The following is a 55,081-nucleotide window of genomic DNA, read 5'->3' as shown; positions in this document are numbered from 1 at the left end:
CCGCGGCGAGTCCGAACAGCCAGACCGGCGGCCAGAAGATCATGCAGACCAGTCCCAACAGCACCCCCAGGCAGGACCAATCCCAGTGTCCGTCCAAGAGCTCCTCGCACAGAATCCGACCGTCGCGTTCATCCGGCAGCAGGAACCACGCGAGCGCATAGAACACCACACCGATGCCGGCCACGAATGCGGCGCCGATCATCAGCGCCCGCACCAGCAGCGGGCTCCACCCCAGATACCGGCCCAGGCCGCCGCAGACGCCGCCGATCCATCGTTCCTCGGCGCTGCGGACCAATCCGCTTTCGCGCACCCACGGGAAGAAACGGCCCTGGCGCCGTTCGCGACCGGCACGCTCGGATGCCTCGTCCTGCCATGCCTGCCATGATTCATGATTATCGCTCATGGTTCCATTACAGCAAGCCGAACAGCCGAACCGTATCCGGGAACACCCTGAACCTTCCCTGAACATCGTCCGAATCCGCTCGGCGTCGGCACCGCCGCGGGCACAATGGAAGCATGACCGATTCCTCGATTCCCTATAATCCGCGGACACCCGCGGACCCGCGACCGTTGCGCCCCGCCGCGCTGCCGCTGATGCGCCCGAAGCGGGGGCGCTGGCTGTGCGGTGTATGCCGTGGCATCAGCCTGCATCTACAGGTCTCGGTGGCGCTGGTCCGGCTGCTGTTCACCGCTGCCGCGTTCGTGTTCGGGGCGGGGGTTGTGGTCTATGTGTTCCTATGGCTGACGATGCCGGTGGGCGATCCGGTCGCCGCCGCAACCGCCCGATTGCGTGCCGTGCGCGAGTCCCCCCTGTCCCGCGGCAACGCCGGGTATGGCATGGCATCAGCGGATGACGCCGACGTCGAAGCGGCCGGCGAGCGCGACAGTTCGTCGGAGAGCCTGGCCGCCGCCCTTGCCCGCGCGCCGAAGCCGGCGCTGGTGGCCATGGCAGGCTTGGTGCTGCTGACGGTCAGTGCGCTGATGGCGGCCACCGGCATCGATTCGCTGTATATCCTGCCGGTCATATTGGGCTTGGGCGGTCTGGCCGTCGCCTGGCTGTGGTTCAACCAGGAGGACGGCCAGTTCAAGGCCATGCTCGGCGGCATCGCGCTGATCGTGCTGGCGTATATGGTGTTCGTGGGCAATGCGGCCGGATACGACGGGGCGTCGCCGCGCGTGCTGATCGCAGGGGGGCTGGCCACCATGGTGGGCGTGATGCTGGCGATCGTGCCGTGGGTCAGCTCGCTGATCCGAGGGCTCGCCACCGAGCGCGCGTTGAAAGAGCGCGAGGAGGAGCGCGCCGATATGACCGCCCATCTGCATGACGGCGTGTTGCAGACGTTGGCGTTGATCCAGATGCACGCCGACGAGCCGCAGACCGTGTTCTCCCTGGCCCGGCAGCAGGAGCGTGAGCTGCGCGACTGGCTGTATCAGGATCGTACCCCCTCGGAGCGTTCGGTGAACGCCGGGTTGAAGCAGATCGCCGCCGAGGTGGAGGACGAGCATGGCAAGCCGATCGAGGTGGTGACGGTGGGCGACGCCCGGCCCAGCGCCCAGACCGACGCGCTGCTGGATGCCGCCCGGCAGGCGCTGGTCAACGCGGCCACGCACGGCGGCAAGCCGATCTCCGTGTATTGCGAGGCTTCAGGCGGTACCGTGGAGGTGTTCGTCCGCGACCACGGCAACGGATTCGATGTGCACGCCATCCCCGAGGATCGGCTGGGCATCCGCGAGTCGATCGTCGGCCGCATCAGACGCCGTGGCGGTACGGTGGAGATCGTGTCGCGGCCGCATTGGGGCACCGAGGTGCGGATGCATATGCCGGTGGCCGATATCGCGACGAACCGCAGCAACGACACCAACACAGCGAACAACGATGAAACGGATGGCAGCCATGAGTGATGCAGAAAGCCCGAACTACGAGGAGAGCACGTCGGCCGCCGACCGGTCGATCAAGGTGGCCGTGGTCGACGACCATGAGATGTTCCGCGCCGGCGTGATCGCCACGTTGCAGCCGTATTTCAGCATTGTCGGGCAGGCGCCGGATGTGGAGGGCTCGATCGCCATGATTGCCGACACTCAGCCGGATGTGGTGCTGCTCGACGTGCATGTGCCGGGCGGCGAGGGTGGCGGCGGCGCCGAGATCCTGACGAAGTCGCTGCCGACATCCCCGCGTTCGGCGTTTCTGGCGCTGTCGGTGTCCGATTCGCCGCAGGATGTAGGCGCGGTGATTCGCGCCGGGGCACGCGGCTACGTGACCAAAACGATCACCGCGGACGATCTGGTGTCCTCGATCCGCCAGGTGCATGAGGGGTATGCGGTCTTCTCCCCCAAACTGGCCGGATTCGTACTCTCGGCGTTCCAGGGCGCGCCGATGGGCGCCGCCCCCGTGCGCGATGACGAGCTGGACCGCCTGTCGGCGCGAGAGCAGGAGGTCATGCGGCTGATCGCCCGCGGCTACACCTACAGGGAGGTGGCCTCCGAACTGTTCATCTCCATCAAGACGGTGGAGACGCATATGAGTTCGGTACTGCGCAAGCTGCAGCTGTCCAACCGCACCGAGTTGACCCGCTGGGCGGCGGATCGGCGGATTGTCTGAGGATGGGCTTCGCACTACCTCGAGGTTACGAATCCAAAGGCAGGAATTCCGCCGAATCCGAAATCATACCCCGAGGTAGTGCGAACGCCCCTTACTGACCAAACCCCAAACCCCTCATAAACTCCAGGGTCCGTTCCTTGGTTTTGAACACGGCGGTGTTGCCGAGGATCCGCTCGCATACGCTTCCAAGCTCGTCACGGATGGCCGCGCGGATCGCCTCACGGCTGCGATCACCTTGCAACGCCGCGTTAAGCTCCTCCCATATCAGTGAGAACTCGCTCACAGATTCCGGCAGATCATGCCCGTCGGCCAGCGCATCCTCGATCGTCCGCAGCTGTTCGACCAGCCGGCCGGGCAGGATGAACAGCCCCTGCGCCTCGATCAGGCCAATGGGTTCCTGCTTGACCGGATAGTATTCCGGATGCGCGTGGAAGATGCCGTCGGGGTACGCCTCGCTGACCGCGTTGTTGCGGAAGATCAGGCTCATCTCATAGCCGCGGTCGGTGGCGATGGCACTCGGCGAGAGCGCCGATTGCCGGTTGCCGTCCGCGTCATGGCTGGCGATATCCGCCGCCGGGTCATCATAGGCGATCCAGGCCCGGCGGATCAGGTCGCTGATCTCGATAATCGCCGTGCGGGAGGCGGAGACGACGCGCACGGCCGTTCCTGGCCAGTCCAGGATCTCGACGAGCGCATCGGGGTATGCGGGCAGCCGCAACGTGGCCCACGCCGGGGCCTTGTGCATCGGCAGCAGTTCGCCGCCGCCTTGGAAATGGTCATGGGCGAGCACCGAGCCGCCGATGCGTGGGAGCGCGGCGTTGCATCCGAGGAAGTAGCCGGGGAACCGGTCGACGAAGTCGAGCAGCTGCACGAAGGTATCGCGATCCACATGCATCGGTGTGTGTTCGGTGTTCACGCAGATGCCGTGCTCGGTGAAGTACCCGTACGGGGAAAACTGCCAGAACCACGGTTCGCCGCCCAGCGTGACCGGCATGGTGCGCAGTGTGCGCTTGTTGCGGCCGGCGAAGCCCTCGTTGGCATGGCAGATCGTGCATTGCGGGTATCCTCCGGCCACGGCGTTGCCGGCCGCGGCCTTGGCCATGTTCTTGAACTCGGGTTTGGCCAGGTTGATCGTGATCACCAGCCCGTGCGCGTCGAACCGCGGGTTGGCGTCCAGCTGGGCGCGTTTGACGTACGTGTTGTCCACGCAATACCGGTAGAACCAGCGCATGGCGGCCATGCCGCCCCTCTCGCGTTCCACGGTCAGGAACCGGTCCTGCAGCACCGAGGGACGGGCCGACAGCACGCCCAAGACGGCGTCTGCCTCACTGCCCGCCTCCTCCGGCCCGAACAGGCCCGCCTCCACGCCGCATGAGAGCAGGTCGCCCACCAATTCGTCGACGCCCCTACCGCCGCAGACGACGCCGGTGGGACGGTAGGAGGCCAGCCCGTAGCGTTCCAGAATACCGTTGCGCGCCCAGTCCTCGTCACGCGGGTCCAGTCCCAGATGGTTCCGGGCGTGGTCGACCAGGGCGTCGAGCGCCGCATAGAACCGGTCGAGCGCCGGCTCTCCATTGGCTGCGGTCATCGCGCACCTCCGGACATCACGTCGTCCACGATGGCCCGGATCTCGCCGGCCTTCTCCTCCATCTCCCGCACCAGTTTGATCTGTGTGCGGGCGCGCACCAGGTTGTGTTCGGGGTACCGGATGGCGAAGTAGGTGTCGCCGATGAGGTAATCGGCCAGGAACCGCATGCCGCATTCCATGGTCATCATGTTGCCGGCGAACGCCAGCAGCTCGCCCTCGCGGTCGGTGATGCTCGGGCGCATCCAGCCCACGAATCCCTCGGCGTAGGCGCGGAACAGGTCGGTGCTGAAATGGACCTTGCGCAGGTCGCGTTCGTCCTCCAGCGCCGTGGAGGCGCCGAAACGGATGGAGTCGCCGAAGTCGTAGAGCATCGAGCCGGGCATGACCGTGTCCAGGTCGATGATCGCCCGGGCCTTGTGCGTGGTGGCGTCCATCAGGATGTTGTTGAGTTTGGTGTCGTTGTGGGTCACGCGCAGCGGGATGCGGCCCTGCTCCAGGTCGTCGACGATGAGCGGGTACTGGTCCGCGCGGTCCATGAAGAACGCGATCTCCTCCCGGCAGCGGTCCGCACGGCCCAGCGGGTCGGCGGCCACGGCCTCCTTGAAGTCCCCGAACCGGTGCGGGGTGTCGTGAAAGTGCGCGATGGTTTCGGTCAGCTGCGAGGCGTCGAAGTCGGCGAGCTGGTTCTGGAAGTCGCCGAATGCGGCGCCGGCCTCGCGGAACACCGCGGCGTCGGTCACCAGATTGTAGGAGATCGTGTCCTCGATGAACGCGTACATCCGGTACGCGCCGGACTCGGTGTCGGCGTAGGTCGCGCCGTCATGCGTGCGGATGATGGTGAGCGTCTCCTGCCCGCGTTGGGCGAGGAATTCGGTCACCAGTTCGATGTTGCGCATCAGGCCCGCCGTGTCCGGGAAGACGTCGGCGTTCATCCGCTGCAGGATGTACCGGTTGGTGTCGGTGGTGACCAGGTAGGTGGCGTTGATATGGCCGTCGCCATATCGTGTGATCGATTCCACGGTGCCGTCCGTGGTGAAGTTGGCCGCCGCCGCGGCCAGTCTGGCGTCATTGCCCGTCATGGTTGTCCCTTCCTGTATGTGGGGTGGTCCGCGGCCGCCCGCGGTTGGTTCGCGGGCGGCCGCAGGGATAATGCCTCCAGCTCAGACCTCGTGCCAAGCGATGCCGCTGCCGTCCAGGTTGTAGACCGTTTCGGTGCCGTCGGCGTGACGGACCGTGGTGGACTGGGGGCGGTCGGTGTTGTTGATCACGCAGTACTGATGCGAATCGGGGAAGTACGCGACCTCGCACTCGGGGTTGGTCGAGCTCCACGCATCGTACCGGTCCTCGTGATGGCTGGCGTAGAACAGGATGCGTTCCAGCAGACGTGCGTTCGCGGCCGAGTACGGCAGACCGGACACATACACGCCCCGACCCTTGCCGTAGTCGTTGACCGCGAGCTGCACCTGGCCGTCGTCGGCGCGAATCAGGGTCACGTCCTCGTTGACCGGGTACGTGTTCGCGATCGGCTCGCCGAAGTCGATGCCGCCGATCGTGGCACCGATGCCGCCGCCGCAACCGCTGATGTCACGGGTGCGGCCGGCCGCGCGCCAGGCGTCGAGCACGCCGTCGGCCAGATGCACGTCGGCGGTGATGAAGTGTTCCGGCGTGACCTCGGGGAAGTACTTGTCCACCGACAGGGTCTGGAACCGCTCCTCGTCCACGCCGAGCACGTCGGCCAGCTGGAAGAAGCGGCCGGCTTGGAAGCGCGGCACCGCGGTCGGCTCGCCGACGCCCACGAACGCGCCGCCGCCGCGCACCCAGGCGCGGATGGTCTCCAGCAGACGCGGGTCGCGCCAGGCGTCGCCGCCGGAGAACGCGGTGTCGACCGGGCCGCCGTTGATGATCACGTCGATATCCGGGTCCACGCCGTGGTCGAGCACGTCGTCGAAGCTGATGAACCGCACGTTGACGCGCATGCCGGAGAGCGCCTCCAGGATGCCGTAATACGAGTAGGTCTGCTTGTTCGGCAGGGCGTGCGCCACGGTGAACGCCATCCAGGAGCGCATCCGCCCCCAGCTGTTGAGGATCGCCACGTTCAGCTCGCCTTCGGCCGGCTTGCCGCCGGTACGCTCGTGGATGTCGCGGAACTCGTCGGCGATATGCGCCACCGTGTCCACGAATTTGGGGAATTTGGCGGCCAGCGAGAGGTACCCGCCGTAGCCCATGCGGGAGATCGGCGAGCGCAGGATCGCGCGGCGGGCCTTGCGCCAGTTGTCCAGGCCTTCGATGCTCGGGTCGTTGCCCTCGTAGAAGGTGTCGGGGAAGAAGTAGGGCAGGAACCGGCCCTCGGTGTACTTGACGCCGGGGATGTCGGCGATCATGCGGGTGGTGGTGCCGTCGCCGATCGAGCCGACCACGGCGTCCAGACCCAGGTCGCCGAAGCCGTCCTTGTAGGGCTCGGTACCGATCCACTGGTCGCCGAGGAACATCATGGCTTCCTTGCCGGCGGCGTGGGTCTGGTCGACCAGCCGTTTGACGTTCGCGCGCACGAAGTCGGAGAGAAAGTCGATCCAGTCGCGCTGCGCCTTGCGCGGCACGCGCCAGGCGGAGTTGTAGCAGCCCGCGTCCACGAAGTCCTCGGGGCGCAGCCGGTAGCCGTACCGGGCCTCGAAGTCGTCGAGCGCCTTCGGGGAGACGGTGCAGGCGCAGCCGAACCAGTCGACCACCTTCTCGCGGTGCTTGGCGTCGAACAGGAGGGTGAACTGGTAGAAGAACGTGGTGAAGCGCACCACGTCGGTCTGGGGGCTATCCTTGAGCCACCGGGAGAACGTGTCGAACACGAAGTCCCGGGTCTGCTCGTGGTAGATGTCGAACGGGATCTCGTGTTCCTTGTCTCCCCAGTCGTTGGTCAGGTGGTTGTACATCTCCACCGGATCCCAGATGATGTAGGCCAGGAACGAGGCCGTGTATTCGTGCATCGGGGTTGCACCGGAGACGGTGACCGTGTCGGCGGCCGGATCGTAGGTCCAGTCGGCGGTGTCGACGACTTCGCCGGTTGTGCGGTCAACGACCTCCCAATACCGGTGGGGGTCGGCGTCGCGGTTGGGCTGCAGCTGCTCCTCGTAGAAGCCGTCCATCAGCGGGATCGTGACGGTGCTGGTTTCGGCCAGGATCCGGTCGGTGAGCAGGTAGACCTGCGGGGTCTCGTCCATGTGCAGGGTGATCCACTCGTTGTGGGCGCGGGTCGGGAAGTAGGCGCTGTACACCTTCTTGCCCAGCGCCAGCACCGATTCGTCCAGATGGGTGCCGTCGGAGTTGCGGATGGCGTCGGCGCCCCACAGATCGGCCAGCTCCTTGGTTTTCTCGGCGAAGTTCTCTTCGCTGGGAATGGTGAAACGTCCGGTGGTCATAAGACTGTACTCCTTTTGGGAATTCTTGGGGTTAGGCCCTCCCTCAAGGAAGGGCGCACTGAACGGGAGGGACGGCGGCAGTACCGTCCCTCCTTGGGGTATTGCCGGTGCCGTCAGCCCTTGACGGCGCCGGCAGCCAGGCCGGCCTGCCAGTAGCGCTGGAGGCCCAGGAACAGCACGATCACCGGCAGCACGCCGAGCAGCGCGCCCATCATCAGGGCGCCGCGGTCGTTGAACGTGGCCAGCGAGACCATGCCGTACAGGCCCAGTGTGACGGGTTTGAGCTCATCGCTGGAGACCATCATCAACGGCAGCAGGAAGTTGTTCCAGGTCGCCACGAACAGGAACAGGAAGATCGTCACCATGGCGGGCGCCAGGATGCGCAGCACGATGGTGAAGAAGATCCTGGCCTCGCCGGCACCGTCGATGCGGGCCGCCTCCAGCAGCTCGTTCGGTACCGAGGTCTGCGCGTACACGCGGCCCAGGAAGAAGCCGAACGGCGAGACCGAGCACGGGATGATGATCGAGGCCACCGTGTTGGTCAGGTGCAGCGCGTGGAAGATCGAATACTGCGGGATCGTCAGCAGGGCCGCGGGCATGAGCATGCAAGCCATGACGATGCCGATGGCCACACCCTTGCCGCGGAAGTTGAACTTGGCGGTGGCGTATCCGGCCATCACCGACACGATGGTGCCGATCAGCGCGGAGGCACACGAGTACAGCAGCGAGTTGCCGACCCAGCGCCAGAACTGGCCTCGCGTCCAGCCCAGCAGAGTGGCGTAGTTGTCGGCGATGGCGCCGGGCAGTTCGTTCAGCGGCACCGCGAACCACAAGCCGTTGCTGCCGGTGAGCTGCGAGGGGGCTTTGGTGGAGGCGATGATGGCCCAGTAGATCGGGAACAGGAAGTAGATCAGGACCAGCACGAGCACGACGATGGTCAGCGTCTTGACGAACGCGTTCGGGCGCATCGAGCGGGGCAGGTCGTTCGCGTGCTTGTCGCGGATGCGGTCGGCGCGGCGGCGTGCGCGCGCCTCCTTGCTCATGGACATGCTCATTCCTCGTTCACCTTCCTTTCCACCAAGGCGTAGGCCATGGCCAGCACGCCTGCGATCAGCGCCATCATGATGGCCACGGCCGAGGCCGGGCCGTCACCGCTCGGGGTCAGCGTGCCCTGCGAGGTGTTCATGGCCATCATCATCGGCGTGAACGACTTGGAGATGCCCGGGTCGGCGGTCTGCATGATCTGGGGTTCGTTGAACAGCTGGATGGTGCCGACGATCGACAGCAGCATGGCCAGCAGCGCGGCGGAGCGCACGTTCGGCAGCTTGATCTTCATGGCGATCTGCCAACCGTTGGCACCGTCGATGCGGGCCGCCTCGTACAGATCGTGCGGGATGGCCTGCAACGCCGCCAGGAAGATCAGCATGTTGTAGCCGGTGAAGGTCCAGGTGGTGATGTTCGCCATCGAGGCGAGCACGATGTTGTCAGCGAAGAAGTCCACGTTGATGCCGAGCGCCGCCAAGCCCTTGACCAGCGGCGAGATCTGGCCGTTGTACAGGTACACCCAGATGATCGAGGCCACCACGCCGGGGATAGCGTACGGCAGGAAGTAGCCCAGGCGGAAGCCTGAGATGTGCTTGACGACGAAGGAGTCGATGATCATGGCCAGCGCCAGCGCCGCGATGATCATGATCGGCACCTGGATCAGCGTGTAGATGACCACGCGGCCGACGCCGGCCCAGAAGTCGCCGGAGGTGATGACGTAGCGGAAGTTCTCCAGGCCCACGAACTGGTTCACCAGTTCGCCGCCGCCGTAGGCGCCGCCGCCCGAGACGACCTGCCGGAAGAAGCTGGAGTAGATGGCCCAGCCGATGGGGAGGATGAACACGAAGGCGAACAGGAGGGCGAACGGGGCCATGAACGCCCATCCGGTGCGGTTCTCGCGTTTGGCGGCGTTGGACCGCTTCGGTTTGGAGGACCGCTGCGCCGCCTTTGGCGCGTGTGTGGTTGCAGTCATATCTAAAACCTGCTTTCAAAGAGAAGAGGACATCATTGGCCCTGCTCTACCCGAAAGAGGCCGGAGTCCCAGGGACCCCGGCCTCTTTCCCGACATGGTACGGGGGCGGAATCCGTCCCGCCGCCGTCACTCAGCCACGGACAGGTTGAGGTTCTTCAGCGTATCAATCGAGGTGGTCTGCGCCACGGAGAAGACGTCAGCGACCTTGCCGGAACCGTCCACAGCCTTGGCGGCGGCCTCCTTCATCGCGGCGCCGACCGCGGAGAAGCCCGGCATGTACGTGAAGTCGCCCATGTTCTCGTTGGCGGTGGCGAATTCGGCCATCACGTCCTGGCCGCCGAAGAACTCGGACCAGTCATCCGGGGTTTCGGCCGCCTCGGTGGTGGCCGCCACGACCAGACCCTGCGAGACCAGGTCGGCGACCTGCGTGTTGAACCAGTCGAGGAACTCCATCGCCTCGGCCGGATGCTCGCAACCCTTCAGCACGGCCACGCCGGAGCCGCCATCGGGGCCGGTCTTGCCGTCATTGCCGAACCAGTCGCCCAGCTGCGCCACACGCCAATCGCCCGCACCGGTGCCGCCGGAGGAGTCGATGAACAGCGGGGCCTCCCAGGCGGCGGCCACGGTGCCGATCAGCGAACCGTCCTGCAGCGAGGCGTCGAAGGACGGATCCCAACGCGGGTTGGTGGTGGCGGCGCCGGCATCCAGCAGCTGCTGGAACACGTCGGCGACCTCGGCGGAGCCGTTGGTCTCGGTATTGACGACCCAGGAGTCGCCCTCCACCTTGTACCAGGGCTCGGAGGCGCCAGCCAGGCCGGAGAGCATGTTGCCGGCCTCATCGGCCTGGTAGGACATGATGTACTTGCCCTGCGCGGCGGCGGTCTTGGCGGCCGCGATCAGCTCGTCCTTGGTCTGCGGGACCTCGGTGATGCCCAGCTTCTGGAATTCGGCCTCGTTGTAGAAGTAGACCAGCGGGCCGGTGTCCTGCGGCAGGCCGTAGGTCTTGCCGCCCACCTGCATCAGCGAGAACGGGCCGGCGGCGAAGTGGTCCTCATACTTGGCGGCCTCCTCGGTCACGTCCATCAGCAGACCCTTGGTGAACACCTCGGGCACCTCGGCCAGACCGACCTGGGCCAGGTCCGGGGCGTTATCCGCCTTGACGTCCGTCTCCAGCTTCTTGATCATGTCCGAGGCGTTGCCGTCGAACTTGGTGGCGGTGACGTGGATGTCGGGATGCTCCTCGTTCCACCTGGCCACGATGTCATTGACCTGAACCATGCCGTCCGAATCCGGCAGACGGTGCAGGTAGGTGATCTCGATCGGCTCGCCGCTGGCGCCCCCGCCGCCGGAGCCGCCGTCCGCGGTATCGCCACCGCAGCCGGACAATGCGACGCCCAGGACGGCCACTGCGGCCAGTCCAGCCATAAAACGCTTGTTGAATGCCATTCTCCGCTTCCTTTCCGAAAATGACTCCACTTCCGTGTGGATGCCACACCTATGTGACAAGACTTAGGATACCTCGATTACACCAAATCAGCAACTAACCTTACAAATTAGGCGAGTCCCTATGGCTCAGGCCGAATCCGCCCGTCCCGGAACCCCCTGCCACCATCCATCGTCGTGTAAGCTGGCTGAACGAACTGATTATTCGGCATGTTCAGCAAGGGAGCGTTCCATGACCGTCTACTATGTCTCCACCATCCACGGCGACGCCGCGAATGCCGGCACATCCGCCGAGCATCCGTTCGCCACGCTCGAATCGATCAACGCGCTCACACTCGAACCGGCGGACGAGGTACGGCTCGAACGCGGCTCGGTGTTCCAGGGGCAGCATCTGCATCCCTCCGGCGCCGGTGCCCCCGGCCAACCGATCGTCATCGGCGCCTACGGGGAGGGCCCGCTGCCGGCCATCCACGCCGACGGCACGGGCGTCTGGTTCGAGGACTACCGGGCGCCGATCGGCGGCGCCCCGCACCGCAACCGCGGCGAGGTGTCCACCGCGGTATTGCTCCGCGACATGCCGTACGTCGAGGTGTCCGACCTGGAGATCACCAATCGCCGCGTCGACGACTCCGACGGCATGGCGTACAACGACCGCGACGTCATGGATCGCACCGGCGTGGCCGTCATCGCGGAGGACCGCGGCACCGTCACCCACACGGTTCTTACGAACCTGTACATCCACGACGTGGACGGCAACGTGTACGACAAGCACATGGCCAACGGCGGCATCTACATCATCGCCCACTTCCCCGAGGCCCCCTCCCGCATCGACACCGACATCGCCCGTTTCGACGACGTGCGCATCAGCGGCAACACCGTGCGCCGGACCAGCCGCTGGGGCATCGCCGTCGGCTACACCGCGTACCTCAACATGATCGACCACGGCGGCAAGGATGCCGACGGCCGCTGGAACAACACCTTCGACTACGGCGACGGCACCATCGGCGACGCACTGATCGCACGGTACGGCGCCACGAACGTGGTGGTCGAGGACAACGTGGTCGAGGACGCCGGCGGCGACGCCATCACCACGATGTACTGCGACCGGCCGGTCATCCGCCGCAATATCTCCCGCCGCGCCGCCCGTCAGATCCGCACCGACGTGTACACGGCCACCGACGACGGGCGCGTGGCCGCCGCGATCTGGCCCTGGCGGTGCAAGAACGCGCTGTTCGAGCACAACCAGGCCTATGACACGCTGAACGCGGACAACGGCAACGGCGACGGGCAGGCCTGGGACGCCGATTACGGCGACGGCACGGTGTACCGGTACAACTATTCATCCGGCAACAGCGGCGGCACCGTGATGATCTGCAACGAGATGGCGGTCAACACGGAATTCTGCCACAACGTGGCCCACCACGACCGGATGGGCGCGATCGACATCCCGCGCAACCCGGACGCCTGGGTGCATGACAACGTGTTCGTGCTGGGGCCGGACTGCGACCCGCTGCGACTGGACCGCGCCGACGGCGTGGCGGTGGTGGAACACAACGTGTTCGTGGCCGACACCGAGCGGCCCATGGCCACCACATGGCATCCGGAGGGCTCACGCGTGACGTGGCGGGACAACCTGTTCGTGAATTTCACCGACCAGCCGCAGTAGGGGGCTTCGCACTACCTCGACGCTCGATGATCGAACCCCTGCAAAACCTTGGGTTGCTCAGGAAACATCGAGGTAGTGCGAACGCCTCAGCAGGTCCGCCCCTGTGAACACCTCACCATTCAGCCTCAGCTCCCGGGCGGCGGCCACATTGGCCGGCTTGTCATCCACGAACAGCGTGGTTGCGGGGTCGACGCCGAACCGGGCGATGGCCCGGCGGTAGATCTCGGAATCGGGTTTCAGGATGCCCTCCTCGGAGGAGACGACCGTGTCCCGCAGCAGGTTCAGTTCGGGGAACAGCTCATGCGCCGCCCGGACGTACTTGGTAGTGAAGTTCGTCAGGCCCCACAGTCGGACGCCCGAGGCGTCCAGCTCCCGCAGCAGCTCCCCCATGCCCGGCTGCAGCCCGGCGAGCGCAAGCCGTTGCCGCTCGAAGTAGATGCGGAATACCCAGGCCACGGCCGGCCCGTGCTCGATCTCGTAATCGGCCAGGATACGCTCCTCGTCCCAACCCGAATCCGAGAGCCGGTCATAGTACCGGAAGCCGTGCGGGTCGTCGGCGCTGAAGAACATGTCGATGACGCCGGGCGGATACTGGCCCTCCAGCGGGATGCGGGGACGCCAGTCCAGCAGCACATCGCAGTAGTCGAAGATGACGTCGGTGATCATTCCTGTCATGGGTCCTCCAACGGATCCGCGAATCATGCCCCCGAGAAGCGTCATCCACCGGGTCGGGTCCATACGCGGATATGGGAACGGCTCCCACACGGGAGCCGTTCTGAAGCGGGCAGAGCGAGATTCGAACTCGCGGAGGCTTGCACCTCAACGGTTTTCAAGACCGTCTCCTTAGACCGCTCGGACATCTGCCCATGGGCGCCGAAACGGCGCGACGAGTCGCTAGTGTACAACGACCCGTGGAATCAGGCCTCCCACTTGACGAACGGTCCAGTGAACCGTTCGTAGCAGTGCGCCGCACACAGGCGCACGCCGCAGAACACAGCAGGCCTGACGGAGGTCAGGCCTCCCGCTTGACGAACGGTCCGGTGAACCGTTCGTAGCAGTGCGCCGCACACAGGCGCACGCCGCTGAGTACGGCAGGCCTGACGGAGGTCAGGCCTCCCAGGTCGTCGGTTCAATGACCTCGCGGCCGCCCATGTAGGGGCGCATGGCCTGCGGGATCTCGATGGAGCCGTCCGGGTTCTGATGATTCTCCAGGATGGCGACGAGCCAACGCGTGGTGGCCAGCGTGCCGTTGAGCGTGGAGACGGGGCGGGTGCCGCCGTCGGCTACACGCTCGCGGATGTTCAGACGGCGGGCCTGGTACTCGGTGCAGTTCGACGTGGAGGTCAGCTCGCGATACTTGCCCTGGGTCGGCACCCACGCCTCGCAGTCGAACTTGCGGGCGGCGGAGGAGCCCAGATCGCCGGCGGCGGTGTCGATCACGCGGTACGGCACCTCCACCTTGGCGAGCATCTCCTCCTCCATGGCCAGCAGGCGCTCGTGCTCCTTGTAGGAGTCCTCCTGACGGGCGTAAACGAACATCTCCACCTTGTCGAACTGGTGGACGCGGATGATGCCGGTCGTGTCCTTGCCGGCGGCGCCGGCCTCGCGGCGGTAGCAGGAGCTCCAGCCGCAGTAGCGCAGCGGGCCGTTGGACAGATCCAGGATCTCGTCCTCATGCATGCCGGCGAGCGCCACCTCGGAGGTGCCGACCAGGTACTGGTCGTCCGGCTCGCGCAGGCGGTAGATCTCATCGGCATGGGAGTTGAGGAAGCCGGTGCCGCGCATGACCTCGGGGCGCACCAGCGTAGGGGTGATGGCCAGTGTGAAGCCGTTGGCCTCGGCCTGGTCGACGGCCATGGTCAGCATGGCGATCTGCAGGCGCGCCACGGCGCCGCGCAGGAAGTAGAAGCGGGAGCCGGAGACCTTAGCGCCGCGGCGGGTGTCGATGCCGGCCACCAGCGTGCCGAGCGTCATATGGTCCTTCGGCTCGAAGCCCTCCGCCGCGAAGTCGCGCGGGGTGCCGACCTTCTTGACGACCACGTAGTCGTCCTCGCCGCCCTCCGGCGCCTCGGGCTCGACGATGTTCGACAGCTTCCACATGGCGGTGGTGTATTCCTCGGACGCGGCGTCGGCCGCGGCCTTGAACTCGGCGACCTTCTGGCTGAGCTCCTTGGTCTGGGCGATCAGCGCGGCCTTCTCGTCCGCCGGCGCGGCGGCGACCTTCTTGCCGATCTCCTTCTGCTGGGCGCGGGCGGCCTCGAACTCCTTGAGCGAGGAGCGGCGCACCTCGTCGGAGCGCAGCACCTCGTCCACCAGCTCGACGGACTCGCCGCGCTTGCGCTGGGATTCGCGCACCACATCGGCATGTTCACGGATGAATTGGATATCAAGCATGGCTCCCAGACTAGTGCCGCAAGCCGACACTGGCCGCCAGCCGTCCGCCATGCGTGCAGGTATCGTTGACGAACGCGGATTTCCCCGTTCCGCGGTCGCGGCGGTATGAAGAATGGGAACCATGCCTGAACCAGTCCTCACCACCGCCATCGTGATCGCCGTCATCGCGGCGGTCGCGTTGATCATCACCGCCGTCCTGACCATGCTCAAGGACCGCAGGCGGCGCCGTTTGGCGACGGCGCTGGTGGAACGCCGCGAGGACGAGGTGCATTACGCGTTCGTCATCAACCCCTCCAAGCCGCAGGCCGAGCAGTACCGCGAGCATATCAAGGCGTTCTGCGAGGCGCACAACCTGCACGAGGTGCAGTTCATCGACACCCAGCTGGACAAGAGCGGCCGCGTCTGCGCGCGGGAGGCGCTGGAGGGCGGCGCCGACGTGGTGGTGGCCGTGGGCGGCGACGGCACGGTGCGTACGGTGGCGAGCGCGCTGTCCGGCACCGGACACGCGCTGGGCATCGTGCCGATCGGCACCGGCAACCTGTTCGCCCGCAACATGGGCATCCCCGTGGACGATGTGGACGCGGCGCTGACCGTGGCCACCTCGCACGGCTCGAAGCTGGTGGATATGGGCCGTCTGACGATCCTGGACAACGAGGAGGAGGATCACGGCCATGCGTTCCTAATCATTGCAGGCCTGGGCTTCGACGCGCAGATGATCGACGACACCGATCCCGAACTCAAGAAGAACATCAGCTGGCTGGCCTACTTCGTGGGCGCGTTCAAGCACCTGTTCGCGCCGAAATACCGCGGCAGCGTCTCCATCACCAGCGCCGACGGCTCCACTCACACGCGCACCAAACTCACCTTCCGCACACTGATGGCCGGCAACTGCGGCCAGATCCCCGGGTTCTCGCTGATGCCCGAAGCCAAGTGGGACGACGGTATCCTCGATTTCGAGATCATCGACACCACGGGCGGTCTGATCGGCTGGGCCAACCTGTTCGGCGACGTGCTCCACCAGACGGTGACCGGCAAGGCCCAGCAGAGCCCGCTGTCCACCAATTCCACCGTGGACCAGATCCAGGGCGTCAGCGCCGAGGTGCGTCTGGAGAAGCCTGCACTGGCGGAAGTGGACGGCGATATCCTGCGCGAGACCAGCCATATCCGGTTCACCGTGGAACGGCAGGCGCTCACCGTGCGCGTGCCGGAGGGCACACCGTCGACGCCGAACGACCGCGTCCCTGATGCCGATGCCGCTCCCGGAGCGGACGCATCCGATGACGCCACGACCGCCGCAGTCGAAGCGGATACGTCCCTCTCCGCTTGACCTCCGGGCGACATCGGCATGAACGACGCGTGAAATCCCGTACCGTTCGTCCGACGAAACGCACAATTTGCGACAACGGTGACCCGACAACCCACCAAAACGTGGCACAATGGGGTCATGGTAGCAAATAATGCGGGTATGCCCGCCACCCCAGCAGATCTGATCAATGTCGACGAAGTCATTGGCAAGTACTATGACCTTGTCCCCGATCCGTCCGTCGCCGAGCAGCGCGTCTCCTTCGGCACCTCCGGCCACCGCGGATCGTCCCTGAAGACCTCATTCAACGAGGCCCACATCGTGGCCATCACCCAGGCCATCGCCGAATACCGCAAGACCCAGGGCGTCACCGGTCCGCTGTACATCGGCCGCGACACCCACGCCCTGTCCGAGCCGGCGTGGAAGACCGCCATCGAGGTGCTCGTCGCCAACGGCGTGCGCGTGCGCATCGATTCGCGCGACGACTACACCCCCACCCCGGTCGTCTCCCAGGCCATCCTGACCCACAACCGCGCGGCCGACGGCACACAGCGGTTCTCCGGCGAGGATTTGGCCGACGGCATCGTGGTCACCCCGTCGCACAACCCGCCCACCGACGGCGGCTTCAAGTACGACCCGCCGACCGGCGGCCCGGCCCCGGCCGAGGCGACCAACGCCATCGCCGCGCGCGCCAACGAACTGCTCGGTGATTACAAGAACGTCAAGCGCGTCCCGTTCGAGCAGGCCGTCAAGTCCGATCTGGTCGAACGTTTCGACTACCGCGACCACTACGTCTCCGATCTGGGCAACGTCATCGATTTCGACGTGATCCGCTCCTCGGGCGTGCGTCTGGGCATCGACCCGCTCGGCGGCGCGTCGGTGAACTACTGGCCGCTGATGAACGAGAAGTACGGTCTGACGATCGACGTGGTACGCCCCGAGGTCGATCCGACCTGGAGCTTCATGACCATCGACCACGACGGCAAGATTCGCATGGACCCAAGCTCGACCTACGCTATGAAGGGCCTGGTCGACGAGCTCAACGCCGGCGCGTGGGAGAAGTACGACCTAGTCGGCGGCACCGATCCGGATGCCGACCGCCACGGCATCGTGTGCCCGAACTGGGGCGTGATGAACCCGAACCACTACATCGCCGTGTGCGTGGAGTACCTGTTCGGCGGCAACCGTCCGGGCTGGCCGGAGGGTGCCGGCATCGGCAAGACGCTGGTCTCCTCCTCGCTGATCGACCGTGTGGCCGCTTCCATCGGAGCCAAGCTGGTCGAGGTGCCGGTCGGCTTCAAGTGGTTCGTGGACCCGCTATTCAAGGGCGAGGTGGCCTTCGGCGGCGAGGAGAGCTCCGGCATGAGCTTCCTGCGCATGGACGGCCGCGTGTGGACCACCGACAAGGACGGCCTGATCCCCGACCTGCTGGCCGCCGAGATCACCGCCAAGACCGGCAAGAACCCGGCCCAGCTGCACCAGGAGCAGGTCGAGCGCTTCGGCGAGAGCTGGTACAAGCGCGTCGACACCCCGACCACGCTTGAGCAGAAGGCCAAGTTCGCGGCCCTGTCCGGCGAGGACGTGACCGCCACCCAGCTGGCAGGCGAGGACATCGAGGCCAAGCTGACCGAGGCGCCGGGCAACGGCGCAAAGATCGGCGGTCTGAAGGTGGTGACCAAGGACAACTGGTTCGCGGCCCGCCCGTCCGGCACCGAGAACATCTACAAGGTGTACGCCGAGTCCTTCGTCTCCCCGGAGGCGCTGGACAAGGTGCTCGACGAGGCCACCGAGGTCGTGGACAAGGCCCTCGGCGAGTAATCGCTCTTTCTCGGCAAAACCGTGAAGGAGGGGCGTTCCCGGCAGGGAGCGCCCCTTTTGCTTATGGTTGCTGTCTTTTCACACAATATGACAGGCATGCCCGCTGTATGCCCCACCTTCCGCCTACATGCCCAAAACCGAGAACGAGGTGCCGACTAACTACTTGTCAGGGCTACCGTCCGCGACTACATGCCAAAAACGGAAGAGCCACGGAATCCTGAAAATGAATCACAGGACTCCGTACCCTATGGTACGGAGTCCTTAATCCCTTACTTCAGGGCTTTTATACCGTACCTTTGTGGTACACAACCTCTGAGACCCCATCCAGAAGCTTCCGTACCATACCTCCGTGGTACGGAATCCTCAATATCCCACTTTAGGAATTCCGTACCGTACCACACGAGATTCTCAGGGGAAGAATCCTTGGAATTCCAACGTTCTCTGAAACGAATTGAGCTTGTGGTACGGTACGGAACACCAAAAAGTCACATTCAGCGATTGCGTACCACAGCCATGAGGTACGCACCACCCAGGACGCGTCTTGAATGACCCGTGCTACAGCATCAAGAGGTCGCTCCGCACCTTGCCTTAGGGTGGGACGCATGACGATTACGGTTTCCACGGACGGTTCGGCGCTTGGCAATCCCAATGGACCGATGGGCTGGGCATGGGCCGACCATACGCCGCACGCCGGCGGCCAGCCCGGGCATGAGCACCCCGGCGACTGCGACGCGGGCGGCGCCACGAACGGCACCAACCAGATCGGCGAGCTGTGCGCCGTGCTGGAGGCGTTGCGCGCGCACCCGGGCAGCGAACCGCTGGTTATCGAAACCGATTCACAGTACGCGATCAACTGCGCGACCAAGTGGGTGCACGGCTGGAAGCGGAACGGCTGGAAGAACAGCCAGAAGAAGCCGGTCAAGAACGCCGCGCTCATCAAGGCCATCGACGACGAGCTGTCCAAGCGCGCCGGTTCGGTCAAGTTCGTGTGGGTCAAGGGGCACGCCGGTAACGCCGGCAACGAGAAGGTCGACGAGCTGGCCCGCACGTACGCCGCGGACTGCCGCAGCAAGGCCAGGGACGGCTACCTGCCGAAGGAGGGATGGCAGTCGCTGATGTCCTCCGAGTACGCGGATGGACTCGACGTCCCCGGCGACGCGCAGATGCTGCTCGACGGGGCCATCAGCGACGCCGACTACCATCTGGGCCGCGGCTCGCAGGATGATGACGGCGAGTCCCGGCATGCGACGAACCACGACCGACGCCCGTCGCTGGCCGAGATGCTGACCGAACCTGAGGGGGTGCCGGACTACCCGTTCGCCGAGAACACGGACGACACGATCAATACCGCCACAACCGACACCGCCACAACCGATTCATCGCCAGAGGCAGACGAAGCCACCGCCGCTACGGTCCGAACCGCCGATGACGCGAGCCGGACCATCGTCGGCGACGCGAACCGGACCGCCAACGAGTCCCCCCAGACCGCAGGACATGGCGCGACACCCGGCCCCTCTCCCACGCCGACCTCCGGCGGAACCGCCACCGCACAACGTTCCCGGTCGGGGCTTACGGTCTCCGGCACGCTGCGGTTCTCGCCGCCGCCCGCCTCCTCCCCCACCTACAATGGGTCGCCGCGATTCATCCGCGGCGTCATCGAGGTCGAGGGGTACGTACAGGGCGATGGCACACTCACGCTGGACGGAGCCGTTTTCCAGGTGCGACGCGGTTGATTGTCGGTAGACACAACGGTTAGCGGACAGGCTTAGCAGTCGGTGCGGCGCGACTGACCGTCGGTAGGCACGGCTTAACGTCCAGTGGGCACGGCTAACCACCAGTGGGCGCGGCTTATGCCATGTCATGAGCCATGTGCCTGCCCGTTCCCGTCTCCGTCACCGGATATGCCATTCATGCAGCCGATCGGACGAATCATCGCAAACGTATGCATCGCGGCGCAACATCCGATACTATGGGGTACTGAGCTTCGGACCGTGTCGGGGTCCGGGGGAGAGTATCCGCCGAAGGAGCAGATTATGGATAAGGCACAGCAGGATGCGCTGAAGAAGGCGGCCGGCATCGAAGCCGCCAAGCTGATCGAGAACGGCATGATCGCCGGCCTGGGCACGGGTTCCACCGTTCGGTTCCTGGTTGACGAGCTCGGCCGCCGCGTGCAGGAAGAGGGCCTGCAGTTCACTGGCGTCACGACTTCCCGCCGCACCCAGGAGCAGGCCGAGAGCTACGGCATCAAGATCGTGGACATCGACGATGTGGACCACATCGACGTGACCATTGACGGCGCCGACGAGGTGGACAACAACTTCAACGGCATCAAGGGCGGCGGCGCCGCGCTGCTGTGGGAGAAGATCGTGGCCATCAACTCCAACAAGATCGTCTGGATCGTGGACGAATCCAAGATCGTGGACACCATCGGCAAGTTCCCGCTGCCGGTCGAGGTCATCCCGTTCGGCGCCGGCCAGGTGGTCAAGAAGTTCGAGGCCCGCGGCTACAAGCCGGTACTGCGCCTGGACGCCGACGGCCAGCCGGTGCGCACCGACGAGAACAACTACGTGGTGGATCTGCACCTGGAGCGCATCGACCATCCGAAGGAGCTCGCCGAGGACCTGATCACCACCGTGGGCGTGGTGGAGCACGGCCTGTTCCTCAACATGGTCGACACGGTGATCGTGGGCGACCCGAACGGCCCGCGCGTGCTGACCAACTCCAACAAGTAAGGCCCAGCTTTTCGGACTCTGATCCATTGCGGCCATGAGCCATCCGCGCATTGGGCGGAAGGCCAATGGACAACGACTTGCATCACCGTCACGATGGATCAGAGTCCGAGAAGGACGACTCGGTGTGAAGGCACATGCCCGCCGGCGCATCCGCCGACGAGCCGAGCACGAATCAAACACGAATCGGGCACAGATACGGAAAAACCCCGCAGGATTCTGCGGGGTTTTCTGATGCTCATCGAGCTCAGCTCAAGACTACTTGCGCTGGTGACGAGTCTTACGCAGCAGTTTGCGGTGCTTCTTCTTGCTCATCCGCTTGCGGCGCTTCTTGATGACCGAACCCATCGTGAGCCTCCGTTCCTAGTTATCGTAAAGATTGCAACTTGCCCAATAATACACTGCTTCGGGGACTTTGCCTAACGGCACCCGCGTCGCATCATCAATTGCGGCGGGATTACAGCGGGAACTCCATGTAGAAATCGACGACCGAATCCTTGGCGCCGGTGGCCTGGAACACCACCGTATCGTTCTGCCAGACCGCCACCGCCTTGGTATCATCGGCGGCATCCAGCTTGGCCACATAGCTGCCCTTAGTCTCCCCGGACACCTTGACCTCGCCGGAGCCCAGCTCCTCGCCGGTCAGCGCGCCAGCCAGCGCGTCATACTGCGTCTTGGCCGCATCGGCCGTGGACCACTGCGCCGCGATCAGCGTGACGCCCTCGGCAGTCTCCCCGGTGGAGTACGTCATCGTGTACTCCTCCAGCGGCGTGGAGGATCCCCAGCTGGTGCTGGCAGCGGCCGCGGTACGCGCGAAATTCAGCACGCTGTCGGGCATCGCCTTGAGCAGCTCGGTGGCGTCCTCCGGCAACGCGACGGCATCGATGCTCGGCTTCTTCGGACGCTCCGGAGCGGTCTGCTGCGTCTGCGCGTCCGACTGACCGTCATCGTGACGAATAGCCCAGCCCGGCCATACGAACGCCGAGAGCACCGCCAGGATGATCACCACCGCCGCGGCCACGACCACGGCGATCAACTTGCCATGAGAAGAGGAACCTTGAGTATTCGACATGTTCCCGATTCTCTCACAGCGGCATGACGCGCCGCCGGGGAGTTCCACGGTCTTGCCCCGGAACGGCACAACCGGTCGCACACCTTGTCTGCGAACACCGATAGCGTCGAGATATGGCGAAGACCTCGACGCAGTACGTATGCTCCGAATGCGGATGGAACGGCCCCAAATGGTATGGCCGCTGCCCCGAATGCGGCCAGTGGGGCACGGTGGAGGAATTCCGCGAGTCCAGGCCCGCCGCCGGCACACGCACGGCCGCGCCCGGACGCACCTCGCGCACCACGGCGCTTCATGTCGGGGACGGCACCGCCACGCCGATCACCGAGGTCGGCACCGAATCCGTCCATCGCCTGCCCACCGGGTTCGGCGAATTCGATCGGGTCTTGGGCGGCGGCATCGTGCCCGGATCGGTCGCGCTCGTCGCGGGAGAGCCCGGCATCGGCAAATCCACCCTGCTGCTGCAGACCGCCGGCACCGTGGCCAAGCGGCATCCCGAGCGCACCGTGCTGTATCTGTCCGGCGAGGAGTCCCAGGCGCAGGTGCGCATGCGGGCCGCACGCATCGACGCGGTGACCCCGAATCTGCTGCTGGCCTCCACCACCGATCTGGCGACCGTGCTGGGGCTGATCGAGCGGGAGCGCCCGGCGCTGGCCATCGTCGATTCGGCGCAGACCATCGTCTCCCAGGAGGTCGATGGCATCTCCGGCGGCTCCACGCAGGTGCGCGAGGTGGCGAGCGCCCTGATCGACACGGCCAAAAGCCTGGATGTGCCGGTGCTGCTGGTCGGGCATGTGACCAAGGATGGGTCAATCGCCGGGCCGCGAACGCTGGAGCATCTGGTGGATGTGGTCTGCCAGTTCGAGGGCGACGCCCAGACCGCGTTGCGCATGCTGCGTGCGGTGAAGAACCGGTTCGGCCCGACCGACGAGGTGGGCTGCTTCGATATGAGCGGCGAGGGCGTGGCGGAGGTGGCCGACCCCTCCGGGTTGTTCCTGTCCGATGCCGTCACGCCGGTGGAGGGCACCTGCGTGACGTTCACGCTGGACGGGCATCGTTCGCTGCCGATCGAGGTGCAGGCGCTGGTGACGAATTCGGTGCTGCCGACGCCGCGGCGCGCGGTCAACGGCGTGGACACGAATCGCATCGCGATGCTGGTGGCCGTGCTGTACCGGCATGGCCGGATCAATCTGCTGGGCAATGACCTGTATGTGTCCACGATCGCCGGCGGGGTGGCGAAGGAGCCCGCCTGCGATCTGGCGATTGTGGCGGCGTTGGCGAGCGCGGCGCGTTCCCGTCCGATTCCGCGCACGACCTGCGCGATCGGCGAGATCAGCCTGACCGGGCAGGTACGGCCCGCGCCGCGGTTGGAGCAGCGGCTGCGAGAGGCGGCTCGGCTCGGCTTCACGACGGCCGTGGTGCCCAGATTGCGGCGCGGGAACAGGATTCCCGGGCTACAACTGGTGGAGGTGGACACGCTGCGGGACGCATTGGAGGCGTTGGGCTTGACCGGACGGTAGCCGCCGCCGGCGATGTCGCCGTAACGGGATGGTTATGATGTCACTCATGGCATTGGGTTTTCTTGGCGCGGATGATTGGGATTTCGCCACGTGGGAGGCCGAGGTGTCCCAGCGTACGAACCGTTCGCTGGCCGGCCGCCGTGTTGTGATGCCGGACGACGGGGAGCCGGCCGTTGAACGGTTCCGATTGCAGGCTGCACAGTGGGGTATGGTGCCCACCCCCGACGACGCGACGTGCACGGACGACCTGTTGAAAGCCGGTGAGGCGCCGCTCGACCCGTCTGCCCCCGTTGGGGGGCTGTTCGATTCCCGTCACGCCGACGGCGTGGAGGCGATGGACGCCGCGCAGGCGCATATGCCGGTGACCGCCGCGCTGCTGGACGAGCTGACCCGCGAAACGGACCTGCATGGCGTACGCATCGCAGTCTGCCTGATCCTGGAGCCGAAGACGGCCGTGCTGCTGCGGCTGCTGAAGGCCGCAGGCGCCGTGGTGGGCGTATTCTGCGAGCCGGAATCCACCGACCAGCGGGTGGCCGACCAGCTGCGCCGGGAAGGGATCACGGTTCAGGCCGATGCGGGGTGGACCGCCGAACAGGCGCATCAGGGGGCGCTGCGGCTGCTGGATGAAATCCGCCCGCAGATCATCATCGACGACGGCGCGAGCTTCGCCCGACTCGCCGCGCTCGAACGGCCGGAGCTGCTGGACGGCCTGATCGGCGTATCCGAGGAGACCACCAGCGGCGTCCGCGCGTTCCAGGCCATGCAGGATGCCGGGGCGCTGACGTTTCCGGTCATCGCGGTCAACGACAGCATCCTGAAAACTGGATTCGACAACACGCACGGTACCGGCGAGACCTGTGTGACCACCATGCAGGACATCCTCGGTGCCCACGCGTTCGAGGGGGCGCGGGTGGCGGTGGTCGGCTACGGGCCGGTCGGCCGCGGCTTCGCCCTGCGCGTCCGCGCGCTCGGTGCACGGGTCGCCGTCTGCGACAACGACCCCGTGGCCGCCCTGCAGGCCGTGTTCGACGGATTCGCCGCAACGGACATCGACGAGGCACTGGCCGACGCGGACATCGTCGTCTCGGCCACCGGCGTGCGGCACACCATCGCGCTGGAACACCTCCAGCGCATGCGGCAGGGGGCGGCGCTGGCCGTCATCGGCGGCATCGCCAACGAGATCGCCCTGGACGACATCCCGGACTTCCGCAGCGAGACCGGATGCCGCATCCGCGACCTGGCCGTGCCCGATGGGCCGGTCATCCGGCTGCTGGCCGAGGGCGACGGCGTCAACTACACGGCCGGCGGCGGCAACCCGATCGAGATCATGGACCTGAGCTTCGCCGTGCAGGTGTCGGCCGTCACGTACCTGTGGCGCACGCGGGGCACCCTCCGCCCCGGACTGCACCGACTGGACGCCGACGCGGACCGCCGCATCGCCGCCGTCGCCCTGTCCGTGCGCGGGTTCAGCGTCAGCCATGCCGTAGCGGAGAACGGATACGACTGGACGATGACCCGGTTCGCGGAAACCGAACGCCGATCGCAGACACAGGAGGGGCAGTGAACATCCACGACCCGTTGTACGCCGCGGCACATCCCGAGCCGCTCACGCAGGTCACGCTGTATTCGGCGCCGCTGATCATTCCGGTCACCGGACCGGTCATCCTCAACGGCGCCATCGCCGTGTCCGGCAGCAGGGTGGTGCACGTCGGCACCCGTCGTTGGGTGTGGGACACCCTCGAATCCGAACTGGCCGCCGGCGCCCGCGTGGAGGAACGCCACTGGCACGGCGTCATCACCCCCGGTCTGGTCAACGCGCACACCCATCTGCAGTACACGGTGATGGCCGAGGTGGGGCGCGGAACGTACGGCGGCTTCCACGATTGGGAGCGCGCGTTCGACGACGTCTACGACGGGCTGGACGGCAACGTGTGGCGCGATTCGGCCCGAGCCGGCGCGCGCATGATGGTTCAGGCCGGCACCACGGCGGCCGCCGACATCGTGACCGACCCGGAGGCGGCCGACGCGCTCGCCTCGCAGGGCATGCACGGCGTGGCCTACTGGGAGGTGATGAACTGGCGCAACAGCGATTGGAAAACCGCCGGCATCAGCGAACTGGTCGGGCATCTGGGCACGATGCGGCAGGAGGGCCTGCCCAGCATCGGCATCAGCCCGCACGCCCCGTACACCCTAGAGACCGCGCCGTTCGTGGACCTGCCCGACATCGCCCGCCAGCTGGACATGCGCCTGCACATCCACCTGGCCGAAACGCCGATGGAGGCCGGCGCGGACACCGACGACCTGACCATCTATTCGGCCGCGGCCTGGCGCGACCGGCATTGGACCAGCTACACCGAGCTCAAACGCGAGGGGCTCAACGCCTCCGCCATCCAGTTCCTCGACCAGCTCGGATCCCTGGGCCCCGACGTGCACATCGCCCACGGCGTGTGGGCGAGCGCCGAGGACCGGCGGATCCTGCGCCAGCGCGGGGTCGGCGTGGCGTTGTGCCCCCGGTCGAACCGCATCACGGTCACCGGCAAGGACGCGCCTGTGCGCGCCTACCTGGAGGAGGGCAACCTGCTGGCCATCGGCACCGACTCGCTGTCCAGCTCCCCCAGCCTGGACGTGCTCGACGACGCGGCCATGCTCTACGACCTGGCGCGGGCGCAGGGCTACCGGGCCAACGACCTGTCCCACCGCATCATCCGCATGCTCACCATCGGCGGCGCGCAGGAGATGGGCATGCACGTGGGCGCCGGCCGCATCGGCCAGGTCAACGCCGGCGCCACCGCCGACCTGGCGTTCTTCGACATCCCCGTCGACATCGCCTCCCCGGCCGACATCGAAACCACCATCGAAACCCTGGTCCGGCACGGTGCCGGCACCAACCGGGCCACCGTCATCTCCGGTCGCCTCGTCTACAACCACGGCGCCTTCAACGCGCCCGACGACGAGACGACCGACCCACGCGCCTGACATAATGCCGGCGCCCCCCACCCACAGCACGAAAGGACATCCCGATGAGCGTATCCCTCACTGACATGAGCTCCTATGCCCGGTCCGTCGTCGAACAACTCGGCCTCGAACCCCATCCCGAAGGCGGCTGGTACGTGCGCGACTGGCAGTCGCCGATCAACGACCAGTCCGGTCGTAGGCCGCTGTCGTCGCTGATCTACTTCCTGCTGGCCGAAGGCGACGCCAGCGCCTGGCACAAGGTCGACGCCGACGAGATCTGGCTGTGGCACGGCCCCGCGCCGGTCACCATCGAGATGGCCGGCAACGGCGAGGAACCGGACGAGACCGCCGTCCGCACCGTCGTGCTCGGCACCGGCATCGCCGCGTCCGAGGACGGTGACGCCGCACCCGTCGGCCATCTGGTCATCCCCGCGGGCGTCTGGCAGCGCACCGTGCCGGGTGCCGGCGACGCGCTCGTCTCCTGCGTGGTCAGCCCCGGTTTCGAATTCGCCGGGTTCACCCTGCAGTAGCCGCAGACATCGCGCTGATAACCGGCTATCGGCAAAACCGATGACCGGACGGTTCCCTCTGGCCAAACGGCGTCCTAGTATACGTATGGACGCAGGCATTGCCAACCATATCGAGTTCACAACCATATCGAGTTCAGGAGAGTGACATGACCATTTCCGGCAAGCAGTTCATCCGCGGCGCCGCCGCGACGCTCAGCATCGCCGCGCTCGCGCTGACCGCCGCGTGCGGCTCCGACACCGCGCAGGACGCCGCCGACAACACTCAGGCGAACAGCGGCGATCTGACGCAGCAGACCGTGACCCCGGGCAAGCTGACCATCGCCACCGGCGATCCGGCGTATGAGCCGTGGGTGCTCAACGACGATCCGGAGTCCGGCGAAGGCTATGAGGCGGCCGTGGCGTACGCGGTGGCCGAGCAGCTCGGCTTCGACGCCGACGACGTGGTGTGGACCCGCACGACCTTCGACGCGGCCATCGCCCCCGGCCCGAAGGACTGGGATATGAACATCCAGCAGTTCGGCATCACCGACGAGCGCAAGCAGGCCGTCGACTTCTCCTCCGGCTACTACAAGGACACCCGCGCCGTGATCGTCAAGAAGGACGGCAAGTTCGCGAACGCGACCTCGCTCGCCGACCTGAAGGACGCCGTGGTCGGCGCCACCGTGGGCACGCAGGGCTACACCTACGCCAAGGAGAAGATCACCGACAACGTGCAGACCTTCAACGACGATGCCTCGCTGGCCCAGGCGCTGGACGCCGGGCAGATCGACGCGCTGGTGGCCGACACCACCGTGTGCGTGTACATGGTGCAGTCCGGCCAGGTGGCGGACGGCGTGGTGATCGGCCGCATCGCCGGCTCCGAGGACAAGGACGGCATGGGCATCGTGCTGCCGAAGGATTCGCCGCTGACCGAGGCCACCACCAAGGCCGTGGACGATCTGGAGGCCGACGGCACGCTGCAGAAGCTGCAGGACCAGTGGCTCGCCGAGTACACCTCCGACCTGCCCGAGCTCGCCTGACGGCCCAGTTCGACGCACCCGGGACCTGATGCAACGGCCGGACGCCTTCAGTGCGCCCGGCCGTTGCGTATCGTTCCCCCGCATACTTGTTACGCCAACGAATTAGAGTAGGAACCATGAGTCTTCCCTCCCCTTCCCCCGTTGCCGGGGCGGCGTCGGTCAGCGACGTCGAACTGGACCGCCGCGCCTGGCGGCGCAAACGGCAGTTGCGGTCCGTGGCGATCAGCATGCTCAGCACGGTGGTACTGGCCCTGGTGGTTGTGGTGGGTCTGCAGATGTCCCCCGGATGGCCGCATGTCAAGGAGACGTTCTTCTCCGCCGAATACTTCGCCAAATGCTTTCCCGAAGTGCTGGACGGCCTGTGGCTGAATCTGCGGATCCTGATCGTGGCCGTAATCGGTGTGGCAATCCTGGCCACGCTGATTGCGCTGATCCGTACCAGCCGCAACCCGGTGATGTTCCCGTTGCGCGTCATCGCTGCCGTCTACACCACCGTGATGCGCGGCATCCCGATGATCGTGCTGCTGTATCTGATCGGTTTCGGCATCCCCGGCCTGGGATTGTTCGGGCGTATCGACCCGGCGATCCTGGGCACGATCGCGATCGTGCTCGGGTATGCGGCCTATGTGGCCGAGGTGCTGCGCGCCGGCTTCAACGATGTGCATCCCTCGCAGCGTGCCTCCGCACGCTCCCTGGGCCTGACCGCCGGGCAGACCACCTGGCTGGTGGTGATCCCGCAGGCGCTGCGCAAGGTGACGCCGGCGCTGATGAACGATTTCATCTCGATGCAGAAGGATGTGGGCCTGATCTCCGTACTGGGCGCGGTGGACGCCGTGCGCGCCGCGCAGATCGAGGTGGCCAGCTCATACAACTTCACCCCGTATGTGGTGGCCAGCCTGCTGTTCATCCTGATGAGTGTGCCGTTCATCCTGCTGAGCGACTGGTATTCCGAGCGTCTGCGCAAGCGTGAGCAGAGCGGAGGTGTGGTATGAGCATGAAGGCAACCGTTCCCGAAACCGGGCAGACGTTCGATGATGCGCCCGTGGTGCTGCGGTTGGACAACATCCGCAAATCCTTCGGCTACACCCATGTGCTGAACGGCATCTCCTTCGACATCCATCAGCATGAGGTGGTGGCGCTGCTCGGCCCGTCCGGTTCCGGCAAGTCCACGCTGATGAAATGCGTGAATCTGCTCGAACAGGTGGACGACGGGCAGATCTGGCTCAGCGGCACCGACATCACCGATCCCCGCGCGGACCAGGACGACATCCGTTCCCGTATCGGCGTAGTGTTCCAGCAGTTCAACCTGTTTCCCCACATGTCGGTGATCAGGAACGTGACCTTGGCCGCCCGCAAGGTGCACCACTGGTCGAAGGACCGCGCCGATGCGCGTGCGCTGGAGCTGCTCGACCGCATCGGCATGCGGGCCAAGGCCGGGGCCTATCCGGACCAGCTGTCCGGCGGGCAGCAGCAGCGCGTGGCCATCGCCCGGGCGCTGATGACCAATCCGGAACTGCTGCTGCTGGACGAGATCACCTCCGCGTTGGACCCGATGCTGGTCGGCGAGGTGCTGGACATGGTCTCCGAGCTGAAGGATCAGGGCACCACCATCCTGATGGCCACGCATGAGATGAGCTTCGCCCATGATGCGGCGGACCGCATCGTGCTGCTGCGCCGCGGCGTGATCGCCGAGAACGGCACCCCGCGGGAGGTCATGGACGAATCGCAGGATCCGGAGACCAAGGAGTTCTTCAGCCATTTCCGCAACTGATTGCCGCAATTGCCCTAAGGCACGCCGCACGGCTCACAGCGGGTATGCTAAACCCCGGATACGGCCCACATAGGTGCCTGTATCCGGGGTTCCGCATATCCACACGTTTCTGACCTCTATGATGCGGAAGGTTCATCCCGCCGGATGCCACGGGTGAATGTCACGGCCGAATGTCACAGGTGAGGTCTGTCCAGGTATCGTGTGGTACGGAAAACCTATATTCATGCAATCCTAGTTCCGTACCGTACCACGGCGTGATCTTGGCGAACGAATCCTTGGAATCAAGCCATTCCGCAATCCGAGGATTCCTCGTGGTACGGTACGGAAGCCGCTGGTGGGGTCATGAAGCCTTCCGTACCACGATGGTACGGTACGGAAGGCGGGAATCAAGCAGGCAGGCGTTCGGTACCACACTGGTACGGTACGGTCGACGACGTCAACCGATTATGCGGATCGGTACCGCACGCCCCGTGTCAGCAGGTCAGCCGCTTGGTCTGGTCCACGTAGGAGTTCAGCGCCTCGATCAGTTGGTCGACGCCGTCGTAGCGGACCATCGGGTGCAGGAACCCCGCGAATTCGACGCGCACGCGGTGCCCGTACAGGTCCAGCCAGGAACCGTCCTCGGTGATCGCATAGGCCTCGGCCACACGTTCATGCAGACCGGTCTGCTCGCTGAACGTCGGCTTGGTGCCGATCGAGATCGCCGCAGGCCAACGGTACGGGGAATCGGCGGCGCTTCGCGCGCTCGCGCCACGGTCGTCATACGGGTGCAGCTTGGACGCGGGTTCCTCGGCGCCCGCGGCATCCGGGCCAGCCTGGTCCGATGCCAATCCGAAGGATTCCCCAGGTCCCAGATCGACCAGCCATCCGGCATACACGCCATCCACCGGCAGATAGCCGTCCAGACGCTCCCCCAGGTTCGCGGTCGGGAATCCGAGCGTACGACCGCGTTCCTCGCCGTACACCACCACACCCTCGACGGCATGGGGACGTCCCAGGATTGCATTCGCGTCCTTGATGCGCCCGTGCCCGAGCAGATACCGCACATTCGTGGAGCTCCAGGCGCGGGTTCTGCGCCCCTGATGCCGTTTGCTCCATGCGCGCAGCTGCGCCTTGGTCATGCCGGCGGTCGGATCCTTCGGCTCGCCCGGTTCCGTAGGCGCTTCGGGGCGCGCGTCGGCCGGGATGCGCACCTCGCCGGGCCCGCGATCATCCACCACAACCAACTCGAATACGCCGGTGGCCTGCGCCAACGTGTTGATCGCCTTGATCGTGCCCTCGCGGTTGTTGCCCATCGCGGCGTCCGCGCCCAGCACCAGCGTGCGCATACCCAACCGGCCGACCATCTGACCCAGGAAGAACCGGTAGGATTTCGCCGCGAACGCCAATGAGTACCGGACCAGCAGCACCACATCCACCCCCAGATCCCGCATGATGCGCAGCCGCTGATCCGCTCCGGTCAACGCGTCCACGTCCACGGCGTCCGCCGGCAGCTGCGCGCCACCGTGTTCGGCCGCGTACCGATGCACCAGTCCAGGGCGCGGGTCAAACAGCACCACCACGGAGAATGAATCGGTTCGCCGCGCCAGTTCCACCACCTTGCCGATCACCGCGCAATGCCCCTGATGCATGCCGTCGAACACGCCGACGGTCACCACCGCCTTGCGGTCGGGGCTGAGCGCGGGCCAGTCGACCTGTCCGTTGTCATCGGGGATCAGCGTCATGATGTCCATAATCGTCCTTCGTTCCTTGAGCGCGGGTTCGGCCCGGCTCTCTACTCTACCGGGAATACGGTGACGGGTTTGACCATGCCGCGGCCGCACGGCTCCACAATGGCCACGAGGTCATGACGTTCCGGCATCACCGCGGCCAGCCGTCCGCCGCGTGGCGTTTCCTCGGTGATGCGGATGCGGCGTCCGAACCGCAGGTCGGCGGCCTGCGTTTCGGATATGGCCGCAACCGGCATCGCGGCAGAGGCGGCCTCGACCATCGATAGCGCGCGAACAGCCAGATCGTCCCCGGACGCGTCGAGCACGGCGCGGTTGCGGGTCACGGTCTCGCCGTCACGATTGGTGAACGTGCGCCGCTCGCTGTGTGCCGTCACCGTGCGGGGATCATCGATGCGATACCGTCCCACGCGGATGCGGCGCAGACGGGTCAGATGCCCGCCGACTCCCAGCGAGACGCCCAGATCGCGGGCAAGGGCGCGGATGTAGGTGCCGGCCGAGCAGGTGACGCGCACATCCACGTCCAGCGCCGGTATCGCGCCGCCATGAGGGTCGGCGTCTTCCGGCATACGTTCCTGCGGCGAATCGACTGATCGCACACCGGTTGCGTCCGAGACCCGGATCGGGCGCACGTCGAGCACCGTGAACTCGTGGATGGTGACCGGTCGCGCCTTGAGTTGCACGTCCTGACCTTCGCGGGCCAGATCATAGGCGCGTTGTCCGTTGACCTTGATGGCCGAGTATGTGTTCGGCACCTGGTCGATCGTTCCGGTGAATCGCGCGTCGATTATCGTCTGCAGCTCGGCTCGGGACATGGCCGGCACCGGGTGAGTTGATATAATCGCGCCCTCGGCGTCATCGGTGGTGGTGCCCTGTCCGAGCCGGATGGTGGCCTCGTAGGTCTTGTCATGGTCGACGATGACGTTCAGCAGCCGCGTGGCGTTGCCGAACCCGACGACGAGCACGCCGGTGGCCATCGGATCGAGCGTGCCGGCGTGGCCGACGCGCTTCATATGCAGGGCACCGCGCACGGCGGCCACGATGTCATGGCTGGTGACGCCCTGTGGCTTGTCGACGATCAGCAGGCCGGAATCCGTCAAGGTCACGCCTCGTCCGTATCCGAGCCGTCGGACGCGCCGCCGAGATCGATGTCGTCCAGATTGTCCCAGTCGTCGTCGGACTCATCGTCCCAGTCGGATTCATCGTCCAGGTCCGAATCCTCGTCACGGGTTTCCGGATGCTTGTACGGGTCGGCGTCGCCGGCGTACTGGGCGGTCTCGCGGGCCTTGGCCAGCTCCTCGTCGCGCTTGCGGGCCATAGCCAGGATGTCCTCGATCTCGTGGGCCTCGCCCGGCACTTCGTCGAAGATGAACTGCAGCTGCGGGGTCAGACGCAGGCCGGCCTTGGTGCCGACCAGCGAGCGCAGGCGGCCCTTGGCCTGGTTCAGCGCCTCCTGGGCGCGTTTGCGCTCGCCCTGTTCCTTGCCGGCGTGGCCGAGCTGGGTCCAGTAGACCTTGGCCAGCTGCAGATCGTTGGTCACGCGGACCTCGGTGATCGTCACGTTCGCCAGACGCTTGTCATGCAGCTGGGCCTCCATCGAGGAGGCGATGACGCGCTGGATCAGCGCCGCGATGCGTGCGGCGCGGGGGTTGGTTCCTGAAGGCATGATGTTCCTCGTGTTTCTCGTCCGTCAATCCGGCCCGGCCGGCGTCGTCCCGTGGCCGGTCGTTTGTTCCGATGTTCCATCGTCGCACATCCCACGGTCATTGGCACCCGCCCGACGGCGGCCCGCACGACCGGGGAAAACGCGACGGGCGCCCGCCACCGGAAACCGGCCTGCGGGCGCCCGTCATGTGCACGGCGGTGCGAACGGCTACTTGCGTTCGACCTCCTGCATCTCGAAGGTCTCGATGATGTCGCCGATCTCGATGTCATTGAAGGAGCCGAGGTTGATACCCGCCTCGTAGCCTTCCTTGACGGAGGTGACGTCGTCCTTGAACCGGCGCAGCGAGGAGATCTCCAGGTCGTTGACCGTGGCCACGCCGTTGCGCAGGATACGGCACTTGGTACCGCGCTTGACCTCGCCGTCCTGCACCATGACGCCGGCGATGTTGCCGAACTTGGAGGAGCGGAAGATCTCGCGGATCTCCGAGTGGGAGGTGACGACCTCCTCGTACTCGGGCTTGAGCATGCCCTTGAGCGACGCCTCGATGTCCTCGATGGCCTTGTAGATGATCGAGTAGTACTTGATCTCCACGCCTTCGCGCTCGGCGAGCTCCGCCACCTGACGGTTCGGGCGCACGTTGAAGCCGATGATGACGGCCTTGTCGACCGTGGCCAGGTTGACGTCGTTCTGCGTGATCGCGCCGACGCCGCGGTGGATGACCTGGATCCCGACCTCGTCGGAGACCTCGATCTTCATCAGCGAATCCTCAAGCGCCTCGACCGAGCCAGACGAATCGCCCTTGATGACGATGTTGAGCATATCCACCTCGGACTTGGCGAACTGCTCCTTGAGGCTCTCAAGCGAGACGATCTTGCGGCGCTTGGCCAGCTGCGCGGCGCGCTCGGTGGCCTGGCGCTTCTCGGCGATCTGACGGGCGGTACGGTCGTCCGGGGCCACCAGGAACAGGTCGCCGGCGGTCGGCACCGAGGTCAGACCGAGCACCTGCACCGGGGTGGAAGGCACAGCCTCCTTCATCTGGTTGCCGTTCTCGTCGAGCATCGCGCGGACGCGGCCGTACGAGGTGCCGGCCACGATGGCGTCGCCGACGTGCAGGGTGCCCTGCTGCACCAGTACGGTGGCCACGGCGCCGCGGCCCTTGTCCAGTCGGGCCTCGACGGTGGCGCCGCGGGCGTCCATGTCGGGGTTGGCGCGCAGGTCGAGCTCGGCGTCGGCCGTCAGCAGCACGGCCTCCAGCAGCTTGTCCACATTCGTGCCCTGCTTGGCGGAGATGTCGACGAACATCGTGTCGCCGCCGTACTCCTCCGGCACCAGGCCGAACTCGGTGAGCTGGCCGCGGACCTTCTCCGGGTTCGCGCCGGGCACATCGATCTTGTTCACGGCCACGACGATCGGCACATGTGCCGCCTGGGCGTGGTTGATGGCCTCGACGGTCTGCGGCATGACGCCGTCGTCGGCGGCGACCACCAGAATCGCCACGTCGGTCAGCTCGGCGCCGCGGGCACGCATGGCGGTGAACGCCTCGTGGCCAGGGGTGTCGAGGAACGTGATCTTGCGCTGCTCGCCCTCCAACGACACGGTGACCTGGTAGGCGCCGATGCGCTGGGTGATGCCGCCGGCCTCGCCCGCGATGACGTTGGTGCGGCGGATGGTGTCGAGCAGTCGGGTCTTGCCGTGATCGACATGGCCCATGACGGTGACCACCGGCGGACGCGGCTTCAGATCCTCGTCCTCCTGCAGCTCCTCCTCGTCCAGGTCGATGTCGAACTGCTGCAGCAGCTCCTTGTCCTCCTCCTCGGCAGACACGATCTTGATGTTCCAGCCGATCTCCTCGCCGAGGATCTGGAACGTCGACTCGTCCAGGGACTGCGTGGCCGTGGCCATCTCGCCGAGATGGAACAGTACGGTGACCAGCGCGGCCGGGTTGACGTTGATCTTCTCGGCCAGGTCGGCCAGCGAGGCACCCTGGCGCAGACGGATGGTCTGGCCGTTGCCGGCGGGGATGCGCACGCCGCCGATGGTCGGGGCCTTCAGCTCCTGGAACTCCTGGCGTTTCGCGAGCCTGTTCTTACGCGCCTTCGAGGACTTGCCGCCCTGACGGCCGAATGCGCCGGCCGCGCCACCGCGACCGCGACCGCCGCCGCGTGCGGGACCGTTGTTCGGAGCACTGCCCTGATGGCCACCGGCCGTATTGCCGCCGAAACGGTTGCCGCCGGCCGGACGGTTGCCGGCACCGCCCTGACCGGGACGATGCTGACCCCACTGCCCAGGCTTGGCCTGCGAGCCCTGGCCCGGACGGCCACGGAAGCCTCCACGGCCGCCGCCCTGACCCGGACGGCCATTGCCGCGGCCGCCACGGCCGTTCTCGACGGTCGGGCGAGCCATCGGATGAGGACGCGGGATGTCGCTCGGCGTGGGGGTATGCATCCCCTGCTTGCGGCTGAACGGATTGTTGCCGGGACGGGGACCGCTCTGGCGGGCGCCGTCCTGCGACTGCTGGCGGTTGCCCTGCGCGGAGGGACGACCGTTGTTCTGCTGGCGGGACTGCTGATGCCCGCCCTGGCGCTGGCCGGGCTTCGGGGCCGGACCGTGATGCCCCGACTCGCCGGACTGTTTGGCGGCGGGAGCGGGCTTCGGGCCGGGCGCGGCCGGCTTCGGGGCCGTATGCGGCTTCTCCGCATGGGCAGCGGGGGCCGCGGGCTTGGCCGCCGGCATAGGCTTGGCGGCAGGCATGGGTTTGGCCGCGGCCGGCTTCGGGGCCGTGGGCTTCTTATGCTCCGGGGCGCCGGAATTCTGCTGGGGTGCGCCGCCGTCCTTGGGGAACGCCGCCTTCAGACGACGGACGACCGGCGGCTCCACGGTCGATGATGCGGACTTGACGAATTCACCCATCTCCTTGAGCTTCTCAAGGACGGTCTTGCTGTCGACGCCAAGTTCCTTGGCCAAATCATACACGCGTGCTTTCGGCACTCAATTCTCCTATTCTGCGACCGCGCGTATGCCGGCGGTCACGCTTCGATGACGGCGAGCTTACCCTGTCTCATCGTGCAACCATGGTCGTTATACCTCGTTTTCGTACCGCTCGCCGAACCGCAGTTCAACGCCCGGATTACCGCAGCCCAAGCATACTCGTAACTGTGGAAAATCCGGGCGTGGCGAGCGCGGGGAATCCCGGGTCAGGATTCGTGTTCCGCCGGTGCGCCCTGATGGGCCTCGGCGGATTCGATGCCGATCTTCCAACCGGTGAGCTTAGCGGCCAGACGCGCGTTCTGCCCCTCCTTGCCGATGGCCAGCGAGAGCTGGTCGTCGTGGATGAACGCGATGGCGGTCTTGTTCTTCTCGCTGATGACCTTGACGCCGGTGGCGACCGCCGGGGACAGCGCCGCGGCCACGAACTTGGCCGGGTCGTTCGACCAGTCCACGATGTCGATCTTCTCCGGGCCGAGGTTCTCCATGACGGCGCGCACACGGGCGCCGCCGGGGCCGATCAGCGCCCCCTTGGGATTGACGCCCTCGGTGTTGGCGCGCACCGCGATCTTCGTGCGGGCGCCCGCCTCACGGGCGATCGCCATGATCGACACGGCTCCGGAGTTGAGCTCCGGCACCTCGCGTTCGAACAGGCGGCGCACCAGCTCCGGGTGGGAGCGGGAGACGATGATCTCCGGTCCCTTCAGCCCGCGCGCCACGTTGACCACGTACACGCGCAGACGCTCGCCGTGGCGGTAACGCTCCCCGGGCACCTGCTCGCGGCGCGGCAGGATGGCCTCCACATCACCCACCGCGATATGCACGTTCGCGGTGTCCTTGGCGTCCTGCTGCACCACGCCGGTGATCAGCTTGCCGCGCTGTCCGGAGAACGCGCCGAAGATCTTGTCGTCCTCGGCCTTGCGGAACAGCTGGGAGATCACCTGACGAGCGGTGGCCGCGGCCAAACGTCCGAAGTCGTGCGGGGTATCGTCGTACTCCTCGCCCAGCTTCGGGGCGGGGTGCGGATCGTCCTCGGTGGGTTCCACGGGAATCTCGTCCTGCGCCCACACGGTGAAGGTGCCGGCGCGGTCGTCCAGTTCGATGCGCGCATGCTTGGCGGCATGCGGGGTTTTCATATATGCGAGCCGCAGCGCCTCGGTCAGTGCGTTGTCCAACGTTTCAGCGTCAATGCCCTGTTCGGCGGCGAGCCGATGCATGGCATTCAGGTCCAGTTCCATCTTCAAGACCTCCTATGAAGTTATTATCCGAGCGCTTGGCCCACTGGTCACAGTCAAACGTTAGTCTAGTGGTTTATGCAGACACTATGCGCCGAGAATCATCGGGTCTTCACGCACATCCGCCGCTGGGCTTCGGCTGCGGCTGTGCTGGCGCTGACCCTGACGGCGGGTGCCTGCACGATGCCGCGCATCCAAGGCCGGGCCGAGTCCGAATACGAGCCCAGCGCATGCGAACAGGCCTTGTATACCGCCATGGATGCCGAGGAGACGATGCGTTCCCCGTTGCCGATGCCGATGCGGTATGACGCGGCCCGAACCGCCCGGGATTCCTGGTTGGATGCGGCGGTCTTCTGTCCGGCGCGATTCGGCGAGGGCGTTATGCGCGCAGCGCAATCCGCGGCCCGAGCCGACACGATGGCCGCATACTTCGGCCTTACCCAGGACGATGCGGGATGGGATGAGGCCGGCGTAACCTCCCTGGATATCGACCGTCACCGCTCCGCGCTCGACGATCTGGTCGACACGGCCGCTGCCGCGGACGCGGAGGATACTGCGGGATTCGCGTTCGAGGTGCTGGCGGCACGGCAGGTCGCCGGCGCCACATTGAACCAGAGCGACCGGTGCAAGGCCGCCGCGCAGATGCTGGCGTCGCTGGGGCAGGACGATGCCCGGCAGGGTGTGTACGATCCGACCCCGCTGCTCGACCATCCCGGCCGGATGACGGATGCCGCCACCGGACTGAGCGCGCCGACGACGGCCGTCGTGCTGATGGACTGCGCCCGCTCGCTCGCAGCCGCCGCCCATGACACCCGCACCGACCAGAACAGCCAGACCGAACCGACGCCGACCGACGAGGCGTGGCGTGCCTACGCCGTGCAGGCCGCGAACCATGCGCTGCAGGCGTTCCGGCTGGGGTACCCCATGATTGATGAGGCGCTGTTCGATGCCGAAGCCACAACCGATCACAACGCCGGGTGACGCAGTCCGGTCATATGTCCCGGTGTTCCCTCCCCTGAACCGTCGGACCGCATCTCTCCGGACAGACGCGGTCCGGTCATGCGCCACGCCGATTTGACGCGTCGCGAGGCTATGGCATAATAGACAAGTTGCTTGATGCAGCATCCGGATGAGTGTCCGAGCGGTCTAAGGAGCACGCCTCGAAAGCGTGTGAGGGCAACCCCCTCCGCGAGTTCGAATCTCGCCTCATCCGCCATCGCCCTTACCGAGAATCCTCGGTAAGGGCTTTTTCGCATCTGAACCTCCGTTACGGAGTCACAACCATGTCACGCCTTACAGCGTCCGCTTGGCGCGGATCGCCTCAGCGCGCGCGGCCAGCTGGTCGTCGGCGGGATACGCCACGTGTTCCAGAGTCAGGCCCTGCGGCGCGATCGGACCGGTCGACCCCTCACGCAGCGGGGTCGCCATTTTTTCCGCGAACCAGTCGAGATCCTTCCTGCCCTGTCCCACCTTCACGCAGGCGTTGACCAGGGAACGCACCATGTTGCGGGCGAACGCATCGGCCACGATCGTGAAGCACACCAGTCCGGACTCAGCCAAAGGGACGGTGTATCCGCCGGACGTTCCGTGCCGGCCATGCGCCGCATCATCCGCGGCCGCGACGCAGTCAGGGCGATCCGGCACCAGGGGCGACTTGGGGATGCGCGACCAGTAGGCCTGCTTGACCTCGCGGATCGTGGTGCCGCCCGGATTGGGGGTTGCGAACGAGCCGAAATCGTGCAGTCCGATCGTCATCGCCGCCGCCGCGTTCATCGCGTCCAAGTCCAGCCGGTCGTCGAGGGCCAGCACAAAGCCGCGCATCCGGGGATCCACCGGACGCGCATCGTCGCAGATGCGGTACACATACGTGCGCTCCAACGCCGAGAACCGGGCGTCGAACCCCTCCGGCGCCACGCTCACCGCGTGGATGGCGATATCATCCGGCACCATGCGGGACAGTCGCCGGAACAACGCCTCCGGCGCAGGGACGCCCATATGGCCCACGCAACGTTCCAGGGTCGGCTCCCCCAGGTCCAGATGGCAGACCTGGTGCAGCGCGTGCACGCCGGTGTCGGTGCGGCCGGCCACGGTCAGGCGCAGCGGTTCGTCCGGATCGTCAGCCGGCACACGCAGAACCGTGTGCAGCGCCTGCTCCAGCTCGCCCTGCACGGTGCGAAGCTGTGGCTGCCTGGCCCAGCCGTAGAACGCCCCGCCATCATAGCCCAGGTCCAGGCGCAATCTCACCATATCCGTCCCTTCGCGCTATCTGATTCGGCTTCCGGACCATTTCCGGACCGTGATGCATCGTGACCGTGAACCATCACGATAAACCCTTGAAATATCAACGTTTCGACGACATAGATCACAGTCGCAATGTATCAGGGTCCGGCAGGAGGCCGGTACCGGTATCGGTCTCCATGATACGAAAAAGGTCGGGAACCGCTTGGTTCCCGACCTGATCGGCCTATCGGCCTATGCTCACTCGGCCTTCTCGGCCTCGGCGGTCTCCTCAGCCGGGGTCTCAGCGGCCTGCTCGGCCGGAGCCTCGGTGGTTTCCTCGGACACAACCGGGGTCTCCTCCTCGGCGGCGACCTTGGCAGCGGCCTCGGCTTCCTTCACCACGGCCTTCTTCGGGCTCACCGGCTCGGTGACCAGCTCGATGATGGCGGCCGGCGAAGCGTCTCCCTTGCGCGGAGCGATCTTGATGATGCGGGTGTAGCCGCCCTCACGCTGCTCCATCTGCTCGGCGATCTGGGTGAACAGCACGTGCACGACCGACTTGTTGCGGATGACGCGCATCACGCGACGACGGGAGTGCAGGTCGCCACGCTTGGCGAACGTAATCAGACGCTCGGCGAGCGGGCGCAGACGCTTGGCACGCTGCAGGGTGGTGGTGATGCGGCCGTACTGGAACAGGCTGGTGGCCATGTTCGCGAGCATCAGGCGCTCATGCGCGGGGCTGGACGCCAGGCGCGGGCCCTTCTTCGGGGTAGGCATAGTTAGTTACTCCTTATTGCCCCGGAGCCCAGGTGGGCATCTGCCCGAACATCCGGACTCCGAAGCGGTTGGTCAAAGGTGTGGGTTCACTCGTCGTCGGGCGAGAAGAACGTGCCACCTTCAAGGTTGTTGGCGTCGAAGCCCAGCGGCGAGGCCTTGAGCGACAGCCCCAGGGACTGCAGCTTCTCTTTGACCTCGTCGATTGACTTCATGCCGAAATTGCGGATGTCGAGCAGGTCCTGCTCAGTGTGGGAGACGAGCTCGCCGATGGTGTGGATACCCTCACGCTTCAGGCAGTTGTAGCTGCGCTGGGTCAGGTTCAGATCCTCGATCGGCACGGCCATCTCGGGGTTGGTCTCCTCGACCACAGGGGCCGGACCGACTTCGACGCCTTCCGCCTGGACATTGAGTTCGCGGCACAGGCCGAACAGCTCGACCAGTGTGGAACCGGCGGAAGCCACCGCGTCGCGCGGCGAGATGGCGGGCTTGGTCTCCACGTCCAGAATGAGCTTGTCGAAGTCCGTGCGCTGTTCCACACGGGTGGCCTCGACCTTGTAGCTCACCTTGAGCACCGGGGAGTAGATCGAGTCGACCGGGATGCGGCCGATCTCGTCGTTCTCCTGCTTGTTCATCTGCGCAGGCACATAGCCGCGGCCGCGCTCCACGGTGAACTCAATCTCGAGCTCGCCGTCCTCGGCCAGGGTGGCGATGTGCTTGTCCGGGTTGGCGATGGTCACACCGGCCGGCGGGGTGATGTCGCCCGCGGTCGCCTCGCCCTCGCCGCTCTTGCGCAGGTACATGACAACCGGCTCGTCGTACTCGCTGGTGAGTACGATGCCCTTGATGTTCAGCAGGATCTCGGTGACATCCTCCTCAACACCCGGCAGAGTGGTGAACTCGTGCAGGGCACCGGAGATACGCACCGACGTCACAGCCGCACCCGGAATCGAGCTCAGGAGCGTACGGCGCAGCGAGTTGCCAAGCGTATAGCCGAAGCCCGGTTCAAGCGGCTCGATGGTGAAGCGGGAGCGCTGGGGGTTGAGGGATTCCTCGGTAAGTGTCGGACGCTGTGCGATAAGCACTGTGGTATCCTTTCAGCTTTCGGCCGGTGGTGCACTCGCCAGCCAAAGCGGGTTGGATGGATGGTTGGTGGTAGTGCTCAGACGCGGCGGCGCTTCGGAGGACGAACGCCGTTATGCGCTTGCGGGGTGACGTCGGTGATGGAACCGACCTCGAGTCCGGCGGACTGCAGGGAACGGATGGCGGTCTCACGACCGGAACCCGGGCCCTTGACGAACACGTCGACCTTCTTCAGGCCGTGCTCCATCGCCTTGCGGGCGGCGGATTCAGCGGCCATACCAGCGGCGTACGGCGTGGACTTGCGGGAGCCCTTGAAGCCGACATCGCCACCGGACGCCCAGGACAGCACAGCGCCGGACGGGTCGGTGATCGAGATGATGGTGTTGTTGAAAGTGGACTTGATGTGCGCCTGCCCGACCGGCACCGACTTGCGGTCCCGGCGACGCGGCTTGCGCGCAGCTTGCTTGTTCGCTGCCATTGACCCTCGTTTCCTAATAACGAATTGTTTTGTCCGTTCCAGGCGATGGAGCCTGCGCCCCGTGGCCTAGAACCTGCCACCGATTACTTGGTGGCCTTCTTCTTTCCGGCAACCGTGCGCTTCGGGCCCTTGCGGGTACGGGCGTTGGTCTTGGTGCGCTGACCGCGCACGGGAAGTCCCTTACGGTGACGCTGGCCTTGGTAGCAGTTGATCTGGATCTTGCGACGGATGTCCGCGTCGATCTCACGACGCAGATCGCCTTCGATCTTGTAGTTGCCTTCAAGATAGTCACGCAGCGTGATCAGCTGCTCATCCGTCAGATCCTTGACGCGGGTGTCCGGATTGATACCGGTCGCGGCAAGCGTTTCCTTCGCACGAGTGCGACCCACACCGAAGATGTAGGTGAGGGCGATCTCAATGCGCTTCTCATTGGGGATGTCGACTCCGGCAAGACGTGCCATTGCGATTCCTTCTCATGTTCCGCAGGTCTTGCGCCGAGTCGTCCGGTTTCCCGGCCCGGGCCTGCGTACCCGGGGTTCAGCTGTTCGCTGTGACTCAGCGCCTCTACTGTTATGCCGCTGGAATCTGCGACTCAGCCCTGACGCTGCTTGTGGCGCGGGTTGATGCAGATCACCATGACGCGGCCGTGACGACGGATCACGCGGCAGTTCTCGCAGATCCTCTTCACACTAGGGCTGACCTTCATGGTTTTCCTTTGCTTGTACCTTACTTGTAACGGTACGTAATACGGCCTCGGTTCAGATCGTAGGGGCTCATCTCGAGCACCACGCGATCCTGGGGCAGGATGCGGATATAGTTTTTGCGCATCTTGCCGGAGATGGTGGCCAGCACGACGTGCTTGTTCTCAAGCTCGACGCGGAACATCGCGTTCGGGAGGGCTTCCACCACCCGACCTTCGACTTCGATCACACCGTCTTTTGCCATGAGCCTCGTTCCGTTCCTTGGCTGATTACTTGCAGTGCATCCGAAGACACACCAACTTGCAATAATACAGCAAAAGGGAGTGGTGCGACACACGGCGTGTCGTGCCACTCCCTCCTGATGCCTATGCCGGCAAGCTAGCGTTTCACTCGCCGAGCTGTTCGATGATGCGGGCGTTGATTTCGGCGATCTCGCCGACGCCGTTGACCACGACCAGCATGCCGCGGTTCTCGTAGATGTCCAGCAACGGCGCGGTCTCGCGTTCGTAGGTCTCCAGACGCTTGGCGATGGCCTCCGGGGTGTCGTCGGAACGGCCCTGCTCGGCGGCGCGCTTGGCCATGCGCTCCAGCAGCACGTCGCGGGCAGCCTCCAGCGCCACGGCGTTGTCCAGCGGGGTGCCCAGATCGGCCAGCATCTCGTCCAGGGCCTGCACCTGGGCAGCGTTGCGCGGGTAGCCGTCCAGAATCCAGCCGTTCTTGGCGTCGTCCATGGCCAGACGATCCTTGACGATCTTGTTGGTCAGCTCGTCCGGCACTAGCTCGCCGCGGTCCATATAGGCCTGGGCCTCCTTGCCGAGCTCGGTCTGGTTCTTGAGGTTGTAGCGGAAGATGTCGCCGGTCGAGATGGCCGGGATGCCGTAGTGTTCGCTCAGCAGCGCGGCCTGGGTGCCCTTGCCCACGCCCTGCGGTCCCATGATCAGCAGTCGCATTGGTTGTATATCTCCTTGGTTGTTGCGGTTGCGGGCGGCCTGGTTACTTGCCCTCGACGTGGTCGGTGTCCTCGAACAGGAAGCCGGCGTACTGGAACTGTTCGGTCTGAGCCTTGGCCTGACGCAGGGAGTCCAGGCCGACGCCCGCGATGATCAGGATGGTGGTGCCGCCGAACGGCAGCTGGGTGTTCAGGTCCAGGGCCATGATGAGCACGGTCGGGATCAGCGCCACGAACAGCAGGTAGACGGCGCCCACCGTGTTCAGGCGGTTCATGACATAGCTCAGGTAGCGGCTGGTAGCGTTGCCGGCGCGGATGCCGGGGATGAAGCCACCGTACTGCTTCATATTGTCCGCGGTCTCGTCCGGGTTGAACGTGATCGAGGTGTAGAAGAAGCAGAAGAACACGATCATGAGCGCGTACAGCGCGATGTACCACACCGACGTGGTGTCGGCCAGGTTGTCGTTGATCCACTGGGCCCAGTCGGTGTCCGAGGCGAACTGCGCGATCAGCGTCGGGATGGCCAGGATCGACGAGGCGAAGATCGGCGGGATCACGCCCGACATGTTGATCTTCAGCGGCAGGTAGGTGGACGATCCGCCGTACATCTTACGGCCGATCATGCGGCGCGTGTACTGCACCGGGATGCGGCGCTGGGAGAGCTCGACGAAGACGACGAAGACCAGGATGACGAGCAGCACGCCCACGACGATGCCGAACTTGAGCCAATCGCCGTCGGTGCCGTTGGTGCCCCAGCCGATCTCCCACAGCTGCGGCAGGAAGCCGGAGCAGATGGACATGAAGATGAGCACGGACATGCCCTGGCCGATGCCCTTCTCGGTGATGAGCTCGGCCATCCACATGATCAGGCCGGTGCCGCCCGTGAGCACGAGCACCATGACGATCAGCGACCACGGGGTGTCGTTCGGGATCACGTCCGAGCACTGGTTGTTGAACAGCGCACCGGAGTTGGCGGTCACCACGATGGTGGTGGACTGCAGGACGGCCAGGCCGATGGTCAGATAACGGGTGTACTGGGTGAGTTTGGCCTCGCCGGACTGCCCCTCCTTGTGCAGGGCCTCGAACCGCGGGATCACCACTCGCAGCAGCTGGATGACGATCGACGCGGTGATGTACGGCATGACGCCCAACGCGAAGATCGACAGCTGCAGCATGGCGCCGCCGGAGAACAGGTTCACCAGGCCGATGAAGTTCTCCTGATTGTTCGTCATATCGTTGGCGCACTGCTGCACCACGGTGTAGTCCACACCCGGAAGCGGGATGAACGAGCCGATGCGGTAGATGATAATCATACCGAGAACGAAGAGAATCTTGTTCCTCAATTCCTTCGTTCGAAAGGCCTGGATTAACGTCCTCACCTTGGATTCCTTCCCTTGTCGTGCGCCGCACGCACGCATGCAAAACAGACTCTAACGGTCGAGTCTAGCGCAGAGTATCTACCGACCAGACATCCGTTCCGGCCGTGTTCGACTTTTGCCGGGCCTGCGCCGGTCCACTGAACACAACGTGACCCTCCCCGCGTCATGCGGGGAGGGTCACGTCATATCAAGCCATCGGCTTCATTCCCCGAAGGTTCAGTCCTCGGAGACGGAGCCACCGGCGGCCTCGATCTTGGCCTTGGCGGAGGCGGAGACCTTCACGCCCTTGAGGGTGAAGGCCGCGGCAGCCTCGCCGTCGCCCAGGACCTTGACCGGGTAGCCCTTGCGCACGGCGCCCTTGACGGCCAGATCCTCGGCGGTGATCTCGCCGCCGTTGGGATACAGCTCGTTCAGAGCGGCGATGTTCACGACCTGGAACTCCTTCTTGAAGGGGCTCTTGAAGCCGCGAAGCTTCGGCAGGCGCATGTACAGCGGCAGCTGGCCACCCTCGAAGCCAGGACGAACCTGGTAGCGCTTCTTGGTGCCCTTGTCGCCACGGCCCGAGGTCTTACCCTTGGAGCCTTCACCACGGCCGACGCGGATGCGGTCCTTCTTGGCACCCGGAGCCGGCTTGAGGTCATGCATCTGCAGGATCTCGGTGTTCTCAGTAGCCATAATCAGTCAACCTCCTCGACGGTCACCAGATGGCGCACCGCGTTGACCAGACCACGGTTGCCCGGGTTGTCCTCACGGACCACGCTCTGGCCGATCTTACGCAGGCCGAGGGTCTGGACGGTGGCGCGATGGGCCGGCTTGGAACCGATGGTGCTGCGCACCAGAGTGATCTTCAAGTTCTTAGCCATCACTCACCATCCTTAGCGTTGGCGGCCTGAGCCTCTTCACGGGCCTTGCGGTCCTCGGCGATGCCCTGGGCGCGGGAGCGCAGCAGCGCATCCGGAGCGACCTCGTTGAGGGCCAGACCACGGCGGGCCGCGATCTCCTCCGGCTCTTCGAGCTGCTTCAGGGCGTCCACGGTGGCACGCACGACGTTGACCGCGGTGGCGGAACCCATCGACTTGGTCAACACGTCGGTGATGCCGGCGCACTCCATGACGGCGCGGACAGCGCCGCCAGCGATAACGCCGGTACCGGGGGCGGCCGGACGCAGCAGGACGGTGCCCGCGGCGTCATGGCCGATCACCGGGTGGACGACGGTGCCACGCACGCGCGGCACGGTGAACATGTGCTTCTTGGCGTCCAGCTGGCCCTTGGCGATAGCGGCCGGAACCTCACGGGACTTGCCGTAGCCGACACCGACGGTGCCGTTGCCGTCGCCAACCACCACGAGGGCGGCGAAGCTGAACGTACGGCCACCCTTGTGGGTCTTGGAGACGCGGTTGATGGTCACCACGCGGTCGAGCAGCTCGTCGCCGCGGTTCTCCTCGCGACGGTTGCGGCGCTCACCACGGCGACCCTCACCACGCTGGCCACGACGCGAACGACGATCGTCGTTGCGCTCCTCGGCGGGCGCCTGAGTGTTCTGAGTTTCTTCAGCCACTTGGGTTTCCTTCTCGTTGTCGCTCACAGCTCCAGACCTCCCTCGCGGGCGCCTTCAGCAACAGCTGCGACGCGGCCATGATACTTGTTGCCACCACGATCGAACACCACCTTGGTGATGCCGGCGTCCTGGGCCTTCTTGGCGACGAGCGCGCCAACCTGCTTGGCGGCCTCGACCTTGGTGCCCTGGAAATCGGCCAGGTCGGCGATCGTCGAAGCGCTGACCAGGGTGATGCCCTTGGTGTCGTCGACGACCTGGGCGACCATGTGGCGGTTCGAGCGGGTGACCACCAGACGCGGACGCTCCGGGGTGCCGGTGATGCGCTTGCGAAGACGGGCGTGACGGCGCAGACGAGCGACCTTCTTGCCCTTACCGATAATCTGCACGGTCATATCACTTACCAGCCTTTCCAGCCTTGCGCAGGATACGCTCGTCGGCGTACTTGATGCCCTTGCCCTTGTAGGGTTCCGGAGCGCGCAGCTTACGGATGTTCGCGGCCACCTGACCCACAGCCTGCTTGTCGGTGCCCTTGACGATCACCTGGTTGGGGTTCGGCAGCTCGAACTCGATGCCTTCCGGCGGTTCGACGGTGATGGTGTGCGAATAGCCGAGCGAGAACTCGATGCCCTTGCCCTTCATCGCGGCACGGTAACCGGTGCCGATGATCTCCAGGGTCTTGGCGTAGCCTTCGTGCACACCCTTGACCATACCGGCGATGATCGAACGGCTCAGGCCATGCATGGCGCGGGTCGGACGGGTGTCATCAGCCGGGGTGAGGACGATCTCGTTGCCTTCGACGGCGGCGGAGATGCCCTGCGGGATAACGTAGGAGTCGGAACCCTTCGGGCCCTTGGCCGAGAAGTTCTGACCGTCGATAGTGACTTCCACGCCGGCCGGGATGGCGACGGGGAGCTTACCAATATGCGATGCCATGTGTCAGCTCTCCTTTCTCACCACACATAGGCGACGATCTCGCCGCCGATGCCCCGGTCGAGGCATTCCTTCTGGGTCAGCAGTCCCGAGCTCGTCGAGATGATCGCGATGCCGAGGCCGCCCAACGGCATGGGCAGCGCGTCGGACTTCGCGTAACGACGCAGGCCGGGCTTCGAGATACGCTTGATGCCCTGGATCGAGCGCTCACCGTTCGGACCGTACTTGAGCGTGATCTCAAGAGTCTGGCCGACGCGGGCCTCCTTGGCGGTGAAGTCCTGGATGAAACCTTCACGCTTGAGGATCTCGGCGATGTTCGCCTTGAACTTCGAGTACGGCATATCCACGGTCTCGTGCTTCGCCGCGCTCGCATTACGCAGACGCGTAAGCATGTCTGCGATCGGATCTGTCATTGTCATGTGGGCTAGCGCCCTTTCTCGCCGTGGTTTCCGCCGCCCTTGCCCCATGCCGGGGATTCGGGCCGCGGACCTTCAGCGTCGATGTTTACCAACTGGACTTCGTAATTCCGGGCAGCTCGCCACGGTGGGCCTTCTCACGAAGGCAGACGCGGCACAGGCCGAACTTGCGGTAGACGGAGTGGGGACGACCGCACACCTGGCAGCGCGTGTACGCGCGCACCTTGAACTTCGGCTTGGCGGCCGCCTTGTTCTTCAGAGCGGTTTTTGCCATATCAGTTCTCCTTGAAGGGGAAGCCCAGGTGCTTGAGCAGCGCGCGGGCCTCGGTGTCGTCCTTGGTGCTGGTCACCACGGTGATGTCCATACCACGCTGGTGATCGATCGCATCCGGATCAATCTCGTGGAACATGGACTGCTCCGTGAGGCCGAAGTTGTAGTTGCCGTTGCCGTCGAACTGGTTGCCGTTGATGCCGCGGAAATCGCGGATGCGCGGCAGGGCCAGGGTCAGCAGACGGTCGAGGAACTCCCACATGCGATCGCCGCGGAGCGTCACATAGGCACCGATGGCCTGACCCTCACGCAGGTGGAACTGCGCGACGGACTTCTTGGCCTTGGTGATCTTCGGCTTCTGGCCGGTGATCAGGGTGAGGTCCTTGACCGCGCCTTCGATGAGCTTGGAGTCGCGAGCCGCGGCGCCGACGCCCATGGAGACGACGACCTTCTCGATACGCGCCACCTGCATCGGGTTGGAGTACTTGAACTCCTTCTCGAGCTCCGGCACGATCTGGTCCTTGTACTGCTGCTTCAAGCGCGGGGTGGCCGGCGCTTCGATAGTGGTATCGGTCATGCCAGCTCCTTTCCGGACTTCTTGGCAACACGCACGCGCACGGTCTTGACCTTGCCGTCGCGAGCCTCTTCCTTCACGATCACGCCCACGCGGGTCGGCTGCTTGGTCTCCGGGTCGATCAGCATCACGTTGGAGCGATGGATCGGGGCCTCGACGGAGACGATGCCGGACTGCTGACCCTGCTGGGTGGCGCGAACGTGCTTCTTGACAATCTGCACGCCTTCGACGATCAGGCGGTCGTTGGGCAGCACGCGGGTGACGGTGCCTTCCTTGCCGCGGTCCTTGCCGCGGATGACCTTGACCAGGTCGCCGGTCTTGATCTTGGCTACCATGCTCAGATCACCTCCGGGGCGAGGGACACGATCTTCATGAAGCGCTTGTCGCGCAGCTCACGACCGACCGGTCCGAAGATACGAGTGCCCTTCGGTTCACGGCCGGAGCCGAGAATGACGGCGGCGTTCTCGTCGAACTTGATGTAGGAGCCATCGACACGGCGATGCTCCTTGACGGTACGGACGACGACGGCCTTGACCACGTCGCCCTTCTTGACCGACCCGCCAGGGATCGCGTCCTTGACGGAGGCGACGATCACGTCGCCGATGCCGGCATAGCGTCGCTTCGATCCGCCGAGCACTCGGATGGCCAAGAGTTCCTTGGCACCCGTGTTGTCGGCGACATGAAGCCGCGTTTCCTGCTGAATCATTGATTCTCCTTAGCCGAGCTGGTTCTCCCCGAGCACCCCGCCCGCTCGCGAAAAGCGGGCGGGGTGACTCGCGGAGCCTTGCCGAACTTATTTACTTGGCGCGCTCGATGATCGAGACGAGACGCCAACGCTTGGTCTTGCTCAGGGGCCGAGTCTCCATAATACTCACGAGGTCGCCAACGTGGGCTTCGCCGTGTTCATCATGGGCCTTGACCTTGCGGGTGGAGCGGACGACCTTGCCGTACAGCGGGTGGGTCGAACGCTGCTCGAGCTCGACGGTGATCGTCTTGTCCATCGCGTCGGACACGACGTAACCGCGACGAACCTTGCGGAAGTTGCGCTCTTCAGCCATGCTTACTTCTCCTCAGTCTTCGTTTCGGTCGCCTCGGGCGCCTGGCTGATGCCGAGCTCACGCTCGCGCAGGACGGTGTACATCCTGGCGATGTCGTGCTTGACCGCCTTGAGGCGGGCGGTGTTCTCGAGCTGACCGGTGGCCGACTGGAAGCGCAGGTTGAACAGCTCTTCCTTGGACTTCTTCAGGAAGCCCTCGATCTCGGCATTGGTCTTCTCATTGAGATTCTGGATGGTGTAGTCTGCAGTTCCGACCGACATCAGATGTCACCGCCTTCGCGAGCAATAACACGGCACTTCATGGGGAGCTTGTCGATGGCGCGGCGCAGGGCCTCGCGAGCGACTTCCTCCGAGACACCACCGATCTCGAACATCACGCGACCGGGGTGGATGTTGGCGATCCAGAACTCAGGCGTACCCTTACCGGAACCCATTCGGGTGCCCAGCGGCTTCTTCGTGAGCGGACGATCCGGGAACACGGTGATCCACACACGACCGCCACGCTTGATGTAACGGGTCATGGCGATACGGGCGGCCTCGATCTGACGGTTGGTCACATAGGCCGGAGCCAGCGCCTGGATGCCGAAATCGCCGAACGCGATCTCGTTGCCGCCCTTGGACATACCACTACGGGTAGGACGGTGCTGCTTGCGGTACTTGGTCCTCTTCGGGATAAGCATCAGCTCACTCCTTCGTTTCCGTTGCGGCAGGTGCCTCGGCGGCGGCCGGAGCCTCAGCCGCGGGGGCGGCCTCGACGGCGGCGTTCTGACGCTGGGCCGGACGGTTGCCACGGCGCGGGCGGCGATCGCCGCGACGGCCGGAGCGGTTGTTGCCCTGCTGCGCCTGCTGCTCTTCGAACTCACGCTCGGTCATGTCGCCCTTGTAGATCCACACCTTCACGCCGATGCGGCCGTAGGTGGTCTTGGCCTCGAAGAAGCCGTAATCGATCAGGGCGCGGAGGGTCTGCAGCGGAACGCGGCCCTCACGGTAGAACTCGGAACGGCTCATTTCCGCACCGCCGAGGCGGCCGGAGAGCTTGATACGGATGCCCTTGGCACCGGCGCGCATCGCATCCTGCTGGGCCTTGCGCATCGCGCGACGGAAGGTCACGCGGTTGCTCAGCTGCTCGGCGATGCCCTGGGCCACCAGCTGGGCGTCCAGCGCAGCGTTCTTCACCTCGAAGATGTTGAGCTGGACCTGCTTGCCGGTGAGCTTCTCGAGCTTGGCGCGCACGCGCTCGGCCTCGGCGCCGCGACGGCCGATCACGATGCCCGGACGGGCGGTGTGGATGTCCACACGCACACGGTCGCGGGTGCGCTCGATGACGATGCGGGACACGCCCGCACGCTCGAGGTCCTTGCTCATGGCTTTGCGGATCTGATCGTCCTCGAGGACGAAGTCACGGTAGCGCTCGCCGACCTTGTTGGAGTCGGAGAACCAGCGCGAACGATGGTTCTCAGTGATGCCCAGGCGATAGCCAAAGGGATTGATCTTCTGACCCATCTTTAGCGGGCTCCTTCCTTGCTAGCGACGACGACCGTGATGTGGCTCGTGCGCTTGTTGATACGAGCGGCACGACCCTGGGCGCGGGCGCGGAAACGCTTGAGCGTCACGCCTTCGTCCACGTAGGTCTCCTTGATGACCAGATCGTTCTCGCGGAACGGCTCGCCGGCCTTGTCGGCCTTCACGCGAGCGTTGGCGATGGCGCTCTCCAGCGTCTTGAGCACCGGCAGAGCGGCGGACTGGGGGGCGAACTTCAGGATGGTGATGGCTTCGGTCGCCTGCTTGCCTCGGATGAGGTTGACCATGCGGCGAGCCTTGCGCGGCGTCACGCGGACGTGACGGGCGATTGCTTTAGCTTCCATAAGTCTTTACTCTCCTTTAGCGGCGGGCCTTCTTGTCGTCCTTCACGTGACCCTTGAAGGTCTTCGTGGGGGCGAACTCACCGAGCTTGTGACCGACCATCGCCTCAGTGACGAACACCGGCACATGCTTGCGGCCGTCATGCACGGCGAAGGTGTGGCCGATGAAGTCCGGGGTGATCATCGAACGGCGCGACCACGTCTTGATGACGTTGTGCGTGCCCTTCTCGTTCTGCTCGTCGACTTTCTTCTGCAGGTGGGCGTCGACGAAGGGCCCCTTCTTGATGCTACGAGTCATCTTCTCGACACTCCCTTACTTGCGGTTCTTACCATTCGGACGACGACGAACAATCATCTTGTTCGAAGCCTTCTTCGGACGACGGGTACGAACTTCGCCCTTGCCCCACGGGGAAACCGGCGGCTTACCACCGCGGGTACGACCGCCGTGCGGGTGGTCGACCGGGTTCATGGACTCACCACGAGTGATCGGGCGCTTGCCCATCCAGCGGGCGCGGCCGGCCTTGCCGAGCTGAATGTTGGCGTGGTCGGAGTTGCCGACCTCACCGACGGTGGCGCGGCAGCGGGCGTCCACGTTACGGATTTCGCCGGACGGCATACGCAGCTGGGCGTAGGCGCCATCCTTGGCGACGAGCTGGACGGCGGCACCGGCGGAGCGGGCGATCTTGGCGCCACCCAGCGGGCGGAGCTCGATCGCGTGCACCACGGTACCGGTCGGGATGTTGCGCAGCGGCAGGTTGTTGCCCGGCTTGATGTCGGCCTGGGCGCCGGTCTCGATGACGTCGCCCTGCTTGATGCCCTCCGGCGCGATGATGTAGCGCTTCTCGCCGTCGGCATAGTGCAGCAGCGCGATGCGGGCGGAACGGTTCGGGTCGTACTCGATGTGGGCGACCTTGGCCGGCACGCCGTCCTTGTCCCAACGACGGAAGTCGATGAGACGGTACTGGCGCTTGTGGCCGCCGCCGCGATGGCGGGAGGTCATACGGCCGTAAGAGTTGCGGCCGCCAGTCTTGCTGAGCTTGCGAACCAGCGACTTCTCAGGCGTCGAGCGCGTGATCTCGGAGAAATCCGAGACCGAAGCGTTGCGGCGGCCCGCAGTCGTCGGCTTATAAACGCGGATAGCCATAATGTAGTTCTTCCTTTGACTTTGTCGGCTAGCCTTCAGTTACCAAAGATGTCGATCGTCTGGCCCTCGGCCACGGTCACGACGGCGCGCTTCTCATTGACGCGCTGGCCGAAACCGGTGCGGGTGCGCTGACGCTTGCCGGCGCGGTTGAGGGTGTTGACGTTCGTCACCTTGACCTTGAAGATCTCTTCGATAGCCTGCTTGATCTGCACCTTGTTCGCGTTCGGGGCCACCACGAAGGTGTACTGGCCGCGATCGGACAGGGCATAGCTCTTCTCGGAGACGACGGGCTTGAGGATGACGTCGTGGGCGGGCTTGTGAATAGCGACCATGGTGATCAGGCCTCCTTAGCCTTGGACTCGCCCTTCGCCTCGAGGAACGCTTCGAAGCCTTCCTTCGAGAAGACGACGTACTGGGCGGTGACCACATCGTACGTGTTCAGCTGATCGGCGAAGATCGGGTGAACGGTGGGGATGTTACGGACGGAGAGCCACTCGTTCACGTTGTCGCGGGAGAGCACGACGGTGGTGAACTTGTTCTCGGTCAGCGACAGGGCGGCGACCGCGGCCTTGGTGGACGGGGTCTCGCCGATGCCGAAGTCGACGACGGCAACACGGCCGGCGTTCGCGCGATCGGAAAGCACGTAGCGCAGAGCGGCGGCCTTCATCTTCTTGGGGGTGCGCTGGTCATACTTGCGCGGGACCGGACCGTGGACGACGCCACCGTGGTACCACTGCGGAGCGCGGATCGAGCCCTGACGGGCGCGGCCGGTGCCCTTCTGCTTCCACGGCTTCTTGCCGCCGCCGGAGACCGCGCCGCGGTTCTTCACGGCGTGGGTGCCCTGACGGGCGGCGGCGAGCTGGGCGACGACGACCTGGTGCACCAGCGGCACGTGGGCCATGATCTCCTCGTTGGAGATGCCGAACAGCTCGGCCGGCGCTTCGACGGTGCCGGTGGCCTGGCCCTTGGCGTCAGTGACGTTCAGAGTAACGTTTGCCATGATTTATCAGGCTCCCTTCACTGCCGAACGGACGAGAACGATGCTGCCCTTGGGGCCCGGGATGGCGCCCTTGATGGCGAGAATGCCGTTCTCGACATCCGACGAGACGACGGTGAGATTCTGCACGGTGGAGGTCACATGGCCCATACGACCGGCCATGCGCTTGCCCTTGAGAATGCGGCTCGGGGTGGCGCAAGCACCGACCGAACCCGGACGACGCTCGTTCTTGTGCGAGCCGTGGGAACGACGGTAGGAGGCGAAGCCCCAACGCTTGATGGTGCCGGCGAAGCCCTTGCCCTTGGTGGTGCCGGTCACGTCGACCTGCACGCCTTCGGCGAACAGCTCGGCGGTCAGCTCCTGGCCGGGCTCGAACTCGTCCACATTGTCCGTGCGCACCTCAACGAGGTGACGACGCGGGGTCACACCGGCCTTGGCGAAATGACCAGCCAGCGGCTTGGTGACCTTCGTCGGGTCGATCTGACCGTAGCCGAGCTGGACGGCCTTGTAGCCGTCGGTCTCCTCGGTCTTCACGGCGGTGACCACGTTGGTGGACACATCCACGAGCGTCACGGGCACGAAGAAGCCGTTTTCGTCCCAGACCTGCGACATGCCGAGCTTCTTGCCCAGCAGCGCGGTGCGATTACCTTGATACGACATGACGGTTCCCTCCTCCCTTACAGCTTGATCTCGATGTTCACATCGGCGGGCAGATCAATGTGCATCAGGGAGTCCACAGCCTTCGGGGTGGGGTCCACGATGTCGATAAGACGCTTATGAGTGCGCATCTCGAAATGCTCGCGCGAATCCTTGTACTTGTGAGGAGAACGAATGACACAGAACACGTTCTTCTCGGTCGGGAGCGGAACCGGGCCCACCACCGTGGCACCCGCGTTCGTCACCGTTTCGACGATCTTCTTCGCCGATTGGTCGATGACCTCATGGTCATAGGACTTAAGCCTGATGCGGATTTTCTGTCCCGCCATTGCCGTCCGCCCTTTCTAGCGATTCGTTTACTGTTTACCATCCTGTTCCAGGGCACCGGCAGCCACACCGCGGAAGGCACAGCCTCCCATGGCGGTCCACATCAGTGCGCAGGCCTGCGAGCACTCCACTGGTGAAAGGTGCTCGTCCTGCGCTCGCTTTTTTTGATTCAATTTGCGAGCCCGAAACAGGCAACTTGTTTATTAAATCACCTGGGGTGGCCTTAAGGAGTTCGGGCGTGTCGCCCTCACACTGTCATA

61 protein-coding genes and 2 tRNA genes (1 of these 63 cut by a window edge) are annotated in these 55,081 nt (G+C 65.3%); 16 read left to right on the top strand and 47 right to left on the bottom strand.

Features of this window, described 5'->3' with window-relative positions:
- Positions 1 to 403, bottom strand: partial view of a PspC domain-containing protein gene (locus B4C31_RS07875; protein ID WP_291532020.1) — the beginning only. 1,436 nt of this gene lie to the left of the window's left edge; only the first 403 of its 1,839 coding nucleotides appear in the window; it begins with the start codon at positions 401 to 403; the stop codon falls past the left edge of the window.
- Between the two features lie 113 nt (positions 404 to 516).
- Here B4C31_RS07875 and B4C31_RS07870 point away from each other — a divergent pair, with 113 nt between their 5' ends.
- Complete coding sequence (locus B4C31_RS07870) at positions 517 to 1,902, top strand: ATP-binding protein (RefSeq protein ID WP_291532019.1); 1,386 nt, start codon at positions 517 to 519, stop codon at positions 1,900 to 1,902.
- Complete coding sequence (locus B4C31_RS07865; RefSeq protein ID WP_291532030.1) at positions 1,895 to 2,599, top strand: LuxR C-terminal-related transcriptional regulator; 705 nt, start codon at positions 1,895 to 1,897, stop codon at positions 2,597 to 2,599. Before B4C31_RS07870 ends, B4C31_RS07865 begins: the two co-directional genes overlap by 8 nt.
- Positions 2,600 to 2,690: 91 nt before the next feature.
- On the opposite strand, the gene B4C31_RS07860 is transcribed toward B4C31_RS07865, so the two are convergent.
- The 6 genes from B4C31_RS07860 to B4C31_RS07835 form a co-directional block, all read right to left on the bottom strand.
- Complete coding sequence (locus B4C31_RS07860; protein WP_291532018.1) at positions 2,691 to 4,187, bottom strand: galactose-1-phosphate uridylyltransferase; 1,497 nt, start codon at positions 4,185 to 4,187, stop codon at positions 2,691 to 2,693.
- Positions 4,184 to 5,266, bottom strand: coding sequence for a phosphotransferase enzyme family protein (locus tag B4C31_RS07855; RefSeq protein WP_291532017.1), 1,083 nt, complete (start codon positions 5,264 to 5,266; stop codon positions 4,184 to 4,186). Before B4C31_RS07855 ends, B4C31_RS07860 begins: the two co-directional genes overlap by 4 nt.
- Before the next feature lie 81 nt (positions 5,267 to 5,347).
- Positions 5,348 to 7,597 (bottom strand): 1,3-beta-galactosyl-N-acetylhexosamine phosphorylase, encoded by a 2,250-nt coding sequence (gene gnpA / locus B4C31_RS07850; protein WP_291532016.1) that lies wholly within the window; start codon positions 7,595 to 7,597, stop codon positions 5,348 to 5,350.
- Between the two features lie 113 nt (positions 7,598 to 7,710).
- The gene (locus tag B4C31_RS07845) at positions 7,711 to 8,652 is read right to left on the bottom strand and encodes a carbohydrate ABC transporter permease (protein WP_291532015.1); all 942 of its coding nucleotides are present in this window, start codon (positions 8,650 to 8,652) and stop codon (positions 7,711 to 7,713) included.
- Complete coding sequence (locus tag B4C31_RS07840) at positions 8,649 to 9,614, bottom strand: carbohydrate ABC transporter permease (RefSeq protein ID WP_204386281.1); 966 nt, start codon at positions 9,612 to 9,614, stop codon at positions 8,649 to 8,651. Before B4C31_RS07840 ends, B4C31_RS07845 begins: the two co-directional genes overlap by 4 nt.
- A 126-nt stretch (positions 9,615 to 9,740) precedes the next feature.
- Positions 9,741 to 11,060, bottom strand: coding sequence for an ABC transporter substrate-binding protein (locus B4C31_RS07835; protein ID WP_291532014.1), 1,320 nt, complete (start codon positions 11,058 to 11,060; stop codon positions 9,741 to 9,743).
- 229 nt (positions 11,061 to 11,289) lie between these two features.
- On the opposite strand from B4C31_RS07835, the gene B4C31_RS07830 reads away from it, so the two are divergent.
- The gene (locus B4C31_RS07830; RefSeq protein ID WP_291532013.1) at positions 11,290 to 12,723 is read left to right on the top strand and encodes a hypothetical protein; all 1,434 of its coding nucleotides are present in this window, start codon (positions 11,290 to 11,292) and stop codon (positions 12,721 to 12,723) included.
- A gap of 57 nt (positions 12,724 to 12,780) precedes the next feature.
- Here B4C31_RS07830 and B4C31_RS07825 read toward each other — a convergent pair whose 3' ends face one another.
- The 3 genes from B4C31_RS07825 to serS all read right to left on the bottom strand — a co-directional run bounded on the left by B4C31_RS07825 (position 12,781) and on the right by serS (position 15,117).
- Positions 12,781 to 13,398: an HAD-IA family hydrolase gene (locus B4C31_RS07825; RefSeq protein ID WP_291532012.1), complete on the bottom strand. Its 618-nt coding sequence runs from the start codon at positions 13,396 to 13,398 to the stop codon at positions 12,781 to 12,783.
- 106 nt (positions 13,399 to 13,504) lie between these two features.
- Positions 13,505 to 13,589: transfer RNA gene (locus tag B4C31_RS07820), tRNA-Ser, on the bottom strand.
- Between the two features lie 241 nt (positions 13,590 to 13,830).
- Positions 13,831 to 15,117: a serine--tRNA ligase gene (gene serS, locus B4C31_RS07815; RefSeq protein WP_291532011.1), complete on the bottom strand. Its 1,287-nt coding sequence runs from the start codon at positions 15,115 to 15,117 to the stop codon at positions 13,831 to 13,833.
- A gap of 121 nt (positions 15,118 to 15,238) precedes the next feature.
- Between serS and B4C31_RS07810 the strand changes: the two genes are divergently transcribed.
- The 4 genes from B4C31_RS07810 to rpiA all read left to right on the top strand — a co-directional run bounded on the left by B4C31_RS07810 (position 15,239) and on the right by rpiA (position 20,970).
- Positions 15,239 to 16,444, top strand: coding sequence for a diacylglycerol/lipid kinase family protein (locus tag B4C31_RS07810; RefSeq protein ID WP_291532010.1), 1,206 nt, complete (start codon positions 15,239 to 15,241; stop codon positions 16,442 to 16,444).
- 117 nt (positions 16,445 to 16,561) lie between these two features.
- Positions 16,562 to 18,238, top strand: coding sequence for a phosphoglucomutase (alpha-D-glucose-1,6-bisphosphate-dependent) (gene pgm, locus B4C31_RS07805; RefSeq protein WP_291532009.1), 1,677 nt, complete (start codon positions 16,562 to 16,564; stop codon positions 18,236 to 18,238).
- Positions 18,239 to 18,840: 602 nt separating this feature from the next.
- A complete protein-coding gene (locus B4C31_RS07800) occupies positions 18,841 to 19,971 on the top strand; it encodes a ribonuclease H family protein (protein ID WP_291532008.1) in 1,131 nt (376 codons plus the stop codon).
- 300 nt (positions 19,972 to 20,271) lie between these two features.
- Entirely contained in the window at positions 20,272 to 20,970 is a 699-nt protein-coding gene (gene rpiA / locus B4C31_RS07795) for a ribose-5-phosphate isomerase RpiA (protein WP_291532007.1), read from the top strand.
- 255 nt (positions 20,971 to 21,225) lie between these two features.
- Here rpiA and B4C31_RS07790 read toward each other — a convergent pair whose 3' ends face one another.
- Together B4C31_RS07790 and B4C31_RS07785 are read right to left on the bottom strand one after the other, a co-directional pair.
- A complete protein-coding gene (locus tag B4C31_RS07790) occupies positions 21,226 to 21,315 on the bottom strand; it encodes a 30S ribosomal protein bS22 (RefSeq protein WP_004268639.1) in 90 nt (29 codons plus the stop codon).
- Positions 21,316 to 21,424: 109 nt separating this feature from the next.
- On the bottom strand, positions 21,425 to 22,039 hold the full coding sequence (locus B4C31_RS07785; protein ID WP_291532006.1) for a hypothetical protein: 615 nt from the start codon (positions 22,037 to 22,039) through the stop codon (positions 21,425 to 21,427).
- A gap of 113 nt (positions 22,040 to 22,152) precedes the next feature.
- Between B4C31_RS07785 and radA the strand changes: the two genes are divergently transcribed.
- The 7 genes from radA (at position 22,153) to B4C31_RS07750 (ending at position 29,831) form a co-directional block, all read left to right on the top strand.
- Positions 22,153 to 23,556 carry a DNA repair protein RadA gene (gene radA / locus B4C31_RS07780; protein WP_291532005.1) on the top strand — a complete coding sequence of 468 codons (1,404 nt, stop codon included), beginning with the start codon at positions 22,153 to 22,155 and terminating at the stop codon, positions 23,554 to 23,556.
- A 46-nt stretch (positions 23,557 to 23,602) separates the two neighbouring features.
- The gene (locus B4C31_RS07775; protein WP_291532004.1) at positions 23,603 to 25,120 is read left to right on the top strand and encodes an adenosylhomocysteinase; all 1,518 of its coding nucleotides are present in this window, start codon (positions 23,603 to 23,605) and stop codon (positions 25,118 to 25,120) included.
- The gene (locus tag B4C31_RS07770; RefSeq protein WP_291532003.1) at positions 25,117 to 26,532 is read left to right on the top strand and encodes an amidohydrolase family protein; all 1,416 of its coding nucleotides are present in this window, start codon (positions 25,117 to 25,119) and stop codon (positions 26,530 to 26,532) included. Before B4C31_RS07775 ends, B4C31_RS07770 begins: the two co-directional genes overlap by 4 nt.
- A 44-nt stretch (positions 26,533 to 26,576) precedes the next feature.
- Complete coding sequence (locus tag B4C31_RS07765; protein WP_291532002.1) at positions 26,577 to 27,041, top strand: cupin domain-containing protein; 465 nt, start codon at positions 26,577 to 26,579, stop codon at positions 27,039 to 27,041.
- A gap of 146 nt (positions 27,042 to 27,187) precedes the next feature.
- Positions 27,188 to 28,060: an ABC transporter substrate-binding protein gene (locus B4C31_RS07760; RefSeq protein WP_291532001.1), complete on the top strand. Its 873-nt coding sequence runs from the start codon at positions 27,188 to 27,190 to the stop codon at positions 28,058 to 28,060.
- Between the two features lie 116 nt (positions 28,061 to 28,176).
- Entirely contained in the window at positions 28,177 to 29,052 is an 876-nt protein-coding gene (locus tag B4C31_RS07755) for an amino acid ABC transporter permease (protein ID WP_043170324.1), read from the top strand.
- Positions 29,049 to 29,831: an amino acid ABC transporter ATP-binding protein gene (locus B4C31_RS07750; protein ID WP_291532000.1), complete on the top strand. Its 783-nt coding sequence runs from the start codon at positions 29,049 to 29,051 to the stop codon at positions 29,829 to 29,831. The genes B4C31_RS07755 and B4C31_RS07750 overlap by 4 nt, the downstream gene beginning before the upstream one ends.
- A 473-nt stretch (positions 29,832 to 30,304) precedes the next feature.
- Here B4C31_RS07750 and B4C31_RS07745 read toward each other — a convergent pair whose 3' ends face one another.
- The 5 genes from B4C31_RS07745 to nusA all read right to left on the bottom strand — a co-directional run bounded on the left by B4C31_RS07745 (position 30,305) and on the right by nusA (position 37,447).
- Positions 30,305 to 31,564, bottom strand: a complete 1,260-nt coding sequence (locus B4C31_RS07745) for a riboflavin kinase (protein WP_291531999.1) — start codon at positions 31,562 to 31,564, stop codon at positions 30,305 to 30,307.
- A gap of 41 nt (positions 31,565 to 31,605) precedes the next feature.
- On the bottom strand, positions 31,606 to 32,664 hold the full coding sequence (gene truB / locus B4C31_RS07740) for a tRNA pseudouridine(55) synthase TruB (RefSeq protein ID WP_291531998.1): 1,059 nt from the start codon (positions 32,662 to 32,664) through the stop codon (positions 31,606 to 31,608).
- Entirely contained in the window at positions 32,661 to 33,224 is a 564-nt protein-coding gene (gene rbfA / locus B4C31_RS07735) for a 30S ribosome-binding factor RbfA (protein WP_291531997.1), read from the bottom strand. The genes truB and rbfA overlap by 4 nt, the downstream gene beginning before the upstream one ends.
- Positions 33,225 to 33,431: 207 nt before the next feature.
- Complete coding sequence (gene infB, locus B4C31_RS07730) at positions 33,432 to 36,212, bottom strand: translation initiation factor IF-2 (RefSeq protein WP_291531996.1); 2,781 nt, start codon at positions 36,210 to 36,212, stop codon at positions 33,432 to 33,434.
- A 206-nt stretch (positions 36,213 to 36,418) separates the two neighbouring features.
- A complete protein-coding gene (nusA, locus tag B4C31_RS07725; protein WP_291531995.1) occupies positions 36,419 to 37,447 on the bottom strand; it encodes a transcription termination factor NusA in 1,029 nt (342 codons plus the stop codon).
- 75 nt (positions 37,448 to 37,522) lie between these two features.
- Here nusA and B4C31_RS07720 point away from each other — a divergent pair, with 75 nt between their 5' ends.
- Both B4C31_RS07720 and B4C31_RS07715 read left to right on the top strand, forming a co-directional pair.
- Positions 37,523 to 38,425: a hypothetical protein gene (locus B4C31_RS07720; RefSeq protein WP_291531994.1), complete on the top strand. Its 903-nt coding sequence runs from the start codon at positions 37,523 to 37,525 to the stop codon at positions 38,423 to 38,425.
- A 146-nt stretch (positions 38,426 to 38,571) separates the two neighbouring features.
- Positions 38,572 to 38,660, top strand: a tRNA-Ser gene (locus B4C31_RS07715).
- Positions 38,661 to 38,737: 77 nt separating this feature from the next.
- Here the strand turns inward: B4C31_RS07715 and B4C31_RS07710 are convergent.
- The 30 genes from B4C31_RS07710 to rpsJ all read right to left on the bottom strand — a co-directional run bounded on the left by B4C31_RS07710 (position 38,738) and on the right by rpsJ (position 54,823).
- Positions 38,738 to 39,691: a tRNA pseudouridine synthase A gene (locus B4C31_RS07710; RefSeq protein ID WP_291531993.1), complete on the bottom strand. Its 954-nt coding sequence runs from the start codon at positions 39,689 to 39,691 to the stop codon at positions 38,738 to 38,740.
- A 231-nt stretch (positions 39,692 to 39,922) separates the two neighbouring features.
- Positions 39,923 to 40,441, bottom strand: a complete 519-nt coding sequence (gene rplQ, locus B4C31_RS07705; protein WP_291531992.1) for a 50S ribosomal protein L17 — start codon at positions 40,439 to 40,441, stop codon at positions 39,923 to 39,925.
- Between the two features lie 86 nt (positions 40,442 to 40,527).
- Positions 40,528 to 41,523, bottom strand: a complete 996-nt coding sequence (locus B4C31_RS07700; protein WP_288296127.1) for a DNA-directed RNA polymerase subunit alpha — start codon at positions 41,521 to 41,523, stop codon at positions 40,528 to 40,530.
- A gap of 77 nt (positions 41,524 to 41,600) precedes the next feature.
- Positions 41,601 to 41,999 carry a 30S ribosomal protein S11 gene (gene rpsK / locus B4C31_RS07695; RefSeq protein WP_033505222.1) on the bottom strand — a complete coding sequence of 133 codons (399 nt, stop codon included), beginning with the start codon at positions 41,997 to 41,999 and terminating at the stop codon, positions 41,601 to 41,603.
- An 83-nt stretch (positions 42,000 to 42,082) separates the two neighbouring features.
- Entirely contained in the window at positions 42,083 to 42,460 is a 378-nt protein-coding gene (rpsM, locus tag B4C31_RS07690) for a 30S ribosomal protein S13 (RefSeq protein WP_026641530.1), read from the bottom strand.
- Positions 42,461 to 42,591: 131 nt separating this feature from the next.
- Positions 42,592 to 42,705 carry a 50S ribosomal protein L36 gene (gene rpmJ / locus B4C31_RS07685; RefSeq protein WP_003842636.1) on the bottom strand — a complete coding sequence of 38 codons (114 nt, stop codon included), beginning with the start codon at positions 42,703 to 42,705 and terminating at the stop codon, positions 42,592 to 42,594.
- 20 nt (positions 42,706 to 42,725) lie between these two features.
- Positions 42,726 to 42,944 carry a translation initiation factor IF-1 gene (gene infA / locus B4C31_RS07680; protein WP_033505224.1) on the bottom strand — a complete coding sequence of 73 codons (219 nt, stop codon included), beginning with the start codon at positions 42,942 to 42,944 and terminating at the stop codon, positions 42,726 to 42,728.
- Positions 42,945 to 43,086: 142 nt separating this feature from the next.
- Complete coding sequence (locus tag B4C31_RS07675; RefSeq protein ID WP_033505225.1) at positions 43,087 to 43,650, bottom strand: adenylate kinase; 564 nt, start codon at positions 43,648 to 43,650, stop codon at positions 43,087 to 43,089.
- A 43-nt stretch (positions 43,651 to 43,693) separates the two neighbouring features.
- Complete coding sequence (gene secY / locus B4C31_RS07670; RefSeq protein ID WP_291531991.1) at positions 43,694 to 45,028, bottom strand: preprotein translocase subunit SecY; 1,335 nt, start codon at positions 45,026 to 45,028, stop codon at positions 43,694 to 43,696.
- Between the two features lie 216 nt (positions 45,029 to 45,244).
- Complete coding sequence (gene rplO / locus B4C31_RS07665; protein WP_291531990.1) at positions 45,245 to 45,703, bottom strand: 50S ribosomal protein L15; 459 nt, start codon at positions 45,701 to 45,703, stop codon at positions 45,245 to 45,247.
- Between the two features lie 2 nt (positions 45,704 to 45,705).
- Positions 45,706 to 45,891, bottom strand: a complete 186-nt coding sequence (rpmD, locus tag B4C31_RS07660; protein WP_291531989.1) for a 50S ribosomal protein L30 — start codon at positions 45,889 to 45,891, stop codon at positions 45,706 to 45,708.
- Complete coding sequence (rpsE, locus tag B4C31_RS07655; RefSeq protein WP_291531988.1) at positions 45,891 to 46,613, bottom strand: 30S ribosomal protein S5; 723 nt, start codon at positions 46,611 to 46,613, stop codon at positions 45,891 to 45,893. Before rpsE ends, rpmD begins: the two co-directional genes overlap by 1 nt.
- Entirely contained in the window at positions 46,610 to 46,978 is a 369-nt protein-coding gene (gene rplR / locus B4C31_RS07650; protein WP_033505235.1) for a 50S ribosomal protein L18, read from the bottom strand. The genes rpsE and rplR overlap by 4 nt, the downstream gene beginning before the upstream one ends.
- A gap of 1 nt (position 46,979) precedes the next feature.
- Positions 46,980 to 47,519, bottom strand: coding sequence for a 50S ribosomal protein L6 (rplF, locus tag B4C31_RS07645; protein WP_033505237.1), 540 nt, complete (start codon positions 47,517 to 47,519; stop codon positions 46,980 to 46,982).
- Between the two features lie 17 nt (positions 47,520 to 47,536).
- Positions 47,537 to 47,935 carry a 30S ribosomal protein S8 gene (gene rpsH, locus B4C31_RS07640; RefSeq protein ID WP_033505239.1) on the bottom strand — a complete coding sequence of 133 codons (399 nt, stop codon included), beginning with the start codon at positions 47,933 to 47,935 and terminating at the stop codon, positions 47,537 to 47,539.
- 85 nt (positions 47,936 to 48,020) lie between these two features.
- A complete protein-coding gene (locus B4C31_RS07635) occupies positions 48,021 to 48,206 on the bottom strand; it encodes a type Z 30S ribosomal protein S14 (protein ID WP_291531987.1) in 186 nt (61 codons plus the stop codon).
- 1 nt (position 48,207) lies between these two features.
- On the bottom strand, positions 48,208 to 48,780 hold the full coding sequence (gene rplE, locus B4C31_RS07630; RefSeq protein WP_033508357.1) for a 50S ribosomal protein L5: 573 nt from the start codon (positions 48,778 to 48,780) through the stop codon (positions 48,208 to 48,210).
- Positions 48,777 to 49,112 carry a 50S ribosomal protein L24 gene (gene rplX / locus B4C31_RS07625; protein ID WP_033505243.1) on the bottom strand — a complete coding sequence of 112 codons (336 nt, stop codon included), beginning with the start codon at positions 49,110 to 49,112 and terminating at the stop codon, positions 48,777 to 48,779. The genes rplE and rplX overlap by 4 nt, the downstream gene beginning before the upstream one ends.
- A 2-nt stretch (positions 49,113 to 49,114) precedes the next feature.
- Entirely contained in the window at positions 49,115 to 49,483 is a 369-nt protein-coding gene (rplN, locus tag B4C31_RS07620) for a 50S ribosomal protein L14 (protein WP_003808038.1), read from the bottom strand.
- Between the two features lie 91 nt (positions 49,484 to 49,574).
- Positions 49,575 to 49,835, bottom strand: coding sequence for a 30S ribosomal protein S17 (gene rpsQ / locus B4C31_RS07615; RefSeq protein ID WP_033505245.1), 261 nt, complete (start codon positions 49,833 to 49,835; stop codon positions 49,575 to 49,577).
- Between the two features lie 2 nt (positions 49,836 to 49,837).
- Positions 49,838 to 50,095 carry a 50S ribosomal protein L29 gene (rpmC, locus tag B4C31_RS07610; protein ID WP_033505247.1) on the bottom strand — a complete coding sequence of 86 codons (258 nt, stop codon included), beginning with the start codon at positions 50,093 to 50,095 and terminating at the stop codon, positions 49,838 to 49,840.
- Entirely contained in the window at positions 50,095 to 50,514 is a 420-nt protein-coding gene (rplP, locus tag B4C31_RS07605) for a 50S ribosomal protein L16 (RefSeq protein ID WP_033505249.1), read from the bottom strand. The genes rpmC and rplP overlap by 1 nt, the downstream gene beginning before the upstream one ends.
- A gap of 4 nt (positions 50,515 to 50,518) precedes the next feature.
- The gene (gene rpsC, locus B4C31_RS07600; protein ID WP_033505251.1) at positions 50,519 to 51,337 is read right to left on the bottom strand and encodes a 30S ribosomal protein S3; all 819 of its coding nucleotides are present in this window, start codon (positions 51,335 to 51,337) and stop codon (positions 50,519 to 50,521) included.
- Between the two features lie 2 nt (positions 51,338 to 51,339).
- Positions 51,340 to 51,699, bottom strand: coding sequence for a 50S ribosomal protein L22 (gene rplV / locus B4C31_RS07595; RefSeq protein WP_033505252.1), 360 nt, complete (start codon positions 51,697 to 51,699; stop codon positions 51,340 to 51,342).
- A 16-nt stretch (positions 51,700 to 51,715) separates the two neighbouring features.
- Positions 51,716 to 51,994 carry a 30S ribosomal protein S19 gene (rpsS, locus tag B4C31_RS07590; protein WP_015450968.1) on the bottom strand — a complete coding sequence of 93 codons (279 nt, stop codon included), beginning with the start codon at positions 51,992 to 51,994 and terminating at the stop codon, positions 51,716 to 51,718.
- Positions 51,995 to 52,009: 15 nt separating this feature from the next.
- A complete protein-coding gene (rplB, locus tag B4C31_RS07585; protein WP_033505254.1) occupies positions 52,010 to 52,840 on the bottom strand; it encodes a 50S ribosomal protein L2 in 831 nt (276 codons plus the stop codon).
- Between the two features lie 35 nt (positions 52,841 to 52,875).
- Positions 52,876 to 53,172, bottom strand: coding sequence for a 50S ribosomal protein L23 (rplW, locus tag B4C31_RS07580; protein ID WP_033505255.1), 297 nt, complete (start codon positions 53,170 to 53,172; stop codon positions 52,876 to 52,878).
- Between the two features lie 5 nt (positions 53,173 to 53,177).
- Complete coding sequence (gene rplD / locus B4C31_RS07575) at positions 53,178 to 53,840, bottom strand: 50S ribosomal protein L4 (protein ID WP_043169965.1); 663 nt, start codon at positions 53,838 to 53,840, stop codon at positions 53,178 to 53,180.
- A gap of 6 nt (positions 53,841 to 53,846) precedes the next feature.
- A complete protein-coding gene (gene rplC / locus B4C31_RS07570) occupies positions 53,847 to 54,497 on the bottom strand; it encodes a 50S ribosomal protein L3 (protein ID WP_033505260.1) in 651 nt (216 codons plus the stop codon).
- 17 nt (positions 54,498 to 54,514) lie between these two features.
- Positions 54,515 to 54,823: a 30S ribosomal protein S10 gene (rpsJ, locus tag B4C31_RS07565; protein WP_003827292.1), complete on the bottom strand. Its 309-nt coding sequence runs from the start codon at positions 54,821 to 54,823 to the stop codon at positions 54,515 to 54,517.
- Positions 54,824 to 55,081: the final 258 nt, after the last annotated feature.

Origin of the sequence: Bifidobacterium sp. UBA4282 (assembly GCF_002394995.1) — a bacterium.
GTDB classification, from domain to species: domain Bacteria; phylum Actinomycetota; class Actinomycetes; order Actinomycetales; family Bifidobacteriaceae; genus Bifidobacterium; species Bifidobacterium pullorum_B.
This window is presented reverse-complemented; position numbering and strand designations above follow the sequence as displayed.

Coding starts and splice junctions, on each gene's coding strand:
- B4C31_RS07870 (WP_291532019.1), top strand. CDS start 517: ATGACCGATTCCTCGATTCCCTATAATCCGCGGACACCCGCGGACCCG.
- B4C31_RS07865 (WP_291532030.1), top strand. CDS start 1,895: ATGAGTGATGCAGAAAGCCCGAACTACGAGGAGAGCACGTCGGCCGCC.
- B4C31_RS07860 (WP_291532018.1), bottom strand. CDS start 4,187: ATGACCGCAGCCAATGGAGAGCCGGCGCTCGACCGGTTCTATGCGGCG.
- B4C31_RS07855 (WP_291532017.1), bottom strand. CDS start 5,266: ATGACGGGCAATGACGCCAGACTGGCCGCGGCGGCGGCCAACTTCACC.
- gnpA (WP_291532016.1), bottom strand. CDS start 7,597: ATGACCACCGGACGTTTCACCATTCCCAGCGAAGAGAACTTCGCCGAG.
- B4C31_RS07845 (WP_291532015.1), bottom strand. CDS start 8,652: ATGAGCATGTCCATGAGCAAGGAGGCGCGCGCACGCCGCCGCGCCGAC.
- B4C31_RS07840 (WP_204386281.1), bottom strand. CDS start 9,614: ATGACTGCAACCACACACGCGCCAAAGGCGGCGCAGCGGTCCTCCAAA.
- B4C31_RS07835 (WP_291532014.1), bottom strand. CDS start 11,060: ATGGCATTCAACAAGCGTTTTATGGCTGGACTGGCCGCAGTGGCCGTC.
- B4C31_RS07830 (WP_291532013.1), top strand. CDS start 11,290: ATGACCGTCTACTATGTCTCCACCATCCACGGCGACGCCGCGAATGCC.
- B4C31_RS07825 (WP_291532012.1), bottom strand. CDS start 13,398: ATGACAGGAATGATCACCGACGTCATCTTCGACTACTGCGATGTGCTG.
- serS (WP_291532011.1), bottom strand. CDS start 15,117: ATGCTTGATATCCAATTCATCCGTGAACATGCCGATGTGGTGCGCGAA.
- B4C31_RS07810 (WP_291532010.1), top strand. CDS start 15,239: ATGCCTGAACCAGTCCTCACCACCGCCATCGTGATCGCCGTCATCGCG.
- pgm (WP_291532009.1), top strand. CDS start 16,562: ATGGTAGCAAATAATGCGGGTATGCCCGCCACCCCAGCAGATCTGATC.
- B4C31_RS07800 (WP_291532008.1), top strand. CDS start 18,841: ATGACGATTACGGTTTCCACGGACGGTTCGGCGCTTGGCAATCCCAAT.
- rpiA (WP_291532007.1), top strand. CDS start 20,272: ATGGATAAGGCACAGCAGGATGCGCTGAAGAAGGCGGCCGGCATCGAA.
- B4C31_RS07790 (WP_004268639.1), bottom strand. CDS start 21,315: ATGGGTTCGGTCATCAAGAAGCGCCGCAAGCGGATGAGCAAGAAGAAG.
- B4C31_RS07785 (WP_291532006.1), bottom strand. CDS start 22,039: ATGTCGAATACTCAAGGTTCCTCTTCTCATGGCAAGTTGATCGCCGTG.
- radA (WP_291532005.1), top strand. CDS start 22,153: ATGGCGAAGACCTCGACGCAGTACGTATGCTCCGAATGCGGATGGAAC.
- B4C31_RS07775 (WP_291532004.1), top strand. CDS start 23,603: ATGGCATTGGGTTTTCTTGGCGCGGATGATTGGGATTTCGCCACGTGG.
- B4C31_RS07765 (WP_291532002.1), top strand. CDS start 26,577: ATGAGCGTATCCCTCACTGACATGAGCTCCTATGCCCGGTCCGTCGTC.
- B4C31_RS07760 (WP_291532001.1), top strand. CDS start 27,188: ATGACCATTTCCGGCAAGCAGTTCATCCGCGGCGCCGCCGCGACGCTC.
- B4C31_RS07755 (WP_043170324.1), top strand. CDS start 28,177: ATGAGTCTTCCCTCCCCTTCCCCCGTTGCCGGGGCGGCGTCGGTCAGC.
- B4C31_RS07750 (WP_291532000.1), top strand. CDS start 29,049: ATGAGCATGAAGGCAACCGTTCCCGAAACCGGGCAGACGTTCGATGAT.
- B4C31_RS07745 (WP_291531999.1), bottom strand. CDS start 31,564: ATGGACATCATGACGCTGATCCCCGATGACAACGGACAGGTCGACTGG.
- rbfA (WP_291531997.1), bottom strand. CDS start 33,224: ATGCCTTCAGGAACCAACCCCCGCGCCGCACGCATCGCGGCGCTGATC.
- nusA (WP_291531995.1), bottom strand. CDS start 37,447: ATGGAACTGGACCTGAATGCCATGCATCGGCTCGCCGCCGAACAGGGC.
- B4C31_RS07720 (WP_291531994.1), top strand. CDS start 37,523: ATGCAGACACTATGCGCCGAGAATCATCGGGTCTTCACGCACATCCGC.
- B4C31_RS07710 (WP_291531993.1), bottom strand. CDS start 39,691: ATGGTGAGATTGCGCCTGGACCTGGGCTATGATGGCGGGGCGTTCTAC.
- rplQ (WP_291531992.1), bottom strand. CDS start 40,441: ATGCCTACCCCGAAGAAGGGCCCGCGCCTGGCGTCCAGCCCCGCGCAT.
- rpsK (WP_033505222.1), bottom strand. CDS start 41,999: ATGGCAGCGAACAAGCAAGCTGCGCGCAAGCCGCGTCGCCGGGACCGC.
- rpsM (WP_026641530.1), bottom strand. CDS start 42,460: ATGGCACGTCTTGCCGGAGTCGACATCCCCAATGAGAAGCGCATTGAG.
- rpmJ (WP_003842636.1), bottom strand. CDS start 42,705: ATGAAGGTCAGCCCTAGTGTGAAGAGGATCTGCGAGAACTGCCGCGTG.
- infA (WP_033505224.1), bottom strand. CDS start 42,944: ATGGCAAAAGACGGTGTGATCGAAGTCGAAGGTCGGGTGGTGGAAGCC.
- B4C31_RS07675 (WP_033505225.1), bottom strand. CDS start 43,650: ATGCGACTGCTGATCATGGGACCGCAGGGCGTGGGCAAGGGCACCCAG.
- rplO (WP_291531990.1), bottom strand. CDS start 45,703: ATGGCTACTGAGAACACCGAGATCCTGCAGATGCATGACCTCAAGCCG.
- rpmD (WP_291531989.1), bottom strand. CDS start 45,891: ATGGCTAAGAACTTGAAGATCACTCTGGTGCGCAGCACCATCGGTTCC.
- rplR (WP_033505235.1), bottom strand. CDS start 46,978: ATGACCGTGCAGATTATCGGTAAGGGCAAGAAGGTCGCTCGTCTGCGC.
- rplF (WP_033505237.1), bottom strand. CDS start 47,519: ATGGCATCGCATATTGGTAAGCTCCCCGTCGCCATCCCGGCCGGCGTG.
- rpsH (WP_033505239.1), bottom strand. CDS start 47,935: ATGACAATGACAGATCCGATCGCAGACATGCTTACGCGTCTGCGTAAT.
- B4C31_RS07635 (WP_291531987.1), bottom strand. CDS start 48,206: ATGGCAAAAACCGCTCTGAAGAACAAGGCGGCCGCCAAGCCGAAGTTC.
- rplE (WP_033508357.1), bottom strand. CDS start 48,780: ATGACCGATACCACTATCGAAGCGCCGGCCACCCCGCGCTTGAAGCAG.
- rplX (WP_033505243.1), bottom strand. CDS start 49,112: ATGGTAGCCAAGATCAAGACCGGCGACCTGGTCAAGGTCATCCGCGGC.
- rplN (WP_003808038.1), bottom strand. CDS start 49,483: ATGATTCAGCAGGAAACGCGGCTTCATGTCGCCGACAACACGGGTGCC.
- rpsQ (WP_033505245.1), bottom strand. CDS start 49,835: ATGGCTGAAGAGCGCAACTTCCGCAAGGTTCGTCGCGGTTACGTCGTG.
- rpmC (WP_033505247.1), bottom strand. CDS start 50,095: ATGTCGGTCGGAACTGCAGACTACACCATCCAGAATCTCAATGAGAAG.
- rplP (WP_033505249.1), bottom strand. CDS start 50,514: ATGCTTATCCCGAAGAGGACCAAGTACCGCAAGCAGCACCGTCCTACC.
- rpsC (WP_033505251.1), bottom strand. CDS start 51,337: ATGGGTCAGAAGATCAATCCCTTTGGCTATCGCCTGGGCATCACTGAG.
- rplV (WP_033505252.1), bottom strand. CDS start 51,699: ATGGAAGCTAAAGCAATCGCCCGTCACGTCCGCGTGACGCCGCGCAAG.
- rpsS (WP_015450968.1), bottom strand. CDS start 51,994: ATGACTCGTAGCATCAAGAAGGGGCCCTTCGTCGACGCCCACCTGCAG.
- rplB (WP_033505254.1), bottom strand. CDS start 52,840: ATGGCTATCCGCGTTTATAAGCCGACGACTGCGGGCCGCCGCAACGCT.
- rplW (WP_033505255.1), bottom strand. CDS start 53,172: ATGGTCGCTATTCACAAGCCCGCCCACGACGTCATCCTCAAGCCCGTC.
- rplD (WP_043169965.1), bottom strand. CDS start 53,840: ATGGCAAACGTTACTCTGAACGTCACTGACGCCAAGGGCCAGGCCACC.
- rplC (WP_033505260.1), bottom strand. CDS start 54,497: ATGTCGTATCAAGGTAATCGCACCGCGCTGCTGGGCAAGAAGCTCGGC.
- rpsJ (WP_003827292.1), bottom strand. CDS start 54,823: ATGGCGGGACAGAAAATCCGCATCAGGCTTAAGTCCTATGACCATGAG.